Origin of the sequence: Acinetobacter sp. YH12227, assembly GCF_013417785.1 — a bacterium.
Classification (GTDB): Bacteria; Pseudomonadota; Gammaproteobacteria; order Pseudomonadales; family Moraxellaceae; genus Acinetobacter; species Acinetobacter gandensis.
Window position 1 is genome coordinate 1 of record NZ_VPDH01000022.1, and the last position, 51,862, is coordinate 51,862.

48 protein-coding genes and 2 pseudogenes are annotated in these 51,862 nt (G+C 40.7%); 37 read left to right on the forward strand and 13 right to left on the reverse strand.

The window, feature by feature from the left end; all coding sequences use genetic code 11:
- Both FTV09_RS06650 and FTV09_RS06655 read left to right on the forward strand, forming a co-directional pair.
- Nucleotides 1-511 (forward strand): annotated as a pseudogene (locus FTV09_RS06650) (transposase); the annotation flags it as partial.
- Nucleotides 512-550: 39 nt separating this feature from the next.
- Entirely contained in the window at nucleotides 551-829 is a 279-nt protein-coding gene (locus FTV09_RS06655) for a hypothetical protein (RefSeq protein ID WP_180057447.1), read from the forward strand.
- 34 nt (nucleotides 830-863) lie between these two features.
- Here the strand turns inward: FTV09_RS06655 and FTV09_RS06660 are convergent, their stop codons facing one another.
- From FTV09_RS06660 to FTV09_RS06690, 7 genes are all read right to left on the reverse strand, one after another.
- Nucleotides 864-2,288: an efflux transporter outer membrane subunit gene (locus FTV09_RS06660; RefSeq protein WP_180057450.1), complete on the reverse strand. Its 1,425-nt coding sequence runs from the start codon at nucleotides 2,286-2,288 to the stop codon at nucleotides 864-866.
- Nucleotides 2,289-2,299: 11 nt separating this feature from the next.
- Complete coding sequence (locus FTV09_RS06665; protein ID WP_180057453.1) at nucleotides 2,300-4,279, reverse strand: MacB family efflux pump subunit; 1,980 nt, start codon at nucleotides 4,277-4,279, stop codon at nucleotides 2,300-2,302.
- 2 nt (nucleotides 4,280-4,281) lie between these two features.
- Nucleotides 4,282-5,634 carry a MacA family efflux pump subunit gene (locus FTV09_RS06670; protein ID WP_180057456.1) on the reverse strand — a complete coding sequence of 451 codons (1,353 nt, stop codon included), beginning with the start codon at nucleotides 5,632-5,634 and terminating at the stop codon, nucleotides 4,282-4,284.
- A gap of 137 nt (nucleotides 5,635-5,771) precedes the next feature.
- Nucleotides 5,772-6,755 (reverse strand): DNA polymerase III subunit delta, encoded by a 984-nt coding sequence (holA, locus tag FTV09_RS06675; RefSeq protein ID WP_180057459.1) that lies wholly within the window; start codon nucleotides 6,753-6,755, stop codon nucleotides 5,772-5,774.
- An 8-nt stretch (nucleotides 6,756-6,763) separates the two neighbouring features.
- On the reverse strand, nucleotides 6,764-7,297 hold the full coding sequence (lptE, locus tag FTV09_RS06680) for an LPS assembly lipoprotein LptE (protein ID WP_067763553.1): 534 nt from the start codon (nucleotides 7,295-7,297) through the stop codon (nucleotides 6,764-6,766).
- Between the two features lie 244 nt (nucleotides 7,298-7,541).
- Nucleotides 7,542-10,163: a leucine--tRNA ligase gene (leuS, locus tag FTV09_RS06685; protein WP_180057462.1), complete on the reverse strand. Its 2,622-nt coding sequence runs from the start codon at nucleotides 10,161-10,163 to the stop codon at nucleotides 7,542-7,544.
- Nucleotides 10,164-10,291: 128 nt separating this feature from the next.
- Nucleotides 10,292-10,621: a DUF4124 domain-containing protein gene (locus FTV09_RS06690; RefSeq protein WP_067763549.1), complete on the reverse strand. Its 330-nt coding sequence runs from the start codon at nucleotides 10,619-10,621 to the stop codon at nucleotides 10,292-10,294.
- Nucleotides 10,622-11,325: 704 nt separating this feature from the next.
- On the opposite strand from FTV09_RS06690, the gene FTV09_RS06695 reads away from it, so the two are divergent.
- The 21 genes from FTV09_RS06695 to der all read left to right on the forward strand — a co-directional run bounded on the left by FTV09_RS06695 (nucleotide 11,326) and on the right by der (nucleotide 32,703).
- Entirely contained in the window at nucleotides 11,326-13,053 is a 1,728-nt protein-coding gene (locus FTV09_RS06695; RefSeq protein ID WP_180057466.1) for an acetolactate synthase 3 large subunit, read from the forward strand.
- Entirely contained in the window at nucleotides 13,050-13,541 is a 492-nt protein-coding gene (gene ilvN / locus FTV09_RS06700) for an acetolactate synthase small subunit (protein ID WP_005016393.1), read from the forward strand. Before FTV09_RS06695 ends, ilvN begins: the two co-directional genes overlap by 4 nt.
- Nucleotides 13,542-13,654: 113 nt before the next feature.
- On the forward strand, nucleotides 13,655-14,671 hold the full coding sequence (ilvC, locus tag FTV09_RS06705) for a ketol-acid reductoisomerase (RefSeq protein WP_067763545.1): 1,017 nt from the start codon (nucleotides 13,655-13,657) through the stop codon (nucleotides 14,669-14,671).
- A 403-nt stretch (nucleotides 14,672-15,074) separates the two neighbouring features.
- Nucleotides 15,075-15,950 carry a hypothetical protein gene (locus FTV09_RS06710; RefSeq protein WP_373687696.1) on the forward strand — a complete coding sequence of 292 codons (876 nt, stop codon included), beginning with the start codon at nucleotides 15,075-15,077 and terminating at the stop codon, nucleotides 15,948-15,950.
- Nucleotides 15,951-16,817: 867 nt separating this feature from the next.
- Nucleotides 16,818-17,315 (forward strand): hypothetical protein, encoded by a 498-nt coding sequence (locus FTV09_RS06715; protein ID WP_180057469.1) that lies wholly within the window; start codon nucleotides 16,818-16,820, stop codon nucleotides 17,313-17,315.
- 88 nt (nucleotides 17,316-17,403) lie between these two features.
- On the forward strand, nucleotides 17,404-18,132 hold the full coding sequence (locus FTV09_RS06720; protein ID WP_067763541.1) for a molecular chaperone: 729 nt from the start codon (nucleotides 17,404-17,406) through the stop codon (nucleotides 18,130-18,132).
- A gap of 5 nt (nucleotides 18,133-18,137) precedes the next feature.
- Nucleotides 18,138-18,317 (forward strand): hypothetical protein, encoded by a 180-nt coding sequence (locus FTV09_RS18065; RefSeq protein ID WP_257222846.1) that lies wholly within the window; start codon nucleotides 18,138-18,140, stop codon nucleotides 18,315-18,317.
- 18 nt (nucleotides 18,318-18,335) lie between these two features.
- Complete coding sequence (locus FTV09_RS06725; RefSeq protein WP_257222847.1) at nucleotides 18,336-20,447, forward strand: fimbria/pilus outer membrane usher protein; 2,112 nt, start codon at nucleotides 18,336-18,338, stop codon at nucleotides 20,445-20,447.
- 12 nt (nucleotides 20,448-20,459) lie between these two features.
- Nucleotides 20,460-20,870 carry a hypothetical protein gene (locus FTV09_RS06730; RefSeq protein ID WP_067763537.1) on the forward strand — a complete coding sequence of 137 codons (411 nt, stop codon included), beginning with the start codon at nucleotides 20,460-20,462 and terminating at the stop codon, nucleotides 20,868-20,870.
- 99 nt (nucleotides 20,871-20,969) lie between these two features.
- Nucleotides 20,970-22,247, forward strand: coding sequence for a glycosyltransferase family 1 protein (locus FTV09_RS06735; RefSeq protein ID WP_180057472.1), 1,278 nt, complete (start codon nucleotides 20,970-20,972; stop codon nucleotides 22,245-22,247).
- A 184-nt stretch (nucleotides 22,248-22,431) separates the two neighbouring features.
- Nucleotides 22,432-22,983: a phosphatase PAP2 family protein gene (locus FTV09_RS06740; RefSeq protein ID WP_180057475.1), complete on the forward strand. Its 552-nt coding sequence runs from the start codon at nucleotides 22,432-22,434 to the stop codon at nucleotides 22,981-22,983.
- Nucleotides 22,984-23,100: 117 nt separating this feature from the next.
- A complete protein-coding gene (gene iscX, locus FTV09_RS06745; protein WP_067763531.1) occupies nucleotides 23,101-23,301 on the forward strand; it encodes a Fe-S cluster assembly protein IscX in 201 nt (66 codons plus the stop codon).
- Between the two features lie 109 nt (nucleotides 23,302-23,410).
- Nucleotides 23,411-23,842 carry a nucleoside-diphosphate kinase gene (ndk, locus tag FTV09_RS06750; RefSeq protein ID WP_067763529.1) on the forward strand — a complete coding sequence of 144 codons (432 nt, stop codon included), beginning with the start codon at nucleotides 23,411-23,413 and terminating at the stop codon, nucleotides 23,840-23,842.
- Between the two features lie 124 nt (nucleotides 23,843-23,966).
- Nucleotides 23,967-25,202 carry a 23S rRNA (adenine(2503)-C(2))-methyltransferase RlmN gene (gene rlmN / locus FTV09_RS06755; RefSeq protein WP_180057478.1) on the forward strand — a complete coding sequence of 412 codons (1,236 nt, stop codon included), beginning with the start codon at nucleotides 23,967-23,969 and terminating at the stop codon, nucleotides 25,200-25,202.
- 15 nt (nucleotides 25,203-25,217) lie between these two features.
- A complete protein-coding gene (pilW, locus tag FTV09_RS06760) occupies nucleotides 25,218-26,021 on the forward strand; it encodes a type IV pilus biogenesis/stability protein PilW (RefSeq protein ID WP_180057481.1) in 804 nt (267 codons plus the stop codon).
- Complete coding sequence (locus tag FTV09_RS06765) at nucleotides 26,012-26,803, forward strand: helix-turn-helix domain-containing protein (RefSeq protein ID WP_180057484.1); 792 nt, start codon at nucleotides 26,012-26,014, stop codon at nucleotides 26,801-26,803. Before pilW ends, FTV09_RS06765 begins: the two co-directional genes overlap by 10 nt.
- A gap of 23 nt (nucleotides 26,804-26,826) precedes the next feature.
- A complete protein-coding gene (gene ispG, locus FTV09_RS06770) occupies nucleotides 26,827-27,948 on the forward strand; it encodes a flavodoxin-dependent (E)-4-hydroxy-3-methylbut-2-enyl-diphosphate synthase (protein ID WP_067763521.1) in 1,122 nt (373 codons plus the stop codon).
- A gap of 3 nt (nucleotides 27,949-27,951) precedes the next feature.
- Nucleotides 27,952-29,247: a histidine--tRNA ligase gene (gene hisS, locus FTV09_RS06775; RefSeq protein ID WP_180057487.1), complete on the forward strand. Its 1,296-nt coding sequence runs from the start codon at nucleotides 27,952-27,954 to the stop codon at nucleotides 29,245-29,247.
- A gap of 30 nt (nucleotides 29,248-29,277) precedes the next feature.
- Nucleotides 29,278-29,976: a tetratricopeptide repeat protein gene (locus tag FTV09_RS06780; protein ID WP_067763517.1), complete on the forward strand. Its 699-nt coding sequence runs from the start codon at nucleotides 29,278-29,280 to the stop codon at nucleotides 29,974-29,976.
- Nucleotides 29,973-31,118, forward strand: a complete 1,146-nt coding sequence (bamB, locus tag FTV09_RS06785) for an outer membrane protein assembly factor BamB (RefSeq protein ID WP_180057490.1) — start codon at nucleotides 29,973-29,975, stop codon at nucleotides 31,116-31,118. The genes FTV09_RS06780 and bamB overlap by 4 nt, the downstream gene beginning before the upstream one ends.
- Nucleotides 31,119-31,293: 175 nt before the next feature.
- The gene (gene der / locus FTV09_RS06790) at nucleotides 31,294-32,703 is read left to right on the forward strand and encodes a ribosome biogenesis GTPase Der (protein WP_067763513.1); all 1,410 of its coding nucleotides are present in this window, start codon (nucleotides 31,294-31,296) and stop codon (nucleotides 32,701-32,703) included.
- A gap of 67 nt (nucleotides 32,704-32,770) precedes the next feature.
- Here der and FTV09_RS06795 read toward each other — a convergent pair whose 3' ends face one another.
- Nucleotides 32,771-33,340: a hypothetical protein gene (locus tag FTV09_RS06795; RefSeq protein ID WP_180057493.1), complete on the reverse strand. Its 570-nt coding sequence runs from the start codon at nucleotides 33,338-33,340 to the stop codon at nucleotides 32,771-32,773.
- 245 nt (nucleotides 33,341-33,585) lie between these two features.
- On the opposite strand from FTV09_RS06795, the gene FTV09_RS06800 reads away from it, so the two are divergent.
- Nucleotides 33,586-34,230: a 4'-phosphopantetheinyl transferase superfamily protein gene (locus tag FTV09_RS06800; RefSeq protein WP_180057497.1), complete on the forward strand. Its 645-nt coding sequence runs from the start codon at nucleotides 33,586-33,588 to the stop codon at nucleotides 34,228-34,230.
- A 58-nt stretch (nucleotides 34,231-34,288) separates the two neighbouring features.
- Here FTV09_RS06800 and FTV09_RS06805 read toward each other — a convergent pair whose 3' ends face one another.
- Entirely contained in the window at nucleotides 34,289-34,708 is a 420-nt protein-coding gene (locus FTV09_RS06805; RefSeq protein ID WP_067763509.1) for a hypothetical protein, read from the reverse strand.
- A 163-nt stretch (nucleotides 34,709-34,871) separates the two neighbouring features.
- A complete protein-coding gene (locus tag FTV09_RS06810; protein WP_067763507.1) occupies nucleotides 34,872-35,639 on the reverse strand; it encodes an SDR family oxidoreductase in 768 nt (255 codons plus the stop codon).
- A gap of 106 nt (nucleotides 35,640-35,745) precedes the next feature.
- On the opposite strand from FTV09_RS06810, the pseudogene mazG reads away from it, so the two are divergent.
- The 9 genes and pseudogenes from mazG to yjgA all read left to right on the forward strand — a co-directional run bounded on the left by mazG (nucleotide 35,746) and on the right by yjgA (nucleotide 42,422).
- Nucleotides 35,746-36,539 (forward strand): annotated as a pseudogene (gene mazG, locus FTV09_RS06815) (nucleoside triphosphate pyrophosphohydrolase).
- 13 nt (nucleotides 36,540-36,552) lie between these two features.
- On the forward strand, nucleotides 36,553-36,954 hold the full coding sequence (locus FTV09_RS06820) for a ComEA family DNA-binding protein (protein WP_257222850.1): 402 nt from the start codon (nucleotides 36,553-36,555) through the stop codon (nucleotides 36,952-36,954).
- Between the two features lie 135 nt (nucleotides 36,955-37,089).
- A complete protein-coding gene (gene pcnB, locus FTV09_RS06825; RefSeq protein WP_067763500.1) occupies nucleotides 37,090-38,553 on the forward strand; it encodes a polynucleotide adenylyltransferase PcnB in 1,464 nt (487 codons plus the stop codon).
- A complete protein-coding gene (gene folK / locus FTV09_RS06830; protein WP_180057503.1) occupies nucleotides 38,550-39,035 on the forward strand; it encodes a 2-amino-4-hydroxy-6-hydroxymethyldihydropteridine diphosphokinase in 486 nt (161 codons plus the stop codon). Before pcnB ends, folK begins: the two co-directional genes overlap by 4 nt.
- Before the next feature lie 45 nt (nucleotides 39,036-39,080).
- Nucleotides 39,081-39,890: a 3-methyl-2-oxobutanoate hydroxymethyltransferase gene (panB, locus tag FTV09_RS06835; RefSeq protein WP_180057506.1), complete on the forward strand. Its 810-nt coding sequence runs from the start codon at nucleotides 39,081-39,083 to the stop codon at nucleotides 39,888-39,890.
- 3 nt (nucleotides 39,891-39,893) lie between these two features.
- Nucleotides 39,894-40,742 carry a pantoate--beta-alanine ligase gene (panC, locus tag FTV09_RS06840; RefSeq protein ID WP_067763496.1) on the forward strand — a complete coding sequence of 283 codons (849 nt, stop codon included), beginning with the start codon at nucleotides 39,894-39,896 and terminating at the stop codon, nucleotides 40,740-40,742.
- 23 nt (nucleotides 40,743-40,765) lie between these two features.
- Complete coding sequence (gene rapZ, locus FTV09_RS06845) at nucleotides 40,766-41,617, forward strand: RNase adapter RapZ (RefSeq protein ID WP_067763494.1); 852 nt, start codon at nucleotides 40,766-40,768, stop codon at nucleotides 41,615-41,617.
- The gene (locus FTV09_RS06850) at nucleotides 41,614-41,883 is read left to right on the forward strand and encodes an HPr family phosphocarrier protein (RefSeq protein ID WP_067763492.1); all 270 of its coding nucleotides are present in this window, start codon (nucleotides 41,614-41,616) and stop codon (nucleotides 41,881-41,883) included. The genes rapZ and FTV09_RS06850 overlap by 4 nt, the downstream gene beginning before the upstream one ends.
- A 2-nt stretch (nucleotides 41,884-41,885) precedes the next feature.
- Nucleotides 41,886-42,422: a ribosome biogenesis factor YjgA gene (gene yjgA / locus FTV09_RS06855; RefSeq protein WP_180057509.1), complete on the forward strand. Its 537-nt coding sequence runs from the start codon at nucleotides 41,886-41,888 to the stop codon at nucleotides 42,420-42,422.
- A 107-nt stretch (nucleotides 42,423-42,529) separates the two neighbouring features.
- On the opposite strand, the gene FTV09_RS06860 is transcribed toward yjgA, so the two are convergent.
- Entirely contained in the window at nucleotides 42,530-44,170 is a 1,641-nt protein-coding gene (locus FTV09_RS06860; RefSeq protein ID WP_180057511.1) for an acyl-CoA synthetase, read from the reverse strand.
- A gap of 579 nt (nucleotides 44,171-44,749) precedes the next feature.
- Between FTV09_RS06860 and FTV09_RS06865 the strand changes: the two genes are divergently transcribed.
- Both FTV09_RS06865 and FTV09_RS06870 read left to right on the forward strand, forming a co-directional pair.
- Entirely contained in the window at nucleotides 44,750-46,027 is a 1,278-nt protein-coding gene (locus FTV09_RS06865) for a D-arabinono-1,4-lactone oxidase (protein WP_180057514.1), read from the forward strand.
- Between the two features lie 41 nt (nucleotides 46,028-46,068).
- Nucleotides 46,069-47,220, forward strand: coding sequence for an alanine racemase (locus FTV09_RS06870; RefSeq protein WP_180057517.1), 1,152 nt, complete (start codon nucleotides 46,069-46,071; stop codon nucleotides 47,218-47,220).
- Between the two features lie 65 nt (nucleotides 47,221-47,285).
- Here FTV09_RS06870 and FTV09_RS06875 read toward each other — a convergent pair whose 3' ends face one another.
- Both FTV09_RS06875 and FTV09_RS17925 read right to left on the reverse strand, forming a co-directional pair.
- Nucleotides 47,286-48,347: an FMN-binding glutamate synthase family protein gene (locus FTV09_RS06875; RefSeq protein WP_218950150.1), complete on the reverse strand. Its 1,062-nt coding sequence runs from the start codon at nucleotides 48,345-48,347 to the stop codon at nucleotides 47,286-47,288.
- Between the two features lie 42 nt (nucleotides 48,348-48,389).
- Nucleotides 48,390-48,905 carry a Rieske (2Fe-2S) protein gene (locus FTV09_RS17925; RefSeq protein WP_218950151.1) on the reverse strand — a complete coding sequence of 172 codons (516 nt, stop codon included), beginning with the start codon at nucleotides 48,903-48,905 and terminating at the stop codon, nucleotides 48,390-48,392.
- A 318-nt stretch (nucleotides 48,906-49,223) separates the two neighbouring features.
- Between FTV09_RS17925 and thrS the strand changes: the two genes are divergently transcribed.
- Both thrS and infC read left to right on the forward strand, forming a co-directional pair.
- Nucleotides 49,224-51,146: a threonine--tRNA ligase gene (gene thrS, locus FTV09_RS06880; RefSeq protein WP_180057520.1), complete on the forward strand. Its 1,923-nt coding sequence runs from the start codon at nucleotides 49,224-49,226 to the stop codon at nucleotides 51,144-51,146.
- Between the two features lie 5 nt (nucleotides 51,147-51,151).
- Nucleotides 51,152-51,703: a translation initiation factor IF-3 gene (infC, locus tag FTV09_RS06885; protein ID WP_180057523.1), complete on the forward strand. Its 552-nt coding sequence runs from the start codon at nucleotides 51,152-51,154 to the stop codon at nucleotides 51,701-51,703.
- The last annotated feature ends 159 nt before the right edge of the window (nucleotides 51,704-51,862 follow it).

Consider the following 51,862-nt stretch of genomic DNA (forward strand, 5'->3'; position numbering starts at 1 on the left):
ATTACCACAGCAGACGAACAATTTAACTGGGTAATTATTGATGCGACAGAATGTTTAATAGAACGCCCAAAAAAAAAATCAGAGTAAGTTCTACAGTGGTAAAAAGAAGAAACATACGTTAAAAGCCCAAGTGATCTATCATCCGAAGAGCAAACAAATCATAGGAGTAGATATATCGTCTGGCAGTCAGCATGATATTAAATTGGCAAGAAAAACAGTTAAGAAATTCAAACATTGTGACTATGTTATGACCGATTTAGGGTACTATGGGTTAGAGCAAGATGGCTTTAAATTATTGATGCCAATAAAGAAAAAGAAGAATTTACCCTTATTTGATGCTGAGAAAAATTACAATAAAATGATTGGAAAAATACGAGTTGTAATCGAACACATTAACAGTCAATTGAAAAGATTTAGAATACTAAGTGAACGCTATCGAAATAGACGGAAAAGATTCGGTTTACGCATTAACTTAATCGCTGCACTGGTAAACCGGATGAACTTGCAATAACGACTTTCGCAAGAGATCTATTTTATTTCTGATGGAAATTTGGATAAGTATTCTTACGATTTTGAACTTAAAAACGGAAAGGTTTGGGGGGATGGTCTTTTTTTTCAAATAGTTTTATTTATATATATGCTTTTTATTGGTCCTTATTTTATTATAATTAACCCTCCATTTAATTTTTATGCTGGTGATATGATGGAAGGTATAAAATCCAATCTTTCTATTTATGCAATTATTCTGATGATTTTAATATTTTGGGAGTATACATTGAAAAGATTTTATTTTTTTAGTGGTCTTAATTACAAATTTGATAAAGAATGAAATAAAAAGCCCTTTCGGGCTTTTTATAAAGAATTTAAGGTAACTGCTTAATCGGACTGCCACCCAACGCCTGCATTAAAGTTACATAAGCATTGTATTGACTCTGCTTGGTCTGAACCAAAGAAAGTCGTGCATTACGCGTAGTCTCTTGTGCATCGAGTAAGTTTTTCAGTGCAATCGCACCATGGCGGTAACGTACTTCAGTTAAACGCTCAGTTTTCTCGGCAAGTTGTACATTACGCTCTTGCAAAGCCACCTGTTGGTTTAATTCGGTACGTGCCGATAGCGTATTTTCCACATCGGCAAAAGCCTGATACAAGGTTTGACGGTACTGAATAATCGACTTTTCATATTCCAGCTCATTGACTTGCAAGTCACGCTTCATATCGTTCCACTGTAAAAATGGAAGAGTTAAACCTGCTCCTAATGTAGCAACAGGATTTTTTAATGCATTTGTTAAAGATGTATTTGCGCCCACCCCAACTCCTGTCGATATTGCTCCTGTTAAGCTAATGGATGGATAATAGCTGGCTTTATTTGCATCTTTATTGGCAAGTGCTTTACGTAAACGCAACTCACTGGCTTGCAAATCAGGACGACGTGATAAGAGGTCAGCGGGTAAGCCTGCTGCAATAGTCGGCAGGGCAATGCGCGGTAAACGGGAAGGTTCCTGAATATTCAGTTGCTGCACAGGTTGATGCATCAAAACAGCTAATGCCGTTCTGGTTTCCACTTTTTGCTGTTCAATCTGGCTTAATGTCGCTCTTTGGCTTTGCACTGACTGTTCAGCAGAAGTTAAGTCCAGACCCGAAACTGCTCCGGCACGGTACTGTGTGCGTACCAGTTCATAAATCTTTTGCGTACTGCTGAGGTTTTGCTGTGCAACAGCCAAACGTTCATTCAGATAACCCAACTGCCAATATAAATTTGCTGTAGTGCCGATGAGACTTTGAGCAGTGGCTTGTAAATCTTGTTCAGAGGCTAGTGCTTCCCAGCGTGCCGCGTCAGTCTGATTGGCTAACTTGCCAAACAAATCGAGTTCATAACTTAAACCTGGATATTTTAATGAAATACCAGATGAAGAATTATTACCATCATTTAACTCAAACTTATGGCCTGTAGATATACTTGCATCACTTATACGAATACCTTGTTGACTTTGAATCTGAGCTGCTTGTAAACGTGCTTGCTGCAAGTTAATACCAGCAACTGCCAGATCGGTATTGCTGGCTAAAACTTGACTGACCAATTGATTTAGCTGCGCGTCGCCAAACAAGGTCCACCATTGGTCTGCATAGACATCGGCATGCACTTGCTGACTTATGGCTTTGCTGTTCTGGAAGTTGTTAGGAATATTCACGGCAGGTTGCTCATACGGGGTTTTCACCACCGCAGCACAACCAAACAGTGATCCAGTTAAAATAAGGGCAGTGGCAAGTTTGGTAAAATTCATTTGCATTCTAAGTATCCTTATTCGCGAGAAAGTGCATCAACAGGATTGAGCTGTGCTGCATTACGGGCAGGGATAAAGCCAAACACAATACCAATCATACTTGAGCAGACAAATGCAGCAACGATAGATGTCGTTGAGTAGGCCATTTGGAATGTTCCCCCGGCAAAATGACTAATCAATTGTCCAATACCTAAAGATAATAAAACCCCAAGCACACCGCCTAAGATACACACCAACACCGCCTCAATCAGGAACTGCTGTAAAATGTCACTTTGACGGGCACCCACGGCCATACGTACACCAATTTCTTGAGTACGCTCCGTCACAGAAACCAACATAATGTTCATGACCCCAATACCACCGACGATCAATGAAATTACCGCAATCGCAGACACCAATAAGGTCATCGTTTGCGTAGTTTGTTGAATGGTTTCACGGATACTATCGGAGTTCTGTGTAAAGACATCTTGCGCGCCATGACGTTGCACCAATAAGTTCAATATGGCGTTTTCAGCAGCAGCACTTGGGTATTCATCTTTCACTCGGACAATAATGCTGCGCACATTCGACTGACCTAGCATACGACTCATGACCGTTGAATAAGGCAAATACACATTCAGGCTATCTGAGTTGCCCATCATGCTTTTTTGTTCTTCGATCACGCCAATGATACGGCTTGGTACACTGCCTAATAAAATCACTTGACCCACAGGGTTGGTGCCATCGGCAAAGAAGGTATTTTTAGTATTACTATCAATCACCACATCTTGCGCTTGCTCATTCACACTTTCTTTATCAAAAGGCTGACCAGAAGCGAAGTTCATTCCTTTGACATAGAAGAAATCTTCACTCACGCCATTCACTGTGGTCGACGCTTCTGTATCTTTAAAACGTGCTGTGACAGATGAATTGACTGAAGGACTAACGCCATCGACATAAGGCTGCTCAGCAAGGGCTGTCGCATCGGCTGGAACCAATGTTTTTACTTGGGAGGATCTGGAATTATCACCAAAGCCTCGACCTTGATACACCGTGATGGTATTGGTACCTAAACTGCTGATATTTTCTAAAATTTGCTTTTGTGAACCATTCCCAAGAGCCACAACAGAAACCACAGAAGCGATACCAATAATGATCCCGAGCATGGTTAAAAATGTTCGCATACGGTGAGCATTCATGGCTAAAATCGCCATACGGAAGGCTTCACCTAAACGGTCAACGGCAGAGCGCCAGCTTGAGGTTTTTTTCTGTGTGTTTGGAACGAGTTGTTGTTTTTCTAAAGGTTCATCATCTGTTTCAGGTACATTGGGCTGATCTGAGATGATATTACCGTCAGAAATTTCAATAATTCGCGTCGCATTTTTCGCAACATTATGATCGTGAGTGACCAATATAATAGTATGACCTTTGGCATTGAGTTCGCGCAAAATCCGCATCACTTCAATACCACTATTCTTATCTAGTGCACCGGTCGGTTCATCGGCAAGAATAACGTCGCCACCATTCATGAGGGCACGCGCAATCGACACACGTTGTTGCTGACCACCCGAGAGTTGGCTCGGACGGTTTTGGGTTTTTTCACCCAGTCGAAGATCGGTTAGTAGTTGCTTGGCACGTGCATTGCGTTCGGTTGCATCTGCACCGGCATAGATTGCGGGAACTTCAACGTTACCAGCAGCATTCAAATCACCGAGTAAGTGATAGCGCTGGAAAATAAAGCCAAAATATTCACGGCGTAACTGTGCCAGTTCATCAGGTTCAAGCTCACGCGTTTCGCGCCCTTTGACTTTGTAGCTGCCATTTGTGGGTTTATCTAGGCAACCTAAAATGTTCATTAGGGTTGATTTACCAGAACCGGACTGACCGACAATAGCCACTAATTCACCAGGGTAAATCTCAAGATTCACCCCTTTTAGAATCTGGACGGTGTTTTCTCCGGCAGGGAATTCACGCGTCAGATTCTTGACCTCGAGTAGAGGTGTTTGATGTTGACTCATGATTACATTCTCATTGGGCCGCCAGCACCACCACGGTTGCTGCGTTTAGCTGAATCATTTGAAGTATCAGAACCGTCGGCAATCACGACTTTGTCACCCTGTTTTAAACCACGGATCACTTGTGCGGTCACACGGTTATTTAAACCAAGTAATACCGGTTGTGGTTGCGCAGAACCATCCGCTTGCAATACACGCACCATCGCAACGCTCGCTTTACCTTGTTTGACCAATGTTTTTTCAGCTTCAGTCAGTTCTAAACGTTTAGGACGGTTTGGATTGTCTTTACTTTGTTTTGAAGCTTCATTGGTATTTTTCGGAGCAGCGTCACCTTCAGTATTTGTGCTGTTACGGTTACGCTGCGGACGGTTTGAAGTTTGTACTGCAGCAGCAGGCACAGTGAGAACATTCTTCGCTTCATCTAAAATAATATAAACTTGAGCAGTCATATCGATACGCAATTTGCCGTCTTCATTTGGGACATCAAATAAAGCATTGTAGTAAACCGCAGTACTTGAAGACGAAGAGGTGTTGTTGTTACTTTCGGTGTTAATTGAGTTTGGCGCAGGTTCAACTTGGCGCAGGGTAGCATAGTGTTTTGTTTCACTGTCGCCCAAGGTTGTAAAATAAACGTTTTGACCTTCTTGGACTTTCATCACATCGGCTTCAGAAATTTCAGCTTTAATGGTCATGGTGTCGAGTTTTGCCAATTTCACAATGGTTGGCGCACTTTGGTTGGCATTTACGGTTTGACCTTCTTCAGTCACAATCGCCACGATGGTTCCATCCATAGGTGCAACAATTTGTGTATAGCCTAAGTCTTCTTTTGCAGTCGCTAAAGTTAAACGTGATTGTTCGATTTGTGCATTAATGGCTGCAATATCAGCTTGCGCAGTTTTATAACTTGCTAGCGCAGATTCAAGTTCTGCACGACTAGTCGCGTCTTGAGCGTACATTGCTTGTTGACGATTATATTCAGCTTGGACTTTTGCAAGATTTGCTTGTTTAACTGCCAATTGCGCTTGTTGGTTTTTGATGCTGGCTTCTGCAGTTTTTAAATCATTTTCCTGACGTACCGAGTCAATACGGGCAATCAGCTGACCTTGTTTCACTTCATCACCGAGTTGCACATACATCTTTTTCACCTGACCAGAAACCTGTGCACCAACACTCACCATTTTGGTTGCTTCAAGTACACCTGTTGCAAGTACAGAGTTTTCAATGTCACCACGACTCACTTCAGCAGTAATATATTGCGGCTGAGTTTCTTTAGGTTTTAGGAAATGCCATGCAGTGACAGCGATTGCCAAAGCAACGATGATGGCTACGATCAATTTTGCTGGTTTTATTTTTGGCATGGTTGGCAGTTAAAAGTTTAGAAAGATGATTGAATTATAAGATTTAAATACGGATAAATTGTGAACTTTTTGAACAAATAGAAATGATAATTATACTTTTATGCTGAAATGCAGGTTATTACAGCCTTTTCATTAGACTAGAAGAGTCTGCGCCCACACAAGCTGGCAATGGCTTGTTGTACTAAGTGCTCAGGATTTTCATGACCTAAACCTTTAATTGACGCGTCTAAACGAAGTAATAGAGCAGGCCAAGTCAGAAATTCATTGGCATTCAAGCGGCGTAGCGCTTGTTGATATAATCCAATTTTCGTTTTCCAAATACCCAGCTGTAAAGCATTTTGTGGTTGCTCAAACAGTTGCATCAGCAAGCGCATTTCCTTGCTGATACTCCATAAAATGAGTGACATTGGCTCACCAGAGGCAATCAAATATTGAAAAATTTTAATTGATTGAGCCAAATTGCCTTGCAGCATGGCATCATTTAAATCGTAAGTGGTGTAGCGTGACTGATCTTGTAAGCAAGCATACAAATGATCAATTTGTATGATGTCTGCTTCAGGATAGGTATCCGCAACTCGCATCAAACTATTCTTGGCTGCAAGTAAGTTATGTTCATGATGCTGTTCTAACCATTGCCATGCATCATTGGCGAGTTGAATGCCGAGTTTTTGTGCTTCAACGGCCAAAATTTGTTGACGGTCTTTGGGATAATTGGCAGTCAGTGCAACATTGACACCATTGGCATCGATGGTTTGAAAAAAGCTGGTTTTTAAGCTGCTGCTATCCTGCTTAGGCATAACAATGAGTAGTAAATTACTTTCGTTATGTTGCAAATAGCTTTTTAATAATTTTAACGCACTGGCATCGGGTTTAATGTTGCCATGCGCCTCAATGGCTAATTGATTAGAAAATAATGACAGGCTATTGAGCGCATTAAAGACATTTTTCCAATCGGAAGCTGAACTGATGTCATAACGTTGACGTTCAACTTCTCGACGATTCCAGCTCTTACGAAATGCATCCAGTAAATTTTGTTCGAGTAAGGGTTCTTGACCATGCAACACCCAGGCACCTTGAGCGTCATCAACACGTTTTAATGCCTGAAGGTAGTCAAGTTTCATGGACGGTTTTACTCAGCTTTGCTAGGTGCAGTTAATGGATTGGCTTTTGGTAGGCGGTTTGAAGAAATCTGACGCACAATCTGTTGTGCAATATCATCAATAATCACTTGTTTTAGATATTTTTCTTCTTGGTCATCGGTATTCACCGTTGCTACGTCATATTGGTAACTGCGTGTTGCCATTAATGTACGAGGTTCAGTGACTGGATTACCTTGTGCATCTTCAATACGGAACGTAACGTTTAGACGCAGTAAGGTTTCTACCAACTTACCATTTAACTCTAAACGACGAGGGGTGTAATCGAGTACGTGGAGGACATAGGCATCAGGATTATTGCTTAGTTGTACGCCGGCAGAACCTAAATAGATAGCCAATTTTTCATGGAGGTCATCGGTCTCTTCAGGCAGGACGAGACGCATTTTAGAATAGGCAACTGGTACAGAAGCAGGATTGGCACCTTTTAAGTGAAATCCACAACCGACCATGCCTGCGCTTAGGCCCAAAGTTAATACAATTGCAGCAACACGTTGAACCAAATGCATGTGGTGTCCTCTGTTTCCCGAAAGGGATAATTTTTGAAATCCTGTGTGGATTGTAAAGTCAAAGCCCGTTGACTGGCAACGGGCTTTGTTTGGGAATTGTGAATTCCTTCATAAAGTTCCTTCTCCCTCTGGGAGAAGGCTAGGATGAGGGTGATTTTTTCAACTTACCTCTCCCTAACCCTCACTTGCAGAATTGTTTAAAGCAGTGCTTAAACAATTCTTCAGGAGAGGGAACATAAGGATCTTAAACCACCAAGTTCACTAACTTACCTGGTACAACAATTTCTTTCTTGGTTGGACCGGTCAAGAATTGCTGAACTTCTGGAAGTGCTTTTGCTTGAGCAAGAATATCTTCTTTCGCCGCATCTACAGAAACTTCTAATTTGCCACGAAGTTTACCATTTACTTGAACTACGATGGTTTGTGTATTGCGAGTTAATGCAGATTCATCCACTTGTGGGAATTGTGCTGATGTTAATTCGATACCAAACTCAGCCAATAATGTTTGGCTCAAGTGCGGTGCAAATGGTGCAAGTAAAGTTAAAAGTGCGGTAATAGATTCACGTGCAACAGCGGCATCGTTATCATCTTTTACTTCAAACTTATTGTTTGCGTTTAGAAGTTCCATCATCGCTGCAATCGCAGTATTAAATGCATGACGACGTGAAATGTCATCACCCACTTTTTGGATGGTTTCATGTGTTTTACGACGTAGGTCTTGTGCAGCAGTTGAAAGCGCAGCTTTATCAATCGCAGTTGCTTGCTTACCTTGTTCAAGGAAGCCAGTCGTTAAACGCCATACACGTTTCAAGAAGCGGTTTGCGCCTTCAACACCGGCATCAGACCATTCAAGTGATTGATCTGGTGGCGCAGCAAACATCATGAATACACGAGCAGTATCTGCGCCGTATTGGTCAATAATCGCTTGTGGGTCGATACCGTTGTTTTTCGACTTCGACATTTTCTCTTGACCACCAACAATAACGTCTTGACCATCTTCTTTATATTTAGCAGAAGTGATACGACCTTTTTCGTCTTTTTCTAACTCGATGTCCGCAGGGTTGAACCAAGTCTTTTTACCTGAATCTGCTTCACGGTAGTAAGTATCAGCAAGCACCATACCTTGAGTTAACAGATTAGTGAATGGTTCGTTGCCTTGAACTACGCCTTCATCACGCATGAGTTTGTGGAAGAAGCGCGCATAGAGTAAGTGCAGAATCGCGTGTTCAACACCACCGATGTATTGGTTCACAGGAAGCCAAGTTTGGCCTGCTTCAGGTTTCACCATACCGCCAGTGAAGTCTGGAGATGCATAACGTGCATAGTACCAAGAAGATTCTACGAATGTATCGAGCGTATCTGTTTCACGACGCGCATCGCCACCACAGCATGGGCAAGTGGTTTCATAGAATTCAGGTATCTTGTTCAATGGGTTACCTGAACCATCAGGTACAACGTCAGTTGGAAGCACAACAGGAAGCTGCTCTTCAGGTACTGGCACTTGACCACATGTATTACAGTTAATCATTGGAATTGGACAACCCCAATAACGCTGACGAGATACACCCCAGTCACGTAAACGGAATTGAACTTTAGAATTCGCAAGCTCTGCTGGTTCTAATTTCGCAAGGAATGCATCGTATGCGCCTTGGAAGTCTAAACCGTCAAATTCGCCTGAATTAACCAATTTGCCTTCTTTCGAGCCGTACCATTCTTGCCATTGAGTTGCGTCAAAGTCTGCATCATCAGCGCCTTTGGCATCAATCACTTGCTTGATGGTTAAGCCGTATTTGTTGGCAAATTCAAAGTCACGTTCATCGTGTGAAGGCACTGCCATCACTGCGCCTGAACCGTAAGACATTAATACGTAGTTTGCGATCCAAACCGGAACTTCTTCGCCAGTGACAGGGTGCTTCACAGAAAGACCTGTTGCCATGCCTTTCTTCTCAGCAGTTGCTAGATCTGCTTCTGCAACTGAACCCATACGGCATTCTTCGATAAATGCTGCAAGATCCGGGTTGTTTTCAGCTGCTTTAAGTGCCATTGGGTGCTCTGCTGCAACGGCAACATAGGTCACGCCCATTAAGGTATCAGCACGAGTCGTAAATACCGTTAAACCATCTGCATAAATTTCTGGATTCGCTGATGGGAAGGTAATGTCCATCCCTTGTGAGCGACCAATCCAGTTACGTTGCATGGTCAACACTTGTTGTGGCCAACCGTCTTTTAGCGTGTCTAAATCGTCAAGTAATTCTTGCGCATAGTCAGTGATGCGGAAGTAGTACATTGGAATATCACGTTTTTCCACCAACGCACCTGAACGCCAACCGCGTCCATTTTCAACTTGTTCATTTGCAAGAACAGTTTGGTCGACTGGATCCCAGTTTACTGTTGAAAGTTTACGGTAGATCAGACCTTTTTTATAAAGTTGAACAAATAACCACTGTTCCCAACGGTAGTATTCTGGTGTACAGGTCGCAAATTCACGATCCCAATCCACAGAAAGACCTAACTTTTTAAGCTGATTACGCATGTAATCGATATTTTCAAAAGTCCATTTTGCTGGTGCAACTTGATGCGCAATTGCAGCATTTTCAGCAGGAAGACCGAAAGCATCCCAACCCATAGGTTGAAGTACAGTTTCACCTTGCAGGCGATGGAAACGGCTAATTACGTCACCAATGGTGTAGTTACGCACATGACCCATATGGAGTTTGCCACTTGGGTAAGGGAACATCGAAAGGATATAACGACGTGGGCCTTCTACTTGGTCGGCAACTTTAAAGGCTTTGCGAGTTTCCCAGTCCTGTTGGACGCTTGGTTCAATCGCACTGGCTTGATATTCAGGGTCAATGTGAGTAGTCATAAACGTAAATTAGAAATAACGGTTAAAAAGTTTGTGCTACAGCATAGCGCAAAAAGCACTTAGAGTGAATTTTGCAATGCGTTCGCAAGATAAATAATCGAATTTAAACTGCAGTGTTTTGATCAATCTTATTGAGGTGCGGCAGAAACTGCTTGACCTTGGCGAAGGGCGTCATTGGCTTCTCGTTGTTGGTCTTGTTGTTGCTGTTCTTGTTTCTCTGCTTCACGTGAAACATTTTCATTATTTTGGGTTGGATTGGCTTGAGTAGATTGGCTTGCACCATAAGTATTTACTTTACCTTTACGCTGAGCATTCTTAGGTGGCGGTGTAGTGGTGTAATGTGTTGAACCTTTCGAATCCACCCATTTGTAATATTCTTTGGCTGAGACCTGTGTAGTTGTTAAACCTAAGCACAATGATGAACATAATAGCGCAATAGGTGTGAATGCAATTTTCATAACATTTCTTTCCGTGATTTTGAATGCGATGTAGGCGAATATTTCTAAATTTTGCGCTAATTTAAATCTGGAATCTATGCCTTTTTAAGGTGGAATAGATAAGTGGGCGAACAGGGCGATGTAATCGCAGTTTGGGGAAGTCGTTATGGTTTTATTTTGAGCAATTTTGTGACCTAAGCATTAAAAAATCAGTAGTGCTAAGAGGAGTAATAACTGAATAAGTGCAGAAGAATGGAAATAATTCATTTAAATTATTTATTAGATTTATAAAAGTTTTTAATATTTATTTGGATAAATTGTTATGAATGAAGCAACTGATAAGAATAACTGCAACAGGTTGTTGAATAAAAAACAGTCGGTCTGTAATTAATCAGAAAAAAGCCAATCTTTAAACTTGACTTTAATGGTCGAAACCACAAAAATGCTGTCTTTAGTTTTATATGCCTTAGATCGATCACCCTTCGAATGAGTGCATTTTAGCAATGGACATCTTCTCTAGCCGAGACGTTGAACAAAGCCAACAAAATATGTTTATCCCAACATGTTTTAGACCCCATATTGCTCAAACAGCAAGCAGGTCAGATTTTTTTCTTATTGCTATGAAAACTATGAAATTTGTGTGCTATAACAGAGCACACAGTTAATGAATTAACCACGACAAATGCCCTCCATTTGTGCGTGAAAAAAGATTAGGGTGAATCACGTTGGAACTTTTATCTGGTGGTGAAATGCTTGTTCGCGCTTTAGCGGACGAAGGCGTTGAACATGTTTTTGGATACCCAGGCGGCGCAGTACTCCATATTTATGACGCGCTATTTCAACAAGACAAAATAAATCATTACCTCGTACGTCATGAACAAGCAGCCGGCCATATGGCTGATGCGTACTCACGTGTAACGGGTAAAACAGGTGTGGTTCTTGTCACATCTGGTCCAGGCGCAACAAATACCGTAACGCCAATTGCTACTGCTTACATGGACTCAATCCCAATGGTGATTTTGTCTGGTCAGGTTGCAAGTCATTTAATCGGTGAGGATGCGTTCCAAGAAACGGATATGGTTGGTATTTCGCGTCCAATCGTTAAGCACAGCTTCCAAGTGCGTCACGCAAGTGAAATTCCTGCAATCATCAAAAAAGCATTTTATATTGCATCATCAGGCCGCCCAGGTCCTGTAGTTGTCGACATTCCTAAGGATGCGACCAACCCTGCAGAAAAATTTGCATACGAATATCCTGAAAAAGTGAAGATGCGTTCGTATCAACCACCACACCGTGGTCACTCAGGTCAAATTCGTAAAGCAATTGATGAATTAATTCATGCGAAACGCCCGATTATTTATTCAGGCGGTGGTGTTGTTCAAGGTAATGCGTCAGCGCAATTGACTGAGCTTGCACATTTATTGGGCTACCCAGTAACTAGCACATTGATGGGTCTTGGTGCTTATCCAGGTAACGATGAACAGTTCATCGGTATGTTGGGTATGCATGGTACATACGAAGCAAACATGACTATGCACAATGCAGATGTAATTCTGTGTGTAGGTGCGCGTTTTGATGACCGTGTAACCAATAATCCTGCGAAATTCTGTCCAAATGCTAAAGTCATTCATATTGATATTGACCCAGCGACAATTTCAAAAACGATTATGGCGCACATTCCAATTGTAGGTGCAGTAGAACCTGTATTGACAGAAATGTTGTCACAATTGAAACAGTTGAATGTGTCTAAGCCAAATCCAGAAGATATTTCAGCTTGGTGGAAACAAATCAATGAATGGCGTCAAGTTCATGGTTTGAACTATGACAAGCCAACTGATGGTTCAATGAAACCGCAACAAGTGGTTGAAGCATTAGACAAGATTACTAATAGCCAAGCGATTATTACTTCTGACGTTGGTCAACACCAAATGTTTGGTGCGCTTTACTATAAATACACACGTCCACGCCAATGGATTAACTCCGGTGGCTTGGGTACGATGGGTGTTGGTTTGCCATACGCAATGGCGGCGAAACTTGCATTCCCTGAGCAAGACGTTGTGTGTATTACTGGTGAAGCATCTATTCAGATGTGTATCCAAGAGCTTTCTACATGTAAGCAATATGGCTTAAATGTAAAAATTCTATGCTTGAATAACCGTGCTTTAGGTATGGTTAAGCAATGGCAAGACATGAACTATGAAGGTCGTCACTCAAGCTCTTATGTTGAGTCACTTCCTGACTTCCCTAAATTAATGGAAGCGTATGGTCATGTAGGTATCGAAATTAACCATGCAGATGAGCTTGAGTCTAAACTTGCTGAAGCGATGGCGATTAATGATAAATGTGTATTCATTAACGTAATGGTTGACCGCACTGAGCATGTATATCCAATGTTGATTGCAGGTCAATCAATGAAAGATATGTGGTTACACAAAGGGGAGCGCACACAATGAGACATATTATCTCTGTACTCGTAGAAAACGAAGCTGGTGCGCTTTCACGTTTAGTGGGCCTGTTCTCTCAACGTGGTTATAACATCGAAACTTTAAACGTTGCACCAACTGAAGATCCAACGCTTTCTCGTTTGACATTGACCACTTATGGTGATGATCACAAGATTGAGCAAATCACCAAGCAACTGAACAAACTTGTTGAAGTTGTGAAAGTTGTTGATTTGTCTGAAGGTGCACACATTGAGCGTGAATTGATGTTGATTAAAGTGAAAGCTTTAGGTGCAGCACGCGCTGAAATTAAACGTACTGCCGACATTTTCCGTGCACAAGTGGTAGATGTAACGCCAACCACGTATACCATTCAAATTGCAGGTACAACTGAAAAGATTGATGGTTTTATTGATGCCTTGGCTGAGAACACAATTTTAGAAGTTGTCCGTTCTGGTGTATCTGGTATCGCACGTGGCGAAAAAGTTTTAACGATCTAATTTTTTAAATAAATTCATCCTCACTCGGAAGGGTGAGGGCTTAACGAAGTGAACAAACAACAAAATCACAGCGTTAAGTCACAGGAAACAAATGCATTTTAGCGGAGACAGCAATGCAAATTTTTTACGATAAAGACACCGACTTATCTATCATCCAAGGCAAAAAAGTAGCAATCATTGGTTACGGTTCTCAAGGTCACGCGCATGCGCTTAACCTTAAAGATTCTGGCGTTGACGTAACTGTTGGTCTACGTGCGAACTCTACTTCTTGGAAAAAAGCTGAAAATTCAGGTCTTAAAGTTGCTGAAGTTCCTGCTGCTGTAGCACAAGCTGACGTAGTGATGATTTTGACTCCAGATGAGTTCCAATCACAACTTTATCGCGACGTAATTGAGCCAAACATCAAGCAAGGCGCGACTTTAGCATTTGCTCACGGTTTCTCTATTCTTTATAACCAAGTTGTTCCACGTGCTGACTTGGACGTAATCATGGTTGCACCTAAAGCACCTGGTCACACAGTACGTTCTGAATACCAACGTGGTTCAGGTGTTCCAGATCTAATCGCTGTACACCAAGATGCTTCTGGTAATGCACGTAACGTAGCGCTTTCTTACGCTTCAGGTGTAGGCGGTGGTCGTACTGGTATCATCGAAACTTCATTCCGTGAAGAAACTGAAACTGACCTTTTTGGTGAGCAAGCAGTTCTTTGTGGTGGTGCTGTTGAACTTGTTAAAATGGGCTTCGAAACTTTGGTTGAAGCTGGTTATGCTCCAGAAATGGCGTACTTCGAATGTCTACACGAGCTTAAATTGATCGTTGACTTAATGTTCGAAGGCGGTATTGCGGACATGAACTACTCTGTATCTAACAACGCTGAATACGGCGAATATGTAACTGGTACTGAAGTAATTAACGAACAATCTCGTGAAGCGATGCGTAATGCGCTTAAACGTATTCAATCTGGTGAATACGCGAAGATGTTCATCCAAGAAGGTGCGTTGAACTATCCTTCTATGACTGCTCGTCGTCGTCAAAACGCGGCGCATGGTATTGAAGTAACTGGTAACAAGTTACGTGCGATGATGCCTTGGATTCAAGCAAACAAAATCGTTGATAAAGAGAAAAACTAATTTCTCGAATCAGTTGATTTGAATGCGGAAACCCACTCTTTTTGAGTGGGTTTTTTATATTGGAAACTTCATGCCTTAAAAATGGAAAAGTAGTGCGTACTTTGTGTTTCATTCAAGGCTGTACTTTTCCTCCTCTTACTTCTTAAAAAAACAGTGTTTTATACATATTGGATTGAATTAAATAAAAGCTTTGAGTAAGTGAACACTATTTTCTTGACCAAGTTGTATTAATGCAAAATTCACATATCTTAAGTAAGTTTTTTATCATTGAATGTGGAGCTAAGTTTATTTAGAGAATGATTGATGGTGAGTAAAAACATATAAGCTAGAAATACGTGAACTTTGAATGAAAAGTAATTCTGTAATTTATTTTTGTTTCAAATCTCCTATATTTGTGTCATGTGTGTGGAATTTGGATTGTGATAGAGTTGACATAATTGATGCTACTCGTGTGGTGACTTCCGTGAGAACAATAAAATCCATCCTATTCTTATCTATATTTATCTCACTCCCTAGTTTTGCTGAAACGACACCAAATTCAACAGAAAATTTAGTCACTTTAAAAGATGTTCGAATCTCAATGCAGCGAATGCTGAAGTCAACTGATGGGGCGTACTTTTTAGATTTATATGCAGGGATTTGGAATCCTCATGGAACCTTGAGTAATTTGCAAGAGCAAACAAGGACTATGTTTAAAGGCAGTCAAAAAGGCGATTTAATCTCACTACAGTCCACCGATCAAGCTGAAGCCAATCCCTACACTTTAACGGGGAATTTGAATGCTAATTCGGGGCAATTTAAAGCTGAACTTAGTGATTTAAAAAATCCAAATACAAAGAGAGCGGTCACCTTTGAACCTGCATTTAAAGCAGTAGATAAGCCATTATTGGTTTTTAAATTCTACGGTTTGGAGGGTGCAGATCAGCCTTACGGTCGAACGCTAAAACGTGTAGATGTTATAAATAAAAATAATGGGCAAGTGATTCAAAAGCTAGAAGGATTTAATGCCTTTGGAAATAGTATTGGTTTTCTTGATATGAATTTCGATGGCTTTTACGATGTTGTACTGTCTGATACTTCAGAAGCCCGTAAAATTGAAGATAAACGCTTTATATACTGGATGTACAACCCGCAACTCAAAGCATTTCAACGCTCACCACAACTGGAAAAAATCGTAGGTTTTCCAACGTTGAAAGGAGAAAGTCAAAAAATTGATTTTGGTGTAGGTGGTCAGTATCGTGTTGATCAAGGATTGTTATATCCCTTAAATGATGAATAACATAAATCCAAATAAAAGCCCTTTGTGAATGCATGGGGCTTTTTTATGCTGTGAATGTAGAAAGTAGTTAAACATGAAATGATGAATTAAGTGAGAGATGTTGAAGCAGATTTATTGATTAAATAAATTAAGAGTTATCGATAAAAAAACAGTAATAGTGGAGTAATATTTATGAACCAATGAACATGATTTTTACATTATTAAAATCTTTCACAAGTTTAAAAAAATATAAAGATTAGGGTTAAGTGTGCTTTTTATGTAATTTGGATGTCATTAAGGTTAATTAAAAAGTGAAATTGTGACAATAAATGTAATATTTGGTGATCGAGTGTTTATAAAAAATTAAGAAAAGACATACCTGAAATAGGGGATTCAGGATTTGAATTTTGAGATGGATTTGCATTCTTAATCGGTATACTTAAAAAATATATGTGAATATTCATTTAATTAAATTTTAATTAAAGCTGATTTTGAGTTATTTTGCGATTAATTTGTTGAATGTGTAACATATTGTAAACTTATTTTTTTGTTAAATACGATTAAAAACAGTTACTTAGATTATCCCAAAAAATAGGGAGAACGAAAAAATACCAAAAAATTGGGAGTTGGTTAACAGTTTTGAATTTTTTGTAGATTTTTTTAAATCATTAATAAAAACAATACTTTTTTTATAACGATGCAGGAAATTTTCAGAAACTAATAAATTCACGTGATTTTTCACTAATAGGTTTTTTTTATTTTGAGATGCATAAGAATGGATTTACTCAAGTGGAGTTGATGTTTCAAGCACACCGAGTGGAATGGAACTCTAAGTTAGGGTATTAAAAATTATAAATTTTCTTTGAAAAAAGAATGCGGAGAAATGGTATGTCTACATCTAAAATTTTAACTGCAGTTATCACTGCAGCAGCATTAGCACTTCCTGCAACAGCTGCATTTGCAGGTAAACCAAAAGAATCTAAACAATGTGGCGGTGCACCGTGTGAAGGTGAAATCGATATTGAATTGGAAATCTTAAAAGCGTGTGAGTTATTGGTAGGTAAAGACATTAAATTGGCTGAAACTAGCTACACAGGCTCAAGTTCTTTCCAAGTAACAACGAATACGCCATACACACTAAATTTATCTACACTAAATGCTGGTACAAGTGCAGATACTTTTGTTAAACATGCAACCACTACTGATAAAGTATTTACAAAAATCACGACCTCAAAAGGTGGTGTGAATTATCCAATTGGTTCATCACCTGTAACAGGTATGTCTGTAGATAACTTTGCAGTGACAGTTGCGCCTAAAACAGCTGTTTCAGCTACTCAACGTGCTGGTATTTACAAAGATACTTTATTCATTAAAGTAGCGTACTAATCGTTTTCTAAGAAGTTGATTCTACATGTGAGGGTCAACTTCTTTTGTTTTTATATATAAAAAAATTAATAAGATTCAAGGGGGATGTATGAAATTTTTAATCAAGGCGCTTTCTTTTAGTCTTATTGTAGGTCTTCTGAATACTGCAGCATTTGCAGGTATTTCAATTAGTCCTGTGCAACTTTATTTAACGGATAAGTCTAAGCAAAGAAGTGCAACGTTTACCCTAGAGTCTAAAGGAGATGATGAGTCTCCACGCGTTTTTGAAGCTCAAGCAGTCAAATGGACACAAAGCCCGACAGGTGAAGATATTTACTCTCCGGTATCTAATATTATTATTAATCCTAAAAACTTTATTTTAAAGCCGAATTCAAAACAAATGGTTCGTGTAGGCTTTACACAATCTGTTGAAAGCATGAATTTAGCGCAAGAAGAAGCATGGCGAATCATTTATACAGAATTGCCACAAGTCACCAATGATGATTCAAAAATTGCACTTTTACTCAGCATAAATGTGCCTTTTTTTGTGGGTAAACAAGAACCTGCGTATTTAAAATTTATTTCTACTAAACAAAATGGCCGTACCGTTATTAATGTTGAAAATTTAGCAAAATCACATATTCAAATCCAAAAACTATACGTGATGGATAAAAATAAAAATGTGGTGGCTGAGTCTTCAGATATGAAATATCTCTTGGCACACGGTAAAAATCGTTACGATATTGGAAATGTCACGCTCAATGGTGCAAGCAATTACAAAGTGGTTGTAGAAACTGACAAAGGCGACACCCCTTTGGAGTTTAATTTAGTTGAGTAGTGGCTATGAAAAAAATTACATTGCTTTTGTATTGTATTTTATGTGCCAGTTCTGCTCATGCAGAAGCCGTTGATATGCCGGATGATTTATTTCCAACAAGCATTTGGATTAATGGGGTAGATCGTAGAAGCGAAGTACTGTTGTTCGTTGAAAATAAAATATTTTATGTTGAATGTAGCGATTAAGAAAAACTTCAAATCAAAATGGAAGGGATTAAACGCCATCCCATTAAAAACGCATTTTGTCTCGTTTCAGATCAGGATATGCAAGCCGAATTTGATACAGGCTTACAGGCATTGAAATTAAATTTACCTTCCAAATATTTCTATGGTGTCGAAGCAGATGGGTTAATCACCCAGCCAATGAAAGCAAATTTTGGTGCCTTCTTAAACTATGAAATGCATTACGATAAAACAAGCGAAAATCGTAATTTCGGTACTTTGCCAGAATTGGGCATTTTTAAAGATAATTGGATTTTAAGAAATAATGCCGTTTATCGTAATAATAAAGGGCATGATTATGAAGAAGAAAATTTTGTTCGTTTAAACAGTAGCTTTGAACTCGATTTTGCCAAAAGTGCTACAAAACTGATTATTGGTGATACCACTTCTGCTTATAGTGCGCTGATCCATGGTGTGCGATTTGGTGGTTTAAGTTTTGGTACAGACTATACCTCACGTCCAGACTTTGTCTATTGGAACATTCCAAGTTTAAAAGGAAGTGCAGTACTGCCTTCGACTGTCGATTTGTATATTGACGGGGTGAATATCTATCAAAAAAAGATTTCACCAGGGGATTACAACTTACAGACTGGGGCAAACATTGAAAGCGCAGGAACAGCGCAAATGGTTGTGCAAGATGTGTTGGGCAATACGACGGTAAGAAGCTTTCCAGTTTTGATTAGCAGTAAATTATTGAAAGAAGGTCTGAACGATTACAACGTTTCTCTTGGAAAATTGCGTTATCGCTATGATGAAGTAAACAGTGATTATCGTGAATTTTTTAGTTCAGCCTATCTGCGTCGTGGTGTGACTAGTCGTACAACATTAGGTGCAAGTGCAACCTATAGTGATGAGATAAAAAATGCGGGCTTGCTTTGGACTCAGGCGGTGAATCGTTGGTTCGTGCTCGATAGTATTTTTTTAGGCAGCAAAACTGATGAGCAAGATGGTTATTCTGCGGGACTTTCGGTCAGTCGTAATTTTGGTAAATTTAATTTCGGTCTGAGTTCGCGTTATGCCACTAAAGATTATCGTGCTTTAGGGTATGAGGATGAGCATATCTTTCCTAAATTTGAAAACATGGCGTATGTCAGTTTCCCGAATTTTCCATTTTTTCAAAATTTAAATATTAACTATATCGAACAAACCCAATACGAAACGGATGATCCGCTACTTCGTAATGATGACCGTAAAATGCTTACCGTTGGTGTGAGTAAGGAAGTCACTTCAAATTTGATGTACACCGCAAACTATTTCCAAGAGTTTGGTGATTCTAAAGATTCGGGTGCCTTTCTTTCTGTGTCTTATAATTTTGGTGGCGGTAAACGTGTACAAGCGGATGTTGGAACCAATAAATCGGGTGGTATACGTTACATTCAAAATTCCTTTGGTGAGTATGGTGCAAACTATTCTATTGGTGCAGATTATCGAAATGATGAGGTTGCATTCAATACTTACGGTGGTTTGTCGACTGATGTCGGTGACCTCATGATGAGTTATATCAAGAGTGATAGTGATTATTCATTCCAGACTGGTTATCGCGGTGCATTGGTGTGGCTTGGCGGGCAGTATGCATTTACTAGTTTTGTAGATAATGCATTTGCACTTGTGAAAGTTGGTGAGCGTGAGGATATTGATGTCATGCGTTCTATGTCGCCAGTTGCGAAAACCAACAAAAATGGTTATGCCTTTGTTCACGATATTGTTCCTTATATTAATTACGATATTTCATTTGATGAAAATCAATTACCCATTGAAAGCAAAGTTCCAAATGCAGCACACCGGTTAGTCGCACTAAGGCAGCGTGGCTATACCATTAATTTCCCAATTTTCGATACGCAACAAGTTTTAGTCAAAATATTGGATGAACAGGGCAATACCTTTATTGCCGGCAGTGAGGTCTCAATTGATACGCCGGAAGCAGATATTTATCCAATTGGTACAGATGGCACAGTGATGTTATATGGCTTGGTTGACGGAACCTACAAATTGACTGTTAGAACCAGTGGTGGTCGCTCTTGTCAGACCACCCTTGTTGTTCCTAAAAAAGTAGAAAACCAAACGCCTGAACTCAAGACATTACTGTGTAAATAAGGAGATTTTAGGATGAAAAGTTTAATATTTGTTTCGACTGTATGTCTCAGTACGATGTCATTTGCTGCACCAAGTTACTGTGAATTAGGTCGTGTAAGTGAGTCACATATGCGTTTGGCTAACTATTATAATAGTCAGGCAGCGAGTAGCTTTAGTGTAAATTGCTCAAATAAATACCGTATACGTTTTAATAGTCGTAACTTGCAAGATTCATCAGGCAATAGTTTTGTGAATAACGGTATGGTGAAACTCAAAACACGTATGACTGTTTCAGGTGCAATGGAAAATATTTGGAATGTACCGACGGAACAAGGTGCTGGGCGCAATGATTATGTGGTTGCAGTCCGCCTTGTTGAGCGAGTGACATCGACAACGCCAGCAGGCAAGTATAAAGATACGGTATTTGTAAATATGGTGTTCTAAGGTCCAAAGATTTTATGAATGAAGGATTTGTACTAAGCATTATCATTAAATTGTCAAAAACCTCAGCTAAGCTTGAAAAAAATAAAAGCTTGGTGAGTTATGGTAAGTTCAGTAAAAAGCAGATTATTAAAACCAGATAATTTTTCTGAACCCTTTAAATTTTACTTTAAACCTAAGGCCAAACAAGATCGAGTAAATGACCTCGCGGTATTGGAACGTTCTTACCGATCAAAATTAAAAATCACCTTGGTCACTGAAACTTGGGCGCCTGAAATTAATGGAGTAGCCCATTCACTTTTACAGCTATGTAAAGGTTTGCAGGGATTAGGTCATCAAATTCAGTTGATACGTCCCGAGCAAAAAAATATATCTGATGAGTTTAAAGCGAATCAAGAATGCTTGGTTTGGGCAAAAAGTATTCCAAAATATGCAGATATGCAGTTTGGTATGCCGCAATATAAAAAAATACAAAAAGCGATAGCCTCTTTTCAGCCTGATATTGTGCATATCGTGACAGAAGGGCCGCTTGGATTAACGGCTCAATATGTAGCGCAAGCGCAAAAAATACCTGTCTCTAGCGGTTTTCATTCTGCGTTTCATGATTTTAGTCGATTCTTTGATTTGGCTTTTTTAATGAAGCCAGTACAGCACTATTTACGTTGGTTTCATAATAATACCCAGTTGACCTGCGTTCCGAGTCAAGATACGGCAAAAGCATTACGCTCACTCGGTTTTGATTGTCCCTTAGTCGTGGTGGGTCGTGGGGTGGATCACACGCGATTTTCTCCGCAACATTTGAGTACAGCATTAAGGCAACAATGGAAAGTTGATGAAGATACACATGTCATGCTTTATGTGGGTCGCTTGTCACCTGAAAAAGAAGTGGATGTGCTTATTAGTGCATATCGTTCCATGCAAGTTAAAAGTAATCAATTCACCCAATTGGTTATTGTGGGGGATGGCCCTGATCGTGAACGGTTGGAACAGTTAGCGATGGGATTAGATGTCATTTTTATGGGGAGTTTAAGCGGGCAAGCATTGTCAGAAGCTTACGCAAGTGCTGATGTATTTGTGTTTGCCAGTCAAGTGGAAACTTTTGGAAATGTGGTGCTTGAGGCAATGGCGAGTGGTTTACCAGTCGTTGCCTATAATGCTGCCTGTGCAAGCGTGCATGTGCGTTCAAATACAGGTTGGCTGAGTGAACTGGGACGCACAGATGATTTTATACGGCATATACAAGGCTTACCTAGTCGAAAAACCTTACAACAAATGGGAATGTGTGCCGCACAGGATGCTGCTAAAGTGGGTTGGCAGCATCCTGTACAACAATTTGAACAGGCGCTATATCACGTTGTTGAACAGACTTTAGTGGCTTAATGGTGATGATCATGTGAAAAAAGCCACTACTATAGAGCATTCATCAAAATGTCATGAAAGCATCATTTATATGTCAAATGAGTAGAGTAAATTCAAAGCTAAATAAAATCTGATGAAAATAACAAGAGACATCTAGCGTGACCTCAACACAGTCGAGAATGAGACTGTAAATAGGAGTAAAGCGATGAATTTAAAAAATGCAAAAACAAGAATGCTGTCCCTAGACTTAAAAGGTTGTTTGTATCTTAATCATTTCTCCCACCAACAAGCTGTAGCACAATTTTTTAAAATGATTAGCCGATTGGGCGATGGTCTGTTTTGGTATGTGATGTTATTTGCTGTTTGGTTGCTACAAGGTTTTGCCTATAGCCTACATATATTGTATGTGGTGCTGGGTGGTTCGATTGGTACCACATTATATAAGTTATTAAAAAAGAAAACGGTACGACCACGTCCATATCAAGTGCATCAAGTGATTCGACTAGGGGAGCGTCCACTTGACCATTTCAGTTTTCCTTCCGGTCATACATTACATGCGGTGATGGCAACGACGGTATTGGGTTATATCCAACCGCTTTTATTAATCTTGATGTTGCCATTTACATTGTTGGTGGCACTTTCTCGTATGATTTTGGGCTTACATTATCCGAGTGATGTCGCAGTCGGGGCAATTATCGGAGCGAGCGTGGGGAGTAGTATCATTGTATGTGCTCCATGGTTTGGCTTAATGTTGTAAAAGGCATTTCAGCACCTGTGTTAAATATGGTAATAAAAAATAAAAACTGTTTTTACGGCAGATTGCTGAAATTTGATAAAATGTCGCATCATTCTTTATACGATGTTAGGAAGACCCATGGGTTTACGCTGGACAGATACTATTGATATCGCAATTGAGTTATACGAAGCTCATCCTGATGTTGATCCACAATGGATTCGTTTTACAGACCTACATGCATGGGTTTGTGCCTTGCCTAACTTTAGCGATGACCCTGAAAAGTCGACTGAAGGACTGCTAGAAGGAATTCAGATGGCCTGGATTGACGAAGCAAGTTAATCCCTATATCGAAAAAAGCAATTTTTTTGCAACGCAAAAGCAGAAAATAGCGCATTATTCGGTATAATGCGGCAAAATTTTCACGTCAAATTGACTTAAGGAGCCAATCATGGCTATTGAACGTACTTTATCTATCGTAAAACCAGACGCAGTTGCTAAAAACAACATCGGTGAAATCTTCGCTCGTTTTGAAAAAGCTGGTCTTCAAATCGTTGCAACTAAAATGAAACATTTGACTCAAGCTGAAGCTGAAGGCTTCTACGCTGAGCACAAAGAACGTGGTTTCTTTGGTGACCTAGTTGCATTCATGACTTCTGGTCCAGTTGTTGTTTCAGTTCTTGAAGGCGAAAACGCTGTTCTTGCTCACCGTGAAATCCTTGGCGCAACTAACCCTAAAGAAGCTGCTCCTGGTACAATTCGTGCAGACTTCGCTGTAAGCATCGACGAAAACGCTGCTCACGGTTCTGACTCTGTAGCATCTGCTGATCGTGAAGTTAACTACTTCTTCGCTCAAACTGAGATCGCTCCACGTACTCGTTAATTCGAAGTATTCAAACCAGATAAGTGGTATACTGCTTGTCTGGTTTTTTTATTCCCTGAATAATCCTTCGCTCAAATACTGAGCATCTCCTTTTTATCTTTAGACATGGTTTAGGTAATTACACATGAGTACTGAAGTAGTCGCTACATCAGCTGTTTCTGATGCACAGCAACAATCTCCATCCGCTCCGACACAGCAAAATACTGTAGAGAAAGTGAATTTACTGGGCATGTCACGTCAGCAAATGGAAAAATTCTTCGAAGAAATGGGGGAGAAGAAGTTCCGCGCAGGGCAGGTGATGAAATGGATTCACCAATTTTTCGTGACCGATTTTGCTGAGATGACCAATATCTCAGGCAAACTACGTGAAAAACTGGAAAAAATTTGTGAAATTAAAGCGCCTGAAGTGGTGCATAAAAACTATTCTAAAGATGGTACCCGTAAATGGGTATTCCGCGTGGGTGATGGCGCGGGCTCATTGGTTGAAACCGTACTGATTCCTGCTGAAGATAAAACTGGCGCACGTAAAACTTTGTGTATTTCTTCACAAGTCGGTTGTGCACTGGATTGTTCATTCTGTTCTACAGGTAAACAAGGCTTCCAACGAGATTTAAGCCAAGCTGAAATCATTGGTCAGTTGTGGATGGCAAACTATTCTTACATGGAAGAGGTGCCTGTGCTTGAGCGTGAACGTTCAGTGACCAACGTCGTGATGATGGGCATGGGTGAACCATTACTGAACTATGATGCGGTATTAAACTCGATGCGCATCATGTTGGATGATTTTGCATACGGCATGTCTAAACGTCGTGTAACGTTGTCAACTTCAGGTGTAGTGCCTAAGATTGATCAATTGGCGCAAGATATTGATGTGGCTTTGGCAATTTCCCTACATGCACCAAATGACGAATTACGTAACGAACTTGTTCCAATTAATAAGAAATATCCATTAGAACAATTGATTGCGGCATGTCAGCGTTATATTGCCAAAGACGGCAATGAAAGTTCACGTAAACACGTGACCATTGAGTATGTTATGTTGGATGGTGTGAACGATCATCCTGAACATGCTCAGCAAATGTTAAAGCTGTTGAAAAATTTACCAAGCAAAATTAATTTAATTCCATTTAACCCGTTCCCGCACGCACCATACGGTCGTTCAAGCCGTAACCGTATTATTTCTTTCCAAAAAACTTTGTCTGATGCCGGTTTTGTGTGTACGATTCGTCAGACACGTGGTGATGATATTGATGCTGCGTGTGGACAATTAGTGGGGCAAGTTGCTGACCGTACACGTCGTGCGGAGCAATGGAAAAAGAAAGTTGCGCAGCAAAATGAGATTCTGCGCTCACAAGGATAATAAAGAGGCAGCCAATTGAAGAAGTTAACCTATAAGTTTGCTTTCGTTTCATCTTTATGTGCATCGGTTTTAGCATTAAGTGCGTGTCAAACCCCTGATGTGGGTAAGAAAGACCCGGAAAAAGCTGTAAAGATTCGAACTCAATTGGCTGTTGAACATCTAAAATCTGGTGACTTGGATGCTGCAAAGCGTGCCCTAGACCAAGCATTAGAAGTGAATTCACGTGATTCACAGGCCAATATGATGATGGGTGTCTTGCTGCAACAAGAAGGCAGTAAAGAGAATCTAGAAAAAGCAGACAGTTATTTTAAGCGGGCGATCTCAGCTGACTCAAAAAATTCGCAAGCACGTAACAACTACGGTACGTACTTATATCAAGTTGAGCGCTATAATGACGCGATTGAACAGTTGTCGATTGCTGGGTCTACACTTGGCTATGAGCAACGTTTCAAAGCATTGGAAAATTTAGGTCGTATTTACCTGAAAGTGGGCGATGTAGCGAATGCTGAAAAATCATTCAAACAAGCTTTACAGGCTAATCGTGATTCTTATGTTTCAATGTTAGAGTTGTCTGAAATTTTTTATTTGAATCAGCAATTCCCTGCTGCAACACAAATATATGAACAATTTGTTCGTGCAGTGGGTCAGAAAAACCAAGGTGCTCGCGCACTTTGGATTGGCATTCGCACAGCTCGTGCCAATGGCGACAATTTGGGTATGCAGGTACTGGTGAACCAGATGCGTGCTTTGTTCCCAGAAAGTCCTGAATACCAACGCTATTTGCAATTACAGTACAGTACTGAGGCCGTATGGAAGTAAATCCTAATTCACCGCAATCGAATGGTTCGAGCGTCGCTCCAAATGCATTAGGAAATGTACAGCGCCCGGGTGAGTATTTACGTCAAGTACGTATTACACAAAAGCTGGAACTTGACGCTGTTTCGTCAGAACTCAATATTCCAATTAAAACGTTGACCGCACTTGAGCAGGACGACTATAAGTCTTTGCCAGAAGCAACCTTTATCAAAGGTTACTACCGTACCTATGCAAAATATTTGAAAGTAGATGCGACCAATATCATTCAGCGTTTTGATGATATTTATGCCAACGATACGGGTTTATTGCCAAACCATGCACTCAACAATTCACCGATTAAAATTATGGGTAAATTGCCGGGTTCTAATCGTGACCGCAACCGCAAATGGTTAAAGCGCGGCTTAATTGCATTGGCAGTGCTAGTCGTGATTGGATTAATTGTGGCTGCTGTGCAAGGGATGTCATCGGATAGCAGTAATGAAGATGCTGTAGCGCAAGATGCAAGCTCAGAAGTTCAAGTCTTAAATATGGATGGTGGTTCTGCAGTGTCAGGCGATCAGTTAACTTTAACTTTTAATCGTCCTACCTCGGTTCATATTGTAGATTCGACAGGTAAAGTACTTGCGACAGGTCGTCAAGCTTCGACTTTAAATTTAAATGGAGAAACACCATTCCAAATCCGTTTGGATGACGCTACAGCGGTGTCATTAAGTTTAAATAATGAAAGTATTTCATTGTCACCATACACTGTAAACGGCAAAGCAGAATTCCGTTTATCACGTTAAGGGACAGCAGAGCAGACTGAATCATGATTGAAAATCCAATTAAACGCCGCCCAACACGTAAAATAAAAGTTGGCTCGGTCTATGTCGGTGGTGATGCGCCGATCAGCATTCAAAGTATGACCAACACAGAAACCTGTGATGTAGATGCAACTGTTGCACAGATTCAGCGTTGTGTTGACGTTGGCGCAGACATCATGCGTGTTTCAGTGCCAAGTATGGAAGCTGCTGAAGCATTTGGTGAAATTCGTAAGCGTGTGCAAGTACCACTCGTTGCGGACATTCATTTTGATTATAAAATTGCACTGCGTGTTGCAGATTTGGGTGCAGATTGTTTACGCATCAACCCTGGCAATATTGGTTCTGAAGCAAAAATTCGTGAAGTGGTTGCCGCTGCAAAACACAATGACATTTCGATGCGTATTGGTGTAAATGCCGGTTCTTTAGAAAAAGACATTCAAAAGAAATATGGTGAGCCGACAGGTCAAGCGCTACTTGAATCTGCAATGCGCCATATTGATATTTTAGATCGCTTAAATTTCCATGAATTTAAAGTATCTGTAAAAGCATCAAATGTGTTTTTAACTATGGATGCCTATCGTTTATTGTCTGCACAAATTGATAATCCATTACATTTGGGTGTGACAGAAGCGGGTGTTTACCGTACAGGTTCAGTCAAGTCTGCGATCGCTTTAGGTGGTTTGTTGATGGAAGGCATTGGTGACACCATGCGTATTTCATTAGCAGCAGAGCCTGAAGAAGAAATTAAAATTGGTTTTGATATTCTAAAATCATTGGGGTTACGCTCAAACGGCATCAATTTTATTGCTTGCCCGAGCTGTTCACGTCAAGAATTTAACGTGATTAAAGTGATGCAAACATTGGAAGAGCGTCTTGAAGATGTTCGTGTTCCGATGGATGTATCTGTGATTGGCTGTAAAGTGAATGGTCCAGGTGAAGCCAAAGAAGCGGATATCGGTGTAGTAGGTGCAAGTCCACGTTCACTGGTGTATCGTAATGGTGAAAAGAGCCATTTAATTGACACAAATCAGTTGGTTGACGAAATCGAAGCGATGGTTCGTCAACGTGTTAGCGATATTGAAGACGCTAAAGCAAAAGAGATTATTCGCACAAGTTTTTCTGAGTAGATCATGAGTTCAATTGTCGCAATTAAAGGTTTTAACGATATTCTCCCGACGCAAACGCCTGCGTGGAGACGTCTTGAACAACATTTAGCATCTTTAATGGATGCTTATGGTTATCAACAAATTCGTTTGCCGATTGTTGAGCAAACAAATCTGTTCAAACGTTCAATTGGTGATGCAACAGACATCGTTGAAAAAGAAATGTACACCTTCTTGGATAAGGGTAATCCTCCAGAATCGTTAACGCTGCGTCCAGAAGGGACTGCAGGTTGTGTACGTGCAATGCTTGAGCATAACCTGCTTCGTGGCGCGACACCGCGCGTGTGGTATGTTGGCCCAATGTTCCGTTATGAAAAACCACAAAAAGGCCGTTACCGTCAGTTCCATCAGTTTGGTGTAGAAACCTTTGGTGTGGCAACTCCAGATCAAGATGCTGAATTGATTTTGATGACAGCACGTTTGTGGAAACGCATGGGTGTGGCAGATAAAGTTCAGCTTGAACTCAATACCTTGGGTGAGTCTGAAGAACGTGCTAACTACCGTGCTGCATTGGTTGAATTCTTAGAATCTCATAAAGCAGATTTAGATGAAGATTCTCAGCGCCGTTTGACTACAAATCCGCTGCGTATTTTGGATTCGAAAGATACTAAAACTCAGAGCATTCTAGAAAATGCACCAAAACTTCACGACTTCATGGGTGAAGAAACGTTGGCGCATTTTGCGCAATTGCAACAGTACCTCACTGAGGCGGGTGTAAGTTTTGTCATTAATCAAAAATTGGTTCGTGGTCTCGATTACTACAACAAAACCGTTTTTGAATGGACGACAACACACTTAGGTTCTCAAGGGACAGTCTGTGCGGGTGGTCGTTATGACGGTTTAGTGGGGCAATTAAAAGGTAAAGCAGATCAATCTGTACCTGCGGTTGGCTTTGCGATGGGTATGGAGCGCTTACTTCTACTTCTAGAGCAAGTTGAAGACAACACGCCAGTACGTGACTGTGAATTGTTCTTGGTATCTGATCCTGTAACGCAAGGCAAAGCCTTAGTGCTTGCAGAACAGATCCGTGACCAGCTTGAAGCAGCTGGTAGTAATATTCGCCTCAAAGTTGGTTCGCAAGGTTCAATGAAATCACAAATGAAAAAAGCAGACCAAGCCGGTGCTTTATTTGCGGTGATCTTTGGTGAACGTGAACAAGCAGCGAGTCAAGTTTTGGTGAAAGAGCTTGCTATTGCTGAACAGCATGAAGTAAATGTGGCAGAATTTGTTACATTCATCATCGAAAAAATTTCTTCAAAATAAGCCATATAACATAAGGAAAAGGGTAATTTCATGAGCGCATTGAGTGATGAAGCACAACTTGATAGTTTAAAATCGTTTGCTAAAAAATATGGCTCTGCCATTGTTAGCGGCATTTTAATTGCGTTAATTGCCTTTTTCGGATGGGAATACTGGCAGAAGAAAACTTTGGCTGAATCGCAAATGCAAACAGCCAAAGTGCAACAATTGATGGATGATGCGCAAACGGCGACAGGTGATGCGTTCACACAACTCTCTGCTACTGCAGACAAAATTGTGAAAGAAGCACCTGACTCGCCACAAGCCATTCAAACTCAATTGCTTATGGCGAAATTAGCTTATGATAAAGCTGATTATGCAAATGCTGAAAAAGCTTTGAAGAAAGTTGAAAACTCTAAAGTTGATGATGCAGGCTTAATTCAATTGGTTAAATTGCGTTTAGCTTATGCGCAATTGGCTCAAAAGAAATATGATGAAGCTTTAAAAACATTAGAGGCTGTAAAAGAACCTGCATTTACAGCGACAGCTGATGAAGCTCGCGGCGACATTTATGTTGCAAAAAATGATATCGAAAATGCAAAAAAAGTTTACCAAAGTGCATGGGATGCTTTGGTTGAACGTCAAGAAGAACGTCAAATTTTACAAATTAAACTCGAAAGTGTAGGCGTTTTAGTTGATGATCCTGAAATTGAACGTCCAATTATAGATACACAAGTGGAAGCAACTGAATGAATAGAAAATACAAAATTACCTGTGCGCTGACAGTTTTAACACTTGCTTTGACTGGTTGTGCCAGCAAAGGAAAAGTAGAAAAAGTAAAACCAAATCCGCTACCGAAATTAGTGCAGGCAAAAACTTTAGTCCCTGTATTTTCTAACAGTGTTGCGTCGACTGATGAAGCAGATCCACTGCGTTTACGTATGGATGTTGATCAAGGTGTCGTTTTTACCGTAAATCCAAACGGTGAAGTTGAAGCATTTAATGGCAAACAGCGTCTGTGGCAGAAAAAAGTTTCTAAATCTGGCTTAACTGCTGGTGTAGAGGCAGCTGATGGTATTGTTGTTGTGGGTAATGCCAAAGGTCAACTGTTCGCTTTGGATCAAGCAACAGGTGAGCAAAAGTGGGTTGTACAATTAACAGGTGCGCTACTTTCACCATCACTTATTCAAGCGGGTCGTGTTATCTCTGTGACCAATGATGGTACTGTTTATGCGAATGAAGTTGCGACAGGTCACCAAACTTGGACTTACAGTTTGCCAAACGTGCAATTTAGCTTACGTGGCATGGCGGCACCAGTTGCACTTGATGCACGTAATATTTTAATTGCTTCATCAAATGCGTATATCTATGTGATTGATGCAATTAGCGGTGTGCCAAAATTACAACGTCGTGTTGCAGTGTCCGATGGTCGTTCTGATATTCAACGTCTAATTGATATTGATGGTGAACCGACTGTTGCTGGTCAATTCTTAATTACTACAAGCTATCAAGGTCAAGTGACTGCATTAGACTTGGCAACCCAGCAAGTCATTTGGAGTAATGACGCAAGCAGTATTCAACGCCCAGAAGTTGTTGGTAATGGCGTGTTCGTTGCTCAGACTGATGGTAAAATTGTGGCCTACGAAATTACATCGGGTCAAAAATTGTGGGAAAATGACCAATTACTTAATCGTAATTTGAGTAACCCCGTGATGCTTGGTCAAGACCTAGTGGTTGGCGATTTAGATGGTGTCTTGCACTTATTAAATCCTGCGACAGGTGAGTTGGTTGGACGCTCTAAAACCAGTGGTGAAGTTCGTACATTACGTGTGATTGACAATCAACTTTATGTCTCTACACGTAAGGGTGCATTAAGCATTTGGCAGAATCGTTAATTTTTCTGCGGCTTATGTTAAAATAAGCCAAACCGTATTTTTGAACGCGGGGGATTGAACAGTCAATGCCCCGTGTTTTTTATTTATTTTAGGCATTTATCCTAATTCCATTCTTCCTAAGCTTTCTGATGTTCAGACCAGACCTAACTGGCTGATCTGGAATAAAGGTTAATCTATGAAACCCGTAATTGCGCTCATTGGTCGTCCGAACGTCGGAAAATCAACGTTATTTAACCAGATTACCAAGAGCCGTGATGCTCTCGTTGCTGATTTTGCCGGTCTGACTCGTGACCGTAAATATGGTGATGCGACCTATCAAAATAAATCCTTCATTGTTGTCGATACTGGTGGTATTGGTGAAGCTGAAGGTGGTATCGATTCATACATGGCAGAACAGTCAAAAACTGCGATCCATGAAGCAGACATCATTGTTTTTGTTGTCGATGCACGTGCTGGTCTTTTGGCATCTGATGAACAAATTGCGCGTGACTTACGTACTTTAGGTAAAAAAGTATTTTTGGTTGCCAACAAAGTAGATGGCGTACACGCTGAAGCTGCTTTGGTTGAATTCTTTAAACTTGGTATGGGCGAGCCTTTACAAGTTGCAGCGAGTCATGGTCGTGGTGTACAGCAAATGCTTGAAGAAGTATTGGCTGATGTCCCTGAAGATGAAAATCCAGATTTACATGACCAAGATACAGGCTTACGTTTAGCGGTCATTGGTCGTCCAAACGTGGGTAAATCGACACTCGTAAACCGCTTGCTGGGCGAAGACCGTGTGGTCGCATTTGACCAACCGGGTACAACACGTGACTCGATTTATATTCCGTTTGAACGTGACGGTCGTAAGTACACTTTAATTGACACAGCAGGTGTGCGTCGTAAGGGTAAAGTTGATGAAATGATTGAGAAGTTCTCAATTGTGAAAACTTTACAAGCGATGAAAGATGCCCATGTTGTTGTGATTGTAGTGGATGCGCGTGACGGTATTGTTGAGCAAGATTTACATTTGATTGGTTATGCACTGGAAGCAGGGCGTGCCATGGTAATTGCGATCAACAAATGGGACAACATGTCTGAATATGATCGTAAACAATGTAAGTTGGATGTTGATCGTCGTTTTGACTTTATTCCTTGGGCAAAAATTCACTTAATTTCTGCATTGCATGGTACAGGTGTAGGTGATCTTTACCCATCAATTCACCGTGCTTATGATTCTTCGCACTTGAAAGTGTCGCCTGCGAAGATTACGCAAATTTTGAATGATGCAACTGAAGCGCATCAACCACCAATGGTGGGTGGTCGTCGTATTAAAATGCGTTATGCTCATATGGGTGGACAAAACCCGCCAACGATTGTTGTACACGGTAACAAGGTTGATAAAACGCCTGCGGATTATCGTCGTTATTTAGAAAACGTATTCCGTAAAGTGTATAAACTTGAAGGGACTCCAGTACGCATCGAATTTAAAACTTCAGATAACCCATTTGAAGGTCGTAAGTCTCAAATGGATGAACGTACGGCAGCGCGTAAACGTCGCTATGTTCAGAAGTTTAAGAAAGCTGAGAAGAAATTTAAACGTTAATTACTGCTAAATTTCTAAAAAAAGCCCATCGCAGGATGGGCTTTTTTATGTTTAATATTTAATTTTTTTAGATTTTACATTTTTTGGCTTGGCGATAGATTTCAATATTGTCTAAATTCGCACGCGCGACTTCTAAGGTTTGCTGTGCTGTTGCAGCATCTGTTTGAACATTTTTGTTGCCAGAAAATGCGGTTGCCAATTGTCCCATACGTCCCGCAGTTTCAGATTGACCTGCAAAAGCAGACAAGGTATTTCCAGCCAGTCCAGCCCATTTTGAAATCTTATTATTTTGCTGAGCAGTAGCTTGGCTCGCAGCTAATTCAGATGCTTCTACGGTGCGTTCAAATGTTTTCTTTTCTACAGCAAGGTCGGTGCAATCTAAAGTTTTTAAGTAGCTCGTGCTATATACACTGTTGTTGCTATTGCTCGCTTGATTAAAATTGGATGCATATCCACGATCGGCTTGTGCTACGGCACTTGCTGCTTGAGCACGGCTTTGATTCATACGCGCTTCAGCTTGGTCCATAATTGCGCCATTTTGTGCACCCATCACCGCAACTGCAGCATCTAATAGGCCTGCGTGTGCATTGAACGTTAAAGCACTCACCGTACATACGAATAATAATTTTCTTAGCATTTTATAAACCCCTATATATTTAAATAAATCGTATTTAAAAAAACTAGAGTATTGTATCTAAATAAAATTATATTTAAAATAAATATTTGAAAATAAACATTATATTTAATTTTTTATAAAGAATTTTGGTTTGCTATTTAGCTGTTTTTAATATTTAAGTCATGCTTCATTTTAATCTGAATATTTTGATGTAGTAAACTAGACCGTAAATAAGGCAAGTCATAATCAGAAGGGGCAAGAGTGTCATGGCGAATATAGTTTTGGATTTTAGTTCGCTGAACGATATTGTTCCTCTGACTCATGGTTTAACACGAAAAGAACTGATTGAGCATCGTAAACAAGCGATCTATCAATATCGAAATCAATTACTCACCCTAAAGCTGCATAGTGAAATTAAAAGCTCAGATTTTGCCAAAACTGAATTTGGTAAGCCTTATCTTAGTCATTTCCCTAATTTTCATTTCAACCATAGCCATAGTCAGCAGCATTATGTTTTGGCCAGTAGCCAAAAAATGGCAAATTTAGGTGTCGATATAGAAGACTTAAATCGAAAAGTACGCTTTAAACAAATGGCGCAGCACATCTTTCACCCTGAGGAAATGAAACAATGGGAGAGTATTGATTTTGATCCACATTATTGGTTTAAAGTTTGGACCACCAAGGAGGCTGTTCTTAAAGCATCTGGTTTAGGCATTCGATTGAATTTGACCGAGCTGAATACACAGTGTCATGCGACACAAAATGGCGGTATTTGTCATCATCCTCAATTGGGTGTATTTGCTTATCAGAATATTCAGTTAGCACAGGTAATGCTGACCATCGCTTGGTCAAGCTCATTGAATTGCAAAGGTTTTAATTTTCCAAAAATTGAATTGAAATTTTCACCATAAAAAAACCTTGCTCTGGCTGAACAAGGTTTTTTCAAATTTAATCTAAACAGGATTTAGATTAGATTTTGCATTTTTTAGAACCTTGGTAGATACCAATGTTGTCTAAGTTTGCTTGAGCAGCAGATTTATTTGCTTGTTGAATATCAAGGTTAGATGCTTCAGAAGTATCTTGCTCACCAGCCAAGCTGTTTGCAATGTTACCCGCACGTGCTGCTTTTTCAGAGTTACCACCAAATGCTGCCAATGCGCCACCAGCTAAACCAGCAAATTTACTTAAAGATTTGCCAGGTGCTTGAGCAGATGCTTGGATGTTCGCAATGTTTTTGTCAGCAGCTTCGATTGCACGTTTTGAGTTTGCTTTTTCAACTGCAAGTGTAGCACAGTCCATCGCTTTTAATTCTGAAGATGCGAATTGCGTAGTTGCAAAAGCAGAAATAGAAATAGTTGTCGCAGTTGCAAGTACAAGTAATTTTTTCATGAATAATTTCACTTTTTTTGTTAGAAAATAAAAGACCTATGTAAAGGACGGTCGAATATTATGCAAAAAAAGTTGCTTTGTCCTGTTCAAATGTGACAAAAATGTAAAGTTATGTAATTGGTGTATTCTTCGTGTTTCTTGAAACTCATCACTTTTTTCGATTCTATTTGGCAATAAATAGGTTACTCAAACGGTTTACAAACTGCGGACTGAAGCGAGATAAATGGAATAAAAATTTGGCTTTAGCACCTACTGGCGTGTGTGTTGGTGTAAAGGCATTTTCTTTGAGATTGGCTAAAGTATAAATTTGTGCAGCCACATCTTGAGCACTTAAATTCACCCCCATTTTCTTGATACTTTGTGCATCCATATCTTTGACCATGGCTGTTTGGACAAATAGCGGCATAACATCTAATACACGAATCCCATGTTTTTGCCATTCTATATCTAAACTTTCAGTGAACCCTCGAACTGCAAATTTAGAAGTTGAGTAGCTTGCAAGGTCTGCTTGACCATAAATAGCGGACGCTGACGACAAGTTAATAACACGGGCAAAGCCAGCACGTTTTAAAAAGGGAAGAGCGGTATAACAGCCATTGATCACCCCTTTAATATTGATATCAATGGTTCTGTGGTGGTCAGCTAAATCTGTGTGTTCAAAAGCACCTGAATATAAAACCCCAGCATTATTCACTAAGATGTTAATGCTGCCGGCCCATGTTTCAAATTCTTTGAGAGCGGTCAGCCATTGCTCTGGATTAGTTACATCTAACTGACCAGCTTTGGTATTTTTTCCTAACTCATTTGCAACTTGTTGGGCTTGGCTGCCATTAATATCGTATATCCCAACTTTATAACCTTGCTGATGAAATAAGCGAGCAATTGCTGCGCCAATTCCTTGTGCAGCACCACTAATAAAAATACTTTGCATGTTATTCTGCTCCTAGTTTTTGTGCTCAATCCTTGAGTGATTTTTGAGCATAGCAAACAAAACTGAATGAATACATGTACTGGTGAGTAAAAAAGTGAGTGTCCACATGGAACAGTTATTGGCGGTAATGAAACAACTTCGTGAACAATGTCCATGGGATCAGCAACAAACGCCAGAAAGTTTGACACGCTATGCAATAGAAGAAGCTTATGAGGTCGAAGCTGCTGTACGTTCTGGGCAGGTCAATGATGTAAAAGATGAACTTGGGGATTTATTACTACAAGTGGTTTTCCAGTCACAGATGTACAGTGAACAAGGGGATTTTGATTTTCATGATGTCGTACAAGCCATTACGGATAAATTAATTCGTCGCCATCCACATGTTTTTCAAGCAGAACAATTTTCAGCGTTAAGTGCCGAAGATGTTGCAACACTTTGGCAGCAAATAAAGTTACAAGAAAAGCAAGGCAAACCTCAATCTAGATTAAGTGAAATAAAACATGCACCCGCGTTGTCACAAGCAGATGCAATTCAAAAAAATGTAGCAAAAATTGGTTTTGATTTTGCAGATATTGATGGTGCTTATGGCAAGCTTGAAGAAGAACTGGGAGAGTTGAAAGATGCTTTAAAATCGCAAAATTCCGACGAAATATTCGATGAATTTGGAGATTGCTTATTTTCACTGGTCAATGTTGGCCGTAAGATAGGCGTTTCGAGTGAAATGGCACTACTGAGTACGATTCACAAGTTTAGAAGTCGATTTGCTTATATTGAGCAACAGGCTGAATTACAAAAAAAAATATAGAAGACTTGTCTTTGGCTGAAATGGATCAGCTTTGGGAACAAGCGAAATTATACTTAAAACAACAGGCTAATTATGAGAAAAAAACTCAAGATTGAAGTATTTTATTTGATGTGTATTGCTGTCTTGTTTTCACCATTTGGTTATGCCGAAAGTAATTCGGGTTATGCCGAGTGGAAAGCCTTACAGCAATCACAAGATCAGCAACTCAAAAAAGCGGGTGTTATAAAGCATCAGCAACATTCAACTCAAAAGCAATCAGCGACACAGTCAGCCAATCATTATTTAGCACGGCCTGCATTATCAGCGAGTTCTCAAGCCAATCAAATCCGTATTAATACGGCCTCAGTAGCAGAGTTGCAATCATTGAACGGTATCGGTCAAAAAAAAGCTGAAGCCATTGTGGAATACCGCACTAAAAATGGAAAATTTAAAACCATTGAAGATATTCAGTTGGTGAAAGGGATTGGACCAGCTTTATTTGCCAAAAATAAAGCAAGAATGGCACTCTAAGCCAACTGAAAACTCGGTAAATCTATTAAGCTTTGAAGCCAACAGAGGGAGAATCAAATTGCCCTTTGATTGTGTTAGAGATATCATTAGCAACATCTTAAGAATTTTACGTTCAGACGTAGGAGACAGCGTCTTTTGCAAACTTTGCGCGCGTCAAAATGTGGTTTATCAACCGCACAATTACCTTCTTCCATTTTAGATGTGATTGATGCCTTAAATAAGGCAGGCTATGAAGCTTATATCGTTGGGGGCGGTGTCCGTGACCTCATGCTTGGTCATGCACCTAAAGATTTTGATGCTGTTACCAATGCGACTCCAGCCCAAGTGAAAGAAGTCTTTGGACGACGTTGCCGAATTATTGGCCGTCGTTTTGAGCTTGCTCATGTCTACTCAGGCCGTGAACTAATTGAAGTTGCAACTTTCCGTGCGCCACCGAAAAAGGCTGTTACCTCAGCAGCTGGGATGATTTTACGCGACAATAATTGGGGCACGATTGAACAAGACTTTGCCCGCCGTGATTTTTCTATCAATGCCATGTATTACCAACCACGCAAAGGCATTGTGCTTGATTTTTGTAATGCAGTTGATGATATCAAACATAAGACATTACGTTTATTGGGCGATCCGCAATTACGATTTGAAGAAGATCCCGTTCGGATGCTTCGTACTCTACGTTTTGCGGCAAAACTGAATTTTAGTATTGATGAGAAAATTTTGGATGTATTTACACCCGAATTAACTCAATTACTGCGTGATGTCTCTCCACATCGTCTATATGATGAATCGCAAAAATTATTCACGATGGGGCATTTGAAGCGCGTACTTCCGATGCTGATTGATTTTGGTATTTGGCATCAATTATTTGCAGATATCAAACCAGATGTGAATGCATTTATTGAATTGGCAGCAAAAAATACCGATCAACGAATCTCGATAGGGAAGACCATTAACCCTGCATTTTTCTATGCAGTGTTGTTATGGATTCCTTTCCAAGAGCGTTGCCAATTTTATTTAAATAAAGGCATGGTACCTGCTGAAGCCCGTGCGCAAGCTGGTCTAGACGTGTTAAAACGTCAAGCAACACGTACCATTATCCCACGTTTTGCTGAAACATTTATTCGTGAAGTTTGGGAAATGCAAACTCGTTTGTTAAATCCAAAACCACAACAAATTGAAGCACTTTCTGGCCATGCGCGTTTCCGTGCAGGTTTTGACTTCTTGTTGCTGCGCGAAAAATCAGGTGATGACAGCACACAAGGTATGGGCTTGTGGTGGGATGAATATCAGCAAATGAGTACGGATGAGAAAGAACGTGCCATTAGCCAATATAACCGCCAACGTGCGAAAAATCGACGCAAAGCGACTCAAGATGAGGTTGAGCCAAAAAATGCTCAACAGCAAACTGAAATTGAACCTTTGGTAAATGAGCCTGAGCCGCGTAATCGTCGTCAACGTAAGCCGAAAGTGAGTGCGCATGAGCGTACTGTTTCTGTTGTTGCTGCTTCTGCGAGTGGTGAAATTGGGGCAGATCATCCAATTATGAAGCGTCGTCGTGTGAAACGGGATTTGAGCCAAGTGATTTTTGGGCCAACTCAATGATTAAGACGTATATTGGATTGGGGAGTAATTTAGGTGACTCGCTTCAGATTTTGACTGAAGCAGTACATAAACTTGCAACTCTGGGGCCGCTTCAAGTGTCCCAGTTGTACCAAAGTCCACCGATGGGACCGCAAGATCAACCAAATTATTTAAATGCTGCTGTACAACTTCAGACTGATTTAGTGCCATTGGCCTTATTGGATGAATTACAGCGCTTTGAACAAGAGTCGGGTCGTGTTCGTCTACGTCATTGGGGCGAACGGACATTAGATTTAGATTTGTTAATTTATGGTGATGAGCAGATTCAAAATGAACGTCTAACGGTTCCACATGTGGGTGTGTTAGAGCGTGATTTTGTATTGCGACCATTGCTTGATATCGATCCAAATCTAGTGATTAAAGGACAATTATTAAAAAGTTTAGCCATCTTGGATAATCCAAACTTAACAGTTTTGGATGCTGGGAATTGGGCGAATATTTAGTATTGAAAGACCACTTGTGAAAGTCGTCATCCGAGGAATATTGAAATGATTAGTCTAAGTGACTTAAAAAAACGTAAAGCCGAAGGGCGCAAATTCTCCTGCCTGACTTGTTACGATGCAAGCATGGCGAAAGCAATGGAAGTTGCTGAAGTTGATAGTATTTTAATTGGCGATTCATTAGGAATGACCATTCAAGGATGTGATTCAACTTTACCTGTTACCGTTGAAGATATGGCATATCACACTGCGGCGGTACGTCGAGGAAATAAACATACGTTTATTTTGACTGATTTACCATTTATGACCTATGCCACTTTAAATGATGCGTTACAGAACTCAAAAACCGTCATGCAAGCTGGCGCGCAAATGGTCAAATTAGAGGGCGGTGCTTGGTTGGCAGAAACCGTGGAAGTTCTAACTCGTAACGGTATTCCAGTCTGCGTGCATCTAGGTTTAACGCCGCAGTCTGTACACGTTTTTGGTGGCTACAAAGTTCAAGCGCGTACCCGTGAAACTGCGGATAAACTCATTGCTGATTGTCAGGCGGTGGTTGATGCAGGTGCAGCCATGTTGCTGCTTGAATGTGTTCCAGCACAAGTCGGCAAAGAAATCAGTGCATTGTTCCCGAATACGCCAGTAATTGGGATTGGTGCAGGTGCAGAAACTGATGCACAAGTATTGGTTCAACAAGATATGTTAGGGCTCACATTTAGCCATGTCGCTAAATTTGTCCGTAATTTTATGAAAGAACAAGCAGGTGAAACTGCAATTGTTGATGCGTTTAAAGCGTATCACGCGGCTGTGCTCGATGGCACATTCCCAGCACCAGAACATACATTCCAGATTGAGTTGTAATACATGAAAACTGAAACTACGATCCAGGGTTTAAGCGCTTCACTTAATCCAGCGCGCGCTGCACGTAAAATTATTGGCTTTGTACCAACAATGGGGAACTTGCACGAAGGTCATCTGAACTTGGTGCGTGAAGCTCGTAAACTTTGCGATGTGGTAGTGGTCAGTATTTTTGTTAACCCTATTCAGTTTGGCCCAAATGAGGACTTCGATAGCTACCCACGTACTTTAGAACAAGATCAGCATTTACTTGCTGAAGTGGGCTGCGACATTGTATTTGCACCGACTGTAGAGCAAATGTATGGTAATAAGCCACGCCTGACCAATATTGCAGTGAGTGATATCACCAATGACCTATGTGGTTTACAGCGCCCAGGCCATTTTGACGGTGTTGCTGTGGTTGTCACTAAATTATTTAATATTGTTCAACCGAATTTTGCTTTCTTTGGTCAAAAAGATTTCCAGCAGTTGGCAGTGATTCGTCAATTTGTTCGTGACTTAAATATTCCGCTTGAAGTGATTGGTGTGCCAATTACTCGCGCTGAAGACGGCTTGGCACTTAGTTCACGTAATGGCTATTTAAGTGCTGAAAATCGTGCGATTGCTCCAACGATTTATAAGACTTTGCAAACAGCAGAAGCTGAATTGCTTGCTGGTACAGCACTGGCTGAAGTGTTAGCGAATATGAATACCACATTGACAGCAGCTGGCTTTGTTGTGGACTATATAGAAGCACGAACACCAGAATTGCAAAAAATTGAGCAGTTTGATCAAGATGTGGTGTTATTTGTTGCAGCTAAATTGGGTGCAACACGTCTAATTGATAATTTGCAGGTTAAATACCCTGCAGCTTAAAACGGGAATGGGGTAACTCCGCGATGAAGCGCATATTAATTGTTACAGGTCAGTCCGGTTCAGGTAAGTCTTCTGCATTGCAGGTACTTGAAGATCTTGGCTATTACTGTATTGATAATTTGCCCTTGGCGTTACTCCCCGAAATTGTTGAAAAACTTAATGCTGAAAACAATCTAGAACAGTTAGCGTTGGGTGTCGATGTTCGAAGCACCCGCGCTGATCTTCAAGAGTTCGATCAGGTTTTTCAACAATTACAGCGACATGGCTCAGTTGATATTATTTACTTGACCACACGTGATCAGGAATTGATTGCGCGTTTCAGTTCATCTCGACGACCACATCCGCTGGCAAACCGTTTCAAAAGTTTAAATGAATGTATTCAAGAAGAGAAAAATCTTCTGATTCCAATTCAGTTACGTTCTACCGTGCATATTGATACTACGGATAAGAGCGTACATGATTTAAAGCACACTTTACTGTCGAAACTTGGGCAAGCAGATAATTTAATTCTGATTTTACAGTCCTTTGGCTATAAGCATGGTATTCCACTCGACGCAGATTATGTGTTTGATGTGCGCCATCTGCCTAACCCGCATTGGGATATGGAGCTGCGTAAATTTTCAGGATTGGATGAGCCGGTTCGTCAATTTTTACAGCAGAGTGAGCAAACCAATGAAATGTTTCAAGATATTTATAATTTCTTGGATAAATGGTTGCCGGCATTTGCTGAAGGGCATCGTCACTACATGACGGTATCCATCGGTTGTACAGGTGGACAACACCGCTCGGTATATATTGTAGATAGACTAAAAAAAGCTCTTGAGGCAAAATGGTCTATTCAGGTTCTACATAGAGAAATGAAGCACTGGTCATGATCGACACAACCGTTGACGTAATTAATAAACTGGGTTTACATGCGCGTGCATCTGGCAAGCTAATCGAAGTGACAACCAAATTTCGCTCGTCGATTCAAATTGGTAAAGGCGGAAAATTAGTTGATGCCAAAAATATTATGTCTTTGCTCATGCTAGGTGCGGGCAAGGGCACAACTTTACGCTTAGTGATTGAAGGTGCAGATGAAGAAAAAGCTTTATCTGAAATTCAAGCACTATTTGCAGCAAAATTTTACGAGGCAGATTAACCGTGGCACGTCGACCGCAACAGCGTTTTACTGAAGAAGACTTTGAATCCCTAGATGGACGTGCGAGCAAAACTGAACAAAAAAAAGCAGTGCAACGTATGGCTGCTTTGGGCGAACAATTGGCTGAATTGAGTGTTAAGCAAATTCAGAAACTTCCAGTTGAAGAACGCTTGATTGATTCTTTACTTGATGTACGTTCGATTACTTCGGGAGAAGCTCGTCGTCGTCAATTTTTACGTATTGGTAAATTGTTGCGTAATGAAGATGAGGCAATGATTTTGTCTTATTTAACACCGCAGCAGGGTGCGAAAAAAACTGCACAATTGCAGCGCTGGGTTGATCGTATGATTGCACAGGGTGAACCTGTGATTAAAGAGTTCATGAAAGCGCACAATGCAGCTGAACATCATCCAATTCGTCAGCATCTTTTGCGTATTCAGCGTGACATTACTAAACAAATGCCTGAAGAACAAATTGCCGCTTCTAAGTTGAAATTGTTTAATTATATTCAACAAGTTGCGTTAATTTCAGATAACTGATTTGTACGAATTGTAGAATAAAAAAGCGACCTGTTTAGGTCGCTTTTTTATGTGTGGTGTTTATGAAAAAGTCGCATTTCTCAATGGAATACGACTCTCAAAAGAGGTTAATTAAACTCACCGACAGCACGTTCTTTTGCCCATTCACGTAGAACGAATTTTTGCAGTTTTCCTGTAGATGTTTTTGGAATTTCCGTAATTACCACATCTTTTGGCACTTTAAAGCGTGCGAGATGTTGTTTACAGAATTCAATCAGTTCTTCAGGTGTCGCTTCTTTGCCTGTTTTTAATTCAATAAATGCACACGGAACTTCTTGCCAGCGTGGATCAGGCTTGGCAACTACCGCCGCAGTTAATACTGCAGGATGTTGGTATAGAATTTCTTCTACTTCAAGTGAAGAAATATTTTCTCCACCCGAAATGATGACATCCTTAGAGCGATCGGTGATTTTTGCATAGCCATCAGGTTGGCAAACGGCCAAATCACCAGTATGGAACCAGCCACCTGCAAATGCTTCAGCAGTGGCTTCAGGGTTTTTCAAGTAACCTTTCATGACAATGTTGCCACGGAACATGATCTCACCCATGGTTTGACCATCATGTGCAACAGGTAGCATCGTTTCAGGATCAATGACTTTCATACCATCTTGTAGTGGGTAAGGCACACCTTGGCGTGAGTGTAATTGAGCTTGCTCTTGAATCGAAAGGTCAGACCATCCAGCCTGAGAAGCACATAGCGCAGAAGGGCCGTAGGTTTCAGTTAAACCGTACACATGTGTGACATTAATGCCGATGTTGCGCATGCCTTCAATAATCGCAGCGGGTGGTGCAGCACCAGCAACCATGACTTCAACACGGTGGTCAATTTTGGTCTTTTTGTCTTCAGGTGTGTTGATTAGCATTGAAAGTACGATTGGTGCACCACAGAAATAATCAACTTTATGCTCTGCAATTAGTTTGAAAATCAATTCAGGGTCGACTTTACGTAAACAGATATTAGTACCACCATTGGCAGCCATGGTCCAAGCGAAGCACCATCCATTGCAATGGAAAAGTGGTAAAGTCCAGAGATAGGTCGCACGAGGTGTCATGCCACACGCAATAATGTTACTCGCTGCATTAATGTAAGCACCACGGTGATGATACACCACACCTTTAGGATTACCTGTGGTGCCTGAGGTATAGCTTAAGCTGATAGCATCCCATTCATCACCTGGAAGATGCCATTCAAAGTTTGCATCACCCTGTGCAAGCCATTCCTCAAACTCAATTTGTCCAATGTTATTTGCAGTGCCTTCGTATTCCACATCTGCAACATCTATGATGAAAATTTCTTGATCGATTAAAGCCAAAGCTTCAGTTGCAACTTGAGCAAATTCAGGATCGACCAACAATACTTTACTCTCAGCGTGTTCAAGCATGAAAGCAATGGTTTTCGCGTCTAATCGCGTATTTAAGGTATTTAGTACAGCACCTGCCATAGGAACGGCGAAGTGTGCTTCAATCATTGCAGGGACGTTGGGAAGTAAAACTGAAACGGTGTCATTTTTACCAATGCCCAATTGTTGTAATTGGTGGGCAAACTGACGGCAACGGTTATAGGTTTCACGCCATGAAATATGACGATTACCATGGATAATGGCATCCTGATCTGGATAAATATATGCCGCACGCTCTAGATAACGTAGAGGTGAAAGTGCAACAAAATTCGCCGGGGTCCGTGGCAATTCATCGTATGCGCTAACCATTGTAGTACTCCAAGTCCATGTATATTTGTTTTAAGCTACTGTCACAATAAGGCAGTCATGCCATGTCTTGCATTTATGCTTTAGTCGAGTATTTGCACTAAAAATTTAATTATTTGATTTTTATAGCTATAAAATATTAAATCGCAGTAAAAGTGAACTGTTTGGTTCTAAAGTTTGATTTTAAAGCTTAAATAAATTAGCTGAAAAACGATCAAGTTTAAATGTAAAAATTGACTGATTTTGTAAGTCGTACACAACAAACAAAATATGTCATTCATGGATAGAACTCTCGGTTTAAATAAGGAGCGTCAATGACATTTACACTGGTTTAAAATTAAAAAAATGTTGAAAAACTCAATGAAAAATATAAGAAAAAAGTCACATGAATAACTTTGTAATAATCTATAACTACACTTAGTCATACATTTGATCTGATCAAAATTTGATTGACGATCATTATTTTAAACGGCATAAATTAAAAAATATCGATGCATTGATTCGTCCTATTTTAGGAGAATGAGTGCAGAACAATAATCAAGAAAATAAAAACAATAAACAGCTCGTACAGTGGGGGATATCATGACGATACAGCGAGCAACTCATTGGCAAAATTGGTCGGGCTCATTTTCTGCGACGCCAAAATTTGCACAACCGCAAAATATATTTGAACTACAGGGATTGGTTAGGCAGAACAAAAAAATTCGTGTTGTGGGAGCAAGTCATTCCTTTAATGGGTTGGTACAAACGGATGATCTGTTAATCAGTTTGGAGCAGATGAAAGGCATAACCGACATTGATGAAGAGCGCTGTCAGAGTACGGTACAGGGGGGGACGCGCTTATCAGATCTTGGAGAAAAGCTGGCAGTTTTCGATCAGGCCTTAATAAATCAAGGAGATATTGACCGACAAAGTTTAGCCGGTGCAATTGCGACGGGAACGCATGGGACAGGTTTAGAACTGCCGTGTTTGTCAGCATTGGTACATGGTTTTGATCTGTTAACGGCACAAGGTGAAATTCTTCAGTGTAATTCAGTAAAAAACAGTGAAATCTTCTATGCAGGCCGCGTGGCGATGGGAAGTTTTGGAATTTTGACAAAAATTCAAATGCAAAACCGCCCGATGTATAAACTTAAAGAACAAACACGATTATGTGCCCTTAGCGTATTGATGCAACACATGCAGCAGTGGCAATATCAACATCGACATATCGAGTTTTGGGCATTTAGCCATGCCGATCAAGTGATCTTAAAAACTTTAGATGAAACTGAGGAGGATTTAATTGCCCGACCGAATGAATGGGTCGAAGAAGATGTACTCTTAAATTTTTGTGCTGAATTGACACGGCTTTGCCCAAAGCTAAATCCATGGCTGCAAAAATTTTTAGGTGTATTTATTCAACCTGTAACTGTGGTGGATTGGTCGAGTCGTATTTTTCCTTCGGTTCGGAATACCAAGTTTAATGAGATGGAGTACCAAATACCTTTACAGCACGGTCTGCAATGCTTTGAAGAAGTGTTATATACATTGAGACGCCATAAAGCGCCGATGTTTTTTCCGATTGAATATCGTTTGGTGCGCGGAGATGATATTTGGCTGAGTCCTTTCTATCAGCAAGTTTCTGTTTCAATTTCCATACACCAATTTTATAAACAAGATTATCAAGCTATTTTTAAATGGGTTGAGCCAATTTTACTTAAATACGGTGGCCGACCACATTGGGGCAAAATTCATAGCCTACAGGCGGCGCAGTTAAGAACGTTATATCCGAAATGGGATGAGTTCATGCAGATTAGACAGGAGCTTGATCCAACACAAAAGTGGGTTAACCCTTATTTGCAAAAATTATTTTTTGAATAATCTGGAAGATAAGATATTAATAAAGATATTGGAGCATATGCATGGATGCATATTATCAACAATTGAATACCTTGCTCAAACACATTGGTACAGGTATGCCCCAGTTAATCGTGGATGTTGCCGCATTAAATCACAACTTGGTGATCACTCAGCAGCAAATACCACGCAGTCTGCATCCTCGCTTGGTGGTGAAATCCTTGGCATGCATGGCATTGCTTCAACATTGTGCTACACAGCTCAAGACACAGCGTTACATGCTGTTTCATTTTGCACACCTGAAAACACTTTTCGAGTCGATGCCGCAAGCTGATGTGTTGTTTGGAAAACCGATGCCGATTCAGGCCTTGAACCATACAGACAAGGCATTTTTGCAGGCAACTCAATTGCAAGTGCAATGGCTGATTGATAGTGAACAGCGTTTAGGCCAATACCTAAAATTTGCTGAGCAGCATCAACTGTGTCTACGTATTAATATTGAAATCGATGTGGGGCTACACCGTGGTGGCCTGAAAACCATCAATGAGCTAAAGGCTATTTTGGATGTAATCGTTCGACATCCTCAACATTTAAAATTTTCAGGATTGATGGGCTACGACGCACATGTGGCGAAGATTCCACGACTGATTCAATCTGCTGAACAGACTTATCAACTGTCACAGCAAAGTTATCAACAATTCAAAGATTATTTACAACAGCGCTATCCGTCCTTATGTGATGAACACACCTGTTGGAATGGTGGTGGTAGTCCTAGTTTTAGTTTTCATTGTCAGCAGAGCGTCTGTAATGAAGTCTCATTTGGTTCGATGCTGTTAAAACCCGCAGATTTTGAACTGAAAGCTTTGCACGCTTTTCAAAATGCCTTGTGGATCGCCACACCCGTGCTAAAAGTGTTATCGCGGACAGAATTACCGCAGTTAGAATGGTTAAGTCGTTGGGCAAAATCTCAGGCTGTGTTTATTTATGGAGGTTATTGGCGAGGGAACTATGTTTATCCTCAAGGCAGTCAGCCCCATGGGTTATATGGTCGTAGTAGTAATCAGGAACTTGTGCAAATTCCACAGACAAGCAGCATAGAAGTGGATGATTATGTTTTTTTTCGCCCTGCGCAAAGTGAAATGATTATCCCTCAATTTGCACAGCTTTGGTGGTACCAAGCCGATCGACTCATGGCCTTCGAGACGTTCAGAGAATAAAAAGAGCCCGTTTGGACTCCTTTTTTAGGCTCAATGATTTTGAAAAAAAGCTCAGGATTTGAAGCTTAATCAAATCCACCGTAGTGAATACCAGTGAGGTTCGACATTTCTTTTTTCCATGTGGTCAGATCATCTTTGCAGAATTGATTGAGATGATGATGTCCGCAGGCACGTGCCATGACTTGCATCAGTTCAACGGATGCATTTAGAAAATTCGCCAGTTGTTGTGCCGATTTGTCTATTTCTAAACGACGACGTAAATGATCTTGTTGCGTGGCGATGCCGACAGAACAATCATTGGTCTGACAGGCACGCATACCTAAACAGCCAATGGCTTGCATGGCAGAGTTTGAAATCGCGATGGCATCTGCTCCCAAAGCCAGTGCCTTAATAAAGTCAGCGGGTACACGAAGTCCACCTGTGATCACTAAACTAATATCTGACCGTCCTAAACGGTCTAAATGACGACGCGCACGTGCCAGTGCAGGAATGGTTGGAACAGAAATATTGTCACGGAATAGCGTAGGTGCTGCACCTGTACCACCACCACGGCCATCTAAAATAATGTAATCGACACCAATGGCGATAGCCGCATCAATATCACGTTCAATATGCTGTGCAGAGAGTTTATAGCCGATCGGAATGCCGCCGGTTTCTGCTCGGACATATTCTGCAAATTCACGATATTGTGAAAGATGCGTCCAGTCGGGGAAGGTCGCAGGGGAAATGGCTGCGGTGCCTTCTGGTAATTTACGCACTTCTGCAATCTTACCAACCACTTTATGGCCTGGCAGATGTCCTCCCGTACCTGTTTTTGCCGCTTGACCGCCTTTAAAATGAAAGGCCTGACACTTTTTAACTTTTTCGATGTCATAGCCAAAACGACCCGATGCAAGTTCATAAAAATAACGTGAGTTGGCCACTTGTTCCTCAGCAAGCATTCCGCCTTCACCTGAGCAAATGCCTGTACCTGCAAGTTCAGCACCTGTTGCAAGGGCAACTTTGGCTTCTTGAGATAACGCACCAAAACTCATATCTGACACAAACAGGGGGATTTTGAATTTTAAGGGTTTTTTAGCATTTGGGCCAATTACCACTTCGGTTGCTACGGGTGCATCATCTAACAATGGAATTTTCCACAGTTGTGCGGTGATCAGTTGAATGTCCTCCTATTTCGGGAGTTGATTGAAAGGCACGCCCATAGCAGCTGTCGGGCCATGATGTCCAAATTTACTTAAGCCATTGCGTGCAAGTTCCAAGATCAATTTATTATGTGGTTCTTCAGGTGCGGGTGCCGAATCTGCATATAAACCTTGGTATTGATCGCGTTTATACTGCTGTGGATTTCTTTTCTCCCACGCTTGAATTTCTTCAAGATCGACATACACCTGATCGCCTTCCACCCACGCTTTAAATTTTTGCAGATTTTTATTCAGATAACGCGGGTTGATGCCAGTTTTATAAATATAGTGCGAGCCATGCAGCCCACAGACGATTTTATCCCCTTGAATATGGGCATCGGCCATAAGTGCGCCGCGATGCTGACAGCGACCATACATGACCACGACTTGTTCTGCATCATCATCTTCGAGCCTTAAGACCATAAGATCGACATTGGCTGCGAGGGCATAAGCGGGTTGGAGCGGTTTTAAACTCGACCAAGATATAAGTGAATGTGCTTGCATGATACCTGCCTACATAAAGATTTCAGTGGGTATAGGTGTTCGAAATTCGGAATAATTTTATGAATTAGAACGCGATTATTATGTTGACAGCATAAAGCGCATTTCGGCTTAAATCTGCTTGAATTATCAGGAGTCTTGTAAAAGGCGGTAGAAAAATCAACTTCCATGGGATTAGAGGTTTATTAAAGTTGGCAGGGCGTGTAAAATTTAGGTCGAAATTTATTTATCCACCGTTTTTATCTTTTGAGGGATTCCCTCGATCATAATCTCGCGGTGATATGCTCTATTGTACGGGGCATCACTCCTTAAGGATTTTCTATGCCAATTATCACTTTGCCAAATGGCGATCAAAAAGAATTTGATCATGCCGTATCTGTGATGGAAGTTGCTCAAAGCATCGGTCCTGGTCTTGCAAAAAATACAGTTGCAGGTCGTGTAAACGATCGTTTAGTAGATGCATCTGATCTGATTACCGAAGACGCAAGCCTTCAAATTATCACGCCTAAAGATGAAGATGGTATTCATATCATTCGTCACTCTTGTGCACATTTAGTGGGTCATGCAGTTAAGCAACTGTTCCCAGAAGCAAAAATGGTAATTGGTCCTGTCATTGAAGAAGGTTTCTACTATGACATTTGGATGCCACGTCCATTCACTTTAGATGACATGGCAGCGATTGAAGAGCGTATGAAAAAGCTCATCGATCAAGATTATGATGTCATCAAAAAAATGACACCACGTGACGAAGTGATCAAAGAATTCACTGCACGTGGCGAAGAGTACAAACTCCGTCTGATTGAAGACATGCCTAATGAAACAGAAATGGGCTTGTACTATCATCAAGACTACTTGGATATGTGTCGTGGTCCGCACGTTCCAAATACTAAATTCCTAAAATCATTCAAACTGACTAAAATCTCTGGTGCTTACTGGCGCGGTGATGCGAAAAATGAACAGTTACAACGTATTTACGGTACAGCGTGGGCAGACAAAAAACAGCTTGCTGCTTATGTAAAACGTATTGAAGAAGCTGAAAAACGCGATCACCGTAAAATTGGTAAAGCACTTGATTTGTTCCATATGCAAGAAGAAGCACCGGGTATGGTGTTCTGGCATCCGAACGGTTGGACAATTTACCAAGTTCTTGAACAGTACATGCGTAAAGTTCAACAAGCGAACGGCTATGAAGAAATTCGTACACCGCAAGTGGTTGATTTCACGCTTTGGGAAAAATCTGGACATGCTGCAAACTATGCAGACAACATGTTTACGACACATTCTGAAAACCGTAACTACGCAGTAAAACCGATGAACTGTCCTTGTCACGTACAAGTGTTCAACCAAGGTTTAAAATCGTACCGTGATCTTCCTGTACGTCTAGCTGAGTTCGGTTCATGTCACCGTAACGAACCATCTGGTTCATTGCACGGTATTATGCGTGTTCGTGGCTTTACTCAAGATGACGCGCACATTTTCTGTACCAAAGAACAAATTGGTACTGAAGTAGCTGACTTCATTAAATTGACTTTAGATGTTTATAAAGACTTTGGTTTTGAAGAAGTTCAAATGAAATTGTCGACACGTCCAGAAAAACGTGTGGGTGATGACAAACTTTGGGATATGGCTGAAAAATCTTTAGCAGATGCTTTAGATGCTGCCGGTTTGGAATGGGAACTTCAACCGGGTGAAGGCGCATTCTATGGTCCGAAAATTGAATTCTCACTGAAAGACTGCTTAGGCCGTGTATGGCAATGTGGTACAATCCAATGTGACTTTAACTTACCAGAACGTCTTGATGCATCTTATGTAACTGAAGATAACGATCGAGATCAACCAGTTATGTTGCATCGCGCAATTCTTGGCAGTTTCGAACGTTTTATTGGTATACTTATCGAACACTACGCTGGCTTTATGCCACCTTGGTTGTCACCAATCCAAGCATGCGTAATGAATATTACAGATTCACAAGCTGAGGCAAGTGAGTCAGTCGTCGCTAAACTTAAAGAAAACGGTATTCGTGCTATTTCTGACTTGAGAAATGAGAAAATCGGCTTTAAGATTCGTGAACGCACATTAGAGCGTATTCCATACTTATTGGTACTTGGGGACCGTGAAGTAGAGGAAGGTACTGTAAACGTACGTACACGCTCTGGAACAAATTTGGGTACTATGTCTATCGATGCTTTCGTTGACCTAGTAAAAGCAGCCGTTGCCGAACGCGGCCGGTACATTGTGGAGTAACAGCGATTAAACAGCCTGACCGTAATCAACAGGGCGGTAACAAATCAAACCGTCCTGCCTTGAATGATGAAATTCGTGCAAAAGAAGTCCGTCTTGTAGACGAAAATGGCGAGCAAAAAGGTATCGTAAGCTTGGCTGATGCCTTACGTGCTGCAGAAGCAGTTGAGCTTGATCTTGTTGAGATCGTAGCGAATGCTGAGCCACCAGTTTGTAAGATTATGGACTTCAACAAGCATTTGTTTGATCTTAAGCAAAAGCAGAAAGAAGCGAAGAAAAAACAGCATCAAGTACAGGTGAAAGAAATCAAGCTACGCCCTGGTACTGATGTAGGTGATTACAACGTAAAACTACGTGCAATTATCAAGTTCCTTGAAGAAGGCAACAAAGTCAAAATCACCCTTCGTTTCCGTGGTCGTGAGATGGCTCACCAACAACTGGGTCTTGCTCAATTGCAAAAAATTGAAGCTGACGTAGTTGAATTTGGTGTTGTTGAACAAACACCAAAAATGGAAGGTCGTCAAATGGGTATGCTACTTGGACCTAAACGTAAAAAGTAAGCACTCATTGAGCGAAAAAGCCCTGCACTAGCAGTAATGCCAGTCAGTTAAGCAAAAAAAGTTAAAATGCTGTAAAAAGAGCGTATGTAAATACGCTCTTTTTTTATGAATTTATCTCAGAATCTAGATTTAACATTAAAACAAACCCTACCTTCACTT

Bases quoted from the DNA above. Each gene is read 5' to 3' on its own strand.
- holA (WP_180057459.1), bottom strand. From the start codon at position 6,755: ATGAAACTTGACTACCTTCAGGCATTAAAACGTGTTGATGACGCTCAA.
- FTV09_RS17925 (WP_218950151.1), bottom strand. From the start codon at position 48,905: ATGCAAGCACATTCACTTATATCTTGGTCGAGTTTAAAACCGCTCCAA.
- FTV09_RS06720 (WP_067763541.1), top strand. From the start codon at position 17,404: ATGAAATTTTTAATCAAGGCGCTTTCTTTTAGTCTTATTGTAGGTCTT.
- rapZ (WP_067763494.1), top strand. From the start codon at position 40,766: ATGAAGCGCATATTAATTGTTACAGGTCAGTCCGGTTCAGGTAAGTCT.
- FTV09_RS06870 (WP_180057517.1), top strand. From the start codon at position 46,069: ATGGATGCATATTATCAACAATTGAATACCTTGCTCAAACACATTGGT.
- ispG (WP_067763521.1), top strand. From the start codon at position 26,827: ATGATTGAAAATCCAATTAAACGCCGCCCAACACGTAAAATAAAAGTT.
- panB (WP_180057506.1), top strand. From the start codon at position 39,081: ATGATTAGTCTAAGTGACTTAAAAAAACGTAAAGCCGAAGGGCGCAAA.
- FTV09_RS06805 (WP_067763509.1), bottom strand. From the start codon at position 34,708: ATGAAAAAATTACTTGTACTTGCAACTGCGACAACTATTTCTATTTCT.
- ilvN (WP_005016393.1), top strand. From the start codon at position 13,050: ATGAGACATATTATCTCTGTACTCGTAGAAAACGAAGCTGGTGCGCTT.
- FTV09_RS06670 (WP_180057456.1), bottom strand. From the start codon at position 5,634: ATGCCAAAAATAAAACCAGCAAAATTGATCGTAGCCATCATCGTTGCT.
- FTV09_RS06765 (WP_180057484.1), top strand. From the start codon at position 26,012: ATGGAAGTAAATCCTAATTCACCGCAATCGAATGGTTCGAGCGTCGCT.
- FTV09_RS06740 (WP_180057475.1), top strand. From the start codon at position 22,432: ATGAATTTAAAAAATGCAAAAACAAGAATGCTGTCCCTAGACTTAAAA.
- ilvC (WP_067763545.1), top strand. From the start codon at position 13,655: ATGCAAATTTTTTACGATAAAGACACCGACTTATCTATCATCCAAGGC.
- rlmN (WP_180057478.1), top strand. From the start codon at position 23,967: ATGAGTACTGAAGTAGTCGCTACATCAGCTGTTTCTGATGCACAGCAA.
- FTV09_RS06795 (WP_180057493.1), bottom strand. From the start codon at position 33,340: ATGCTAAGAAAATTATTATTCGTATGTACGGTGAGTGCTTTAACGTTC.
- bamB (WP_180057490.1), top strand. From the start codon at position 29,973: ATGAATAGAAAATACAAAATTACCTGTGCGCTGACAGTTTTAACACTT.
- hisS (WP_180057487.1), top strand. From the start codon at position 27,952: ATGAGTTCAATTGTCGCAATTAAAGGTTTTAACGATATTCTCCCGACG.
- FTV09_RS06715 (WP_180057469.1), top strand. From the start codon at position 16,818: ATGTCTACATCTAAAATTTTAACTGCAGTTATCACTGCAGCAGCATTA.
- FTV09_RS06735 (WP_180057472.1), top strand. From the start codon at position 20,970: ATGGTAAGTTCAGTAAAAAGCAGATTATTAAAACCAGATAATTTTTCT.
- FTV09_RS06850 (WP_067763492.1), top strand. From the start codon at position 41,614: ATGATCGACACAACCGTTGACGTAATTAATAAACTGGGTTTACATGCG.
- FTV09_RS06660 (WP_180057450.1), bottom strand. From the start codon at position 2,288: ATGCAAATGAATTTTACCAAACTTGCCACTGCCCTTATTTTAACTGGA.
- iscX (WP_067763531.1), top strand. From the start codon at position 23,101: ATGGGTTTACGCTGGACAGATACTATTGATATCGCAATTGAGTTATAC.
- FTV09_RS06810 (WP_067763507.1), bottom strand. From the start codon at position 35,639: ATGCAAAGTATTTTTATTAGTGGTGCTGCACAAGGAATTGGCGCAGCA.
- FTV09_RS06725 (WP_257222847.1), top strand. From the start codon at position 18,336: ATGGAAGGGATTAAACGCCATCCCATTAAAAACGCATTTTGTCTCGTT.
- leuS (WP_180057462.1), bottom strand. From the start codon at position 10,163: ATGACTACTCACATTGACCCTGAATATCAAGCCAGTGCGATTGAACCA.
- FTV09_RS06860 (WP_180057511.1), bottom strand. From the start codon at position 44,170: ATGGTTAGCGCATACGATGAATTGCCACGGACCCCGGCGAATTTTGTT.
- ndk (WP_067763529.1), top strand. From the start codon at position 23,411: ATGGCTATTGAACGTACTTTATCTATCGTAAAACCAGACGCAGTTGCT.
- der (WP_067763513.1), top strand. From the start codon at position 31,294: ATGAAACCCGTAATTGCGCTCATTGGTCGTCCGAACGTCGGAAAATCA.
- FTV09_RS18065 (WP_257222846.1), top strand. From the start codon at position 18,138: ATGAAAAAAATTACATTGCTTTTGTATTGTATTTTATGTGCCAGTTCT.
- FTV09_RS06730 (WP_067763537.1), top strand. From the start codon at position 20,460: ATGAAAAGTTTAATATTTGTTTCGACTGTATGTCTCAGTACGATGTCA.
- lptE (WP_067763553.1), bottom strand. From the start codon at position 7,297: ATGCATTTGGTTCAACGTGTTGCTGCAATTGTATTAACTTTGGGCCTA.
- FTV09_RS06780 (WP_067763517.1), top strand. From the start codon at position 29,278: ATGAGCGCATTGAGTGATGAAGCACAACTTGATAGTTTAAAATCGTTT.
- FTV09_RS06800 (WP_180057497.1), top strand. From the start codon at position 33,586: ATGGCGAATATAGTTTTGGATTTTAGTTCGCTGAACGATATTGTTCCT.
- FTV09_RS06690 (WP_067763549.1), bottom strand. From the start codon at position 10,621: ATGAAAATTGCATTCACACCTATTGCGCTATTATGTTCATCATTGTGC.
- panC (WP_067763496.1), top strand. From the start codon at position 39,894: ATGAAAACTGAAACTACGATCCAGGGTTTAAGCGCTTCACTTAATCCA.
- FTV09_RS06665 (WP_180057453.1), bottom strand. From the start codon at position 4,279: ATGAGTCAACATCAAACACCTCTACTCGAGGTCAAGAATCTGACGCGT.
- FTV09_RS06820 (WP_257222850.1), top strand. From the start codon at position 36,553: ATGTGTATTGCTGTCTTGTTTTCACCATTTGGTTATGCCGAAAGTAAT.
- thrS (WP_180057520.1), top strand. From the start codon at position 49,224: ATGCCAATTATCACTTTGCCAAATGGCGATCAAAAAGAATTTGATCAT.
- folK (WP_180057503.1), top strand. From the start codon at position 38,550: ATGATTAAGACGTATATTGGATTGGGGAGTAATTTAGGTGACTCGCTT.
- FTV09_RS06865 (WP_180057514.1), top strand. From the start codon at position 44,750: ATGACGATACAGCGAGCAACTCATTGGCAAAATTGGTCGGGCTCATTT.